The organism is Cobetia sp. 14N.309.X.WAT.E.A4 (assembly GCF_030397495.1).
In the GTDB taxonomy this organism is placed as follows: Bacteria; Pseudomonadota; Gammaproteobacteria; order Pseudomonadales; family Halomonadaceae; genus Cobetia; species Cobetia marina.
On the sequence record NZ_JAPNXT010000007.1, the window covers coordinates 114,596 to 172,266 of the forward strand.

46 protein-coding genes (2 of these 46 running past the window's edge) are annotated in these 57,671 nt (G+C 61.5%); 20 read left to right on the top strand and 26 right to left on the bottom strand.

Annotation, left to right across the window (positions count from 1 at the left end; genetic code table 11):
* Nucleotides 1-1,190 carry the 5' portion of a sodium/proline symporter PutP gene (gene putP, locus OW493_RS11255; RefSeq protein WP_289864225.1) on the bottom strand. It extends 295 nt beyond the left edge of the window, so only the first 1,190 of its 1,485 coding nucleotides appear in the window; it begins with the start codon at nt 1,188-1,190; its stop codon lies beyond the left edge, outside the window.
* Between the two features lie 306 nt (nt 1,191-1,496).
* Between putP and OW493_RS11260 the strand changes: the two genes are divergently transcribed.
* Complete coding sequence (locus OW493_RS11260; RefSeq protein ID WP_289864227.1) at nt 1,497-2,429, top strand: LysR substrate-binding domain-containing protein; 933 nt, start codon at nt 1,497-1,499, stop codon at nt 2,427-2,429.
* 146 nt (nt 2,430-2,575) lie between these two features.
* Here OW493_RS11260 and OW493_RS11265 read toward each other — a convergent pair whose 3' ends face one another.
* The 5 genes from OW493_RS11265 to OW493_RS11285 all read right to left on the bottom strand — a co-directional run bounded on the left by OW493_RS11265 (nt 2,576) and on the right by OW493_RS11285 (nt 6,640).
* Nucleotides 2,576-3,889 (bottom strand): arsenic transporter, encoded by a 1,314-nt coding sequence (locus tag OW493_RS11265; protein ID WP_289864228.1) that lies wholly within the window; start codon nt 3,887-3,889, stop codon nt 2,576-2,578.
* A gap of 61 nt (nt 3,890-3,950) precedes the next feature.
* Nucleotides 3,951-4,685 carry an arsenical resistance protein ArsH gene (gene arsH / locus OW493_RS11270; protein ID WP_153636846.1) on the bottom strand — a complete coding sequence of 245 codons (735 nt, stop codon included), beginning with the start codon at nt 4,683-4,685 and terminating at the stop codon, nt 3,951-3,953.
* 66 nt (nt 4,686-4,751) lie between these two features.
* Nucleotides 4,752-5,183 carry an arsenate reductase (glutaredoxin) gene (gene arsC / locus OW493_RS11275; RefSeq protein ID WP_289864229.1) on the bottom strand — a complete coding sequence of 144 codons (432 nt, stop codon included), beginning with the start codon at nt 5,181-5,183 and terminating at the stop codon, nt 4,752-4,754.
* Nucleotides 5,176-5,580: a helix-turn-helix transcriptional regulator gene (locus OW493_RS11280; protein WP_289864230.1), complete on the bottom strand. Its 405-nt coding sequence runs from the start codon at nt 5,578-5,580 to the stop codon at nt 5,176-5,178. The genes arsC and OW493_RS11280 overlap by 8 nt, the downstream gene beginning before the upstream one ends.
* Before the next feature lie 145 nt (nt 5,581-5,725).
* Nucleotides 5,726-6,640: a LysR substrate-binding domain-containing protein gene (locus OW493_RS11285; protein ID WP_043332762.1), complete on the bottom strand. Its 915-nt coding sequence runs from the start codon at nt 6,638-6,640 to the stop codon at nt 5,726-5,728.
* Nucleotides 6,641-6,841: 201 nt separating this feature from the next.
* Between OW493_RS11285 and OW493_RS11290 the strand changes: the two genes are divergently transcribed.
* The 4 genes from OW493_RS11290 to OW493_RS11305 all read left to right on the top strand — a co-directional run bounded on the left by OW493_RS11290 (nt 6,842) and on the right by OW493_RS11305 (nt 11,626).
* Complete coding sequence (locus tag OW493_RS11290; protein WP_289864232.1) at nt 6,842-8,098, top strand: Xaa-Pro peptidase family protein; 1,257 nt, start codon at nt 6,842-6,844, stop codon at nt 8,096-8,098.
* A gap of 281 nt (nt 8,099-8,379) precedes the next feature.
* A complete protein-coding gene (locus OW493_RS11295; protein ID WP_289864233.1) occupies nt 8,380-10,011 on the top strand; it encodes a BCCT family transporter in 1,632 nt (543 codons plus the stop codon).
* A gap of 83 nt (nt 10,012-10,094) precedes the next feature.
* A complete protein-coding gene (locus OW493_RS11300; RefSeq protein ID WP_077376856.1) occupies nt 10,095-10,478 on the top strand; it encodes a hypothetical protein in 384 nt (127 codons plus the stop codon).
* A 59-nt stretch (nt 10,479-10,537) separates the two neighbouring features.
* Nucleotides 10,538-11,626 (top strand): NAD-dependent epimerase/dehydratase family protein, encoded by a 1,089-nt coding sequence (locus tag OW493_RS11305; RefSeq protein WP_289864235.1) that lies wholly within the window; start codon nt 10,538-10,540, stop codon nt 11,624-11,626.
* A 17-nt stretch (nt 11,627-11,643) separates the two neighbouring features.
* Here the strand turns inward: OW493_RS11305 and OW493_RS11310 are convergent, their stop codons facing one another.
* On the bottom strand, nt 11,644-11,856 hold the full coding sequence (locus OW493_RS11310; RefSeq protein ID WP_052384432.1) for a DUF3820 family protein: 213 nt from the start codon (nt 11,854-11,856) through the stop codon (nt 11,644-11,646).
* 136 nt (nt 11,857-11,992) lie between these two features.
* Between OW493_RS11310 and OW493_RS11315 the strand changes: the two genes are divergently transcribed.
* The gene (locus tag OW493_RS11315; RefSeq protein WP_289864236.1) at nt 11,993-13,459 is read left to right on the top strand and encodes an aldehyde dehydrogenase family protein; all 1,467 of its coding nucleotides are present in this window, start codon (nt 11,993-11,995) and stop codon (nt 13,457-13,459) included.
* 179 nt (nt 13,460-13,638) lie between these two features.
* On the opposite strand, the gene copD is transcribed toward OW493_RS11315, so the two are convergent.
* From copD to OW493_RS11330, 3 genes are all read right to left on the bottom strand, one after another.
* Nucleotides 13,639-14,586 (bottom strand): copper homeostasis membrane protein CopD, encoded by a 948-nt coding sequence (copD, locus tag OW493_RS11320; RefSeq protein ID WP_141392086.1) that lies wholly within the window; start codon nt 14,584-14,586, stop codon nt 13,639-13,641.
* Nucleotides 14,520-14,885, bottom strand: coding sequence for a copper homeostasis periplasmic binding protein CopC (copC, locus tag OW493_RS11325; RefSeq protein ID WP_289864237.1), 366 nt, complete (start codon nt 14,883-14,885; stop codon nt 14,520-14,522). The genes copD and copC overlap by 67 nt, the downstream gene beginning before the upstream one ends.
* A gap of 167 nt (nt 14,886-15,052) precedes the next feature.
* Nucleotides 15,053-15,859: a sulfite exporter TauE/SafE family protein gene (locus tag OW493_RS11330; RefSeq protein WP_289864238.1), complete on the bottom strand. Its 807-nt coding sequence runs from the start codon at nt 15,857-15,859 to the stop codon at nt 15,053-15,055.
* A gap of 379 nt (nt 15,860-16,238) precedes the next feature.
* Between OW493_RS11330 and OW493_RS11335 the strand changes: the two genes are divergently transcribed.
* The 5 genes from OW493_RS11335 (at nt 16,239) to OW493_RS11355 (ending at nt 21,721) form a co-directional block, all read left to right on the top strand.
* Complete coding sequence (locus OW493_RS11335) at nt 16,239-16,913, top strand: response regulator (RefSeq protein WP_077376839.1); 675 nt, start codon at nt 16,239-16,241, stop codon at nt 16,911-16,913.
* Nucleotides 16,891-18,225: an ATP-binding protein gene (locus OW493_RS11340; RefSeq protein ID WP_289864239.1), complete on the top strand. Its 1,335-nt coding sequence runs from the start codon at nt 16,891-16,893 to the stop codon at nt 18,223-18,225. Before OW493_RS11335 ends, OW493_RS11340 begins: the two co-directional genes overlap by 23 nt.
* Nucleotides 18,226-18,309: 84 nt before the next feature.
* Nucleotides 18,310-20,022 carry a copper resistance system multicopper oxidase gene (locus OW493_RS11345; protein WP_354670159.1) on the top strand — a complete coding sequence of 571 codons (1,713 nt, stop codon included), beginning with the start codon at nt 18,310-18,312 and terminating at the stop codon, nt 20,020-20,022.
* Between the two features lie 9 nt (nt 20,023-20,031).
* The gene (locus tag OW493_RS11350) at nt 20,032-20,814 is read left to right on the top strand and encodes a copper resistance protein B (RefSeq protein WP_136937898.1); all 783 of its coding nucleotides are present in this window, start codon (nt 20,032-20,034) and stop codon (nt 20,812-20,814) included.
* 202 nt (nt 20,815-21,016) lie between these two features.
* On the top strand, nt 21,017-21,721 hold the full coding sequence (locus OW493_RS11355) for a cytochrome c (RefSeq protein ID WP_289864241.1): 705 nt from the start codon (nt 21,017-21,019) through the stop codon (nt 21,719-21,721).
* An 85-nt stretch (nt 21,722-21,806) separates the two neighbouring features.
* Here the strand turns inward: OW493_RS11355 and OW493_RS11360 are convergent, their stop codons facing one another.
* The 3 genes from OW493_RS11360 to OW493_RS11370 form a co-directional block, all read right to left on the bottom strand.
* Entirely contained in the window at nt 21,807-23,030 is a 1,224-nt protein-coding gene (locus tag OW493_RS11360) for a TauD/TfdA family dioxygenase (protein ID WP_289864242.1), read from the bottom strand.
* A 127-nt stretch (nt 23,031-23,157) separates the two neighbouring features.
* Nucleotides 23,158-24,249 carry a GlxA family transcriptional regulator gene (locus OW493_RS11365; protein ID WP_289864243.1) on the bottom strand — a complete coding sequence of 364 codons (1,092 nt, stop codon included), beginning with the start codon at nt 24,247-24,249 and terminating at the stop codon, nt 23,158-23,160.
* A 208-nt stretch (nt 24,250-24,457) separates the two neighbouring features.
* A complete protein-coding gene (locus OW493_RS11370) occupies nt 24,458-25,849 on the bottom strand; it encodes a diguanylate cyclase (RefSeq protein WP_084208784.1) in 1,392 nt (463 codons plus the stop codon).
* A gap of 289 nt (nt 25,850-26,138) precedes the next feature.
* Here OW493_RS11370 and OW493_RS11375 point away from each other — a divergent pair, with 289 nt between their 5' ends.
* From OW493_RS11375 to OW493_RS11385, 3 genes are all read left to right on the top strand, one after another.
* Nucleotides 26,139-28,556, top strand: coding sequence for a DNA polymerase II (locus tag OW493_RS11375; protein ID WP_289864244.1), 2,418 nt, complete (start codon nt 26,139-26,141; stop codon nt 28,554-28,556).
* Nucleotides 28,557-28,816: 260 nt separating this feature from the next.
* Entirely contained in the window at nt 28,817-30,574 is a 1,758-nt protein-coding gene (locus tag OW493_RS11380) for a multidrug ABC transporter permease/ATP-binding protein (protein ID WP_176493226.1), read from the top strand.
* Nucleotides 30,575-30,922: 348 nt separating this feature from the next.
* Nucleotides 30,923-32,986, top strand: coding sequence for a TonB-dependent siderophore receptor (locus tag OW493_RS11385; RefSeq protein ID WP_289864245.1), 2,064 nt, complete (start codon nt 30,923-30,925; stop codon nt 32,984-32,986).
* 136 nt (nt 32,987-33,122) lie between these two features.
* Here OW493_RS11385 and OW493_RS11390 read toward each other — a convergent pair whose 3' ends face one another.
* The 10 genes from OW493_RS11390 to gloB all read right to left on the bottom strand — a co-directional run bounded on the left by OW493_RS11390 (nt 33,123) and on the right by gloB (nt 47,545).
* Nucleotides 33,123-34,310 carry a DUF1513 domain-containing protein gene (locus OW493_RS11390; protein ID WP_289864246.1) on the bottom strand — a complete coding sequence of 396 codons (1,188 nt, stop codon included), beginning with the start codon at nt 34,308-34,310 and terminating at the stop codon, nt 33,123-33,125.
* 16 nt (nt 34,311-34,326) lie between these two features.
* Nucleotides 34,327-35,484 carry an imelysin family protein gene (locus tag OW493_RS11395; RefSeq protein WP_289864247.1) on the bottom strand — a complete coding sequence of 386 codons (1,158 nt, stop codon included), beginning with the start codon at nt 35,482-35,484 and terminating at the stop codon, nt 34,327-34,329.
* A gap of 86 nt (nt 35,485-35,570) precedes the next feature.
* The gene (locus OW493_RS11400; protein WP_084208779.1) at nt 35,571-37,043 is read right to left on the bottom strand and encodes a di-heme oxidoredictase family protein; all 1,473 of its coding nucleotides are present in this window, start codon (nt 37,041-37,043) and stop codon (nt 35,571-35,573) included.
* Between the two features lie 206 nt (nt 37,044-37,249).
* Nucleotides 37,250-38,560: an imelysin family protein gene (locus OW493_RS11405; RefSeq protein ID WP_136937889.1), complete on the bottom strand. Its 1,311-nt coding sequence runs from the start codon at nt 38,558-38,560 to the stop codon at nt 37,250-37,252.
* Nucleotides 38,561-38,846: 286 nt separating this feature from the next.
* Nucleotides 38,847-40,490: a dipeptide ABC transporter ATP-binding protein gene (locus OW493_RS11410; RefSeq protein ID WP_289864276.1), complete on the bottom strand. Its 1,644-nt coding sequence runs from the start codon at nt 40,488-40,490 to the stop codon at nt 38,847-38,849.
* Nucleotides 40,491-40,498: 8 nt separating this feature from the next.
* Nucleotides 40,499-41,608, bottom strand: coding sequence for an ABC transporter permease (locus OW493_RS11415; protein WP_077376794.1), 1,110 nt, complete (start codon nt 41,606-41,608; stop codon nt 40,499-40,501).
* 1 nt (nt 41,609) lies between these two features.
* Entirely contained in the window at nt 41,610-42,698 is a 1,089-nt protein-coding gene (locus OW493_RS11420; protein ID WP_084208776.1) for a microcin C ABC transporter permease YejB, read from the bottom strand.
* 170 nt (nt 42,699-42,868) lie between these two features.
* Complete coding sequence (locus OW493_RS11425) at nt 42,869-44,635, bottom strand: extracellular solute-binding protein (protein WP_354670155.1); 1,767 nt, start codon at nt 44,633-44,635, stop codon at nt 42,869-42,871.
* A gap of 525 nt (nt 44,636-45,160) precedes the next feature.
* Nucleotides 45,161-46,579: a LysM peptidoglycan-binding domain-containing protein gene (locus OW493_RS11430; protein WP_176493234.1), complete on the bottom strand. Its 1,419-nt coding sequence runs from the start codon at nt 46,577-46,579 to the stop codon at nt 45,161-45,163.
* Between the two features lie 177 nt (nt 46,580-46,756).
* Nucleotides 46,757-47,545, bottom strand: coding sequence for a hydroxyacylglutathione hydrolase (gene gloB, locus OW493_RS11435; protein WP_289864249.1), 789 nt, complete (start codon nt 47,543-47,545; stop codon nt 46,757-46,759).
* 420 nt (nt 47,546-47,965) lie between these two features.
* On the opposite strand from gloB, the gene OW493_RS11440 reads away from it, so the two are divergent.
* The 4 genes from OW493_RS11440 to nudC all read left to right on the top strand — a co-directional run bounded on the left by OW493_RS11440 (nt 47,966) and on the right by nudC (nt 51,206).
* Nucleotides 47,966-48,811, top strand: coding sequence for a methyltransferase domain-containing protein (locus OW493_RS11440; RefSeq protein WP_289864250.1), 846 nt, complete (start codon nt 47,966-47,968; stop codon nt 48,809-48,811).
* A 191-nt stretch (nt 48,812-49,002) separates the two neighbouring features.
* Entirely contained in the window at nt 49,003-49,503 is a 501-nt protein-coding gene (gene rnhA, locus OW493_RS11445; protein ID WP_240704129.1) for a ribonuclease HI, read from the top strand.
* A 156-nt stretch (nt 49,504-49,659) separates the two neighbouring features.
* Nucleotides 49,660-50,433 carry a DNA polymerase III subunit epsilon gene (gene dnaQ, locus OW493_RS11450; RefSeq protein ID WP_077376774.1) on the top strand — a complete coding sequence of 258 codons (774 nt, stop codon included), beginning with the start codon at nt 49,660-49,662 and terminating at the stop codon, nt 50,431-50,433.
* The gene (gene nudC / locus OW493_RS11455; protein ID WP_077376771.1) at nt 50,433-51,206 is read left to right on the top strand and encodes an NAD(+) diphosphatase; all 774 of its coding nucleotides are present in this window, start codon (nt 50,433-50,435) and stop codon (nt 51,204-51,206) included. The genes dnaQ and nudC overlap by 1 nt, the downstream gene beginning before the upstream one ends.
* A gap of 118 nt (nt 51,207-51,324) precedes the next feature.
* Here nudC and OW493_RS11460 read toward each other — a convergent pair whose 3' ends face one another.
* A complete protein-coding gene (locus tag OW493_RS11460) occupies nt 51,325-51,642 on the bottom strand; it encodes an SCP2 sterol-binding domain-containing protein (RefSeq protein WP_077376768.1) in 318 nt (105 codons plus the stop codon).
* A 329-nt stretch (nt 51,643-51,971) separates the two neighbouring features.
* Between OW493_RS11460 and sohB the strand changes: the two genes are divergently transcribed.
* Nucleotides 51,972-53,066, top strand: coding sequence for a protease SohB (gene sohB, locus OW493_RS11465; protein ID WP_077376765.1), 1,095 nt, complete (start codon nt 51,972-51,974; stop codon nt 53,064-53,066).
* 231 nt (nt 53,067-53,297) lie between these two features.
* Here the strand turns inward: sohB and OW493_RS11470 are convergent, their stop codons facing one another.
* Entirely contained in the window at nt 53,298-53,612 is a 315-nt protein-coding gene (locus tag OW493_RS11470; protein ID WP_077376763.1) for a metalloregulator ArsR/SmtB family transcription factor, read from the bottom strand.
* Between the two features lie 506 nt (nt 53,613-54,118).
* On the opposite strand from OW493_RS11470, the gene OW493_RS11475 reads away from it, so the two are divergent.
* Nucleotides 54,119-56,089, top strand: coding sequence for an AMP-binding protein (locus OW493_RS11475; protein ID WP_279875773.1), 1,971 nt, complete (start codon nt 54,119-54,121; stop codon nt 56,087-56,089).
* Between the two features lie 120 nt (nt 56,090-56,209).
* Here the strand turns inward: OW493_RS11475 and OW493_RS11480 are convergent, their stop codons facing one another.
* Nucleotides 56,210-57,671, bottom strand: partial view of a Na+/H+ antiporter NhaC family protein gene (locus tag OW493_RS11480; protein WP_084208769.1) — the 3' portion only. Its footprint extends 140 nt past the window's final position; the window shows 1,462 of its 1,602 coding nt (coding positions 141-1,602); its start codon lies beyond the right edge, outside the window; it ends in the stop codon at nt 56,210-56,212.

The following is a 57,671-nucleotide window of genomic DNA, read 5'->3' on the forward strand; positions in this document are numbered from 1 at the left end:
GACACCAGGCCCAGGATGCTGCTGTCACGCTCGCTGCCCATCACGGTGGCGAGCAGTGCGATGCCGATCACGCTGGCACGGCTCAGCCAGACCAGCTCCTTCTGCGTCGCTTGGGGGCGAATCAGGCCACGATAGATGTCTTCGGCGATGGCGCTGGAGCAGACCAGCAGCTGGGAATCGACGGTGCTCATGATCGCGGCCAGGACACCGGCCAGAATGAAGCCTGCCACCCAGGGGTTGAGCATGATCTGGCTCAGGGAGATGAAGACACGCTCGCTGTCCGTGAGACCGCCACCTAGCTCACCGCCGAACCAGTAGTAACCTAGCACGCCCACTGATACTGCAGCCGCCATGGTGATGGCGGACCACAGCAGGGCGATACGCCGCGACACCTTGATATCTTCGCGCTTGCGCACGGCCATGAAGCGCACCACGACGTGTGGCTGGCCACAGTAGCCGATCGCCCAGCCGGCCAGCGAAAGCATGCCCAGGAAGGTCACGCCTTCCATCAGGCCACCGATGGGGGCGACATCCTGCGCCGCTGCTGGGGCGGCTGCGCCATCGCCAAACAGCGCCACTGCCGTCATGGCAGCCACGGCACACAGCGAGGCGGCCATCATCAGGCCCTGGATGAGGTCGGTCCATGAGGCGGCGAGGAAGCCACCGAGGAAGGTATAGCCGACGATGACCAGCGCGCCCAACCACAGTGCGACGCGGTAATCGATGTCGAAGAGACCTTCGAACAGCACGGCACCACCGACCAGACCCGCCGAGACATAGAAGGTGAAGAACACCAGCATGACCACGGATGACAGGGTGCGCAGTACGCGCGAGCGATCTTCGAAACGCGCTTCCAGATAATCCGGCACCGTCAGCGCATTGCCGGCCGCTTCGGTGAACACGCGCAGTCGCTCGGCGACCAGGGTCCAGTTCAGGTAGACGCCGACCAGGGTCCATACCGCGATCCAGGCTTGCGAGAGGCCACCACTGAAGATGGCGCCGGGCAGGCCCATCAGGGCCCAGCCGCTGAGATCGGAAGCGCCGGCACTCAAGGCCGCGACGCTTGGCGGCAAGCCGCGTCCCCCGAGGATGTAATCCGACAGATTGTGGGTGATGCGATAGAAGTAGATGCCGATGCCCAACATCAGCAGCAGATAGAGCCCGAACGACAGCAGGACAGGTAAGTTCATCCTAGGAGACCTCATGGTGACGCCGAGGCGTCTTGTTATTGTTCACCAGTGGTGTCGTGTTGCAGCAGGCTTGCGCGGAACAAGCAGCGGGGAGCTGGCAATATCACTGACACCTTCACCTTAGCCATGAGGTGGATTGCAGAAAACTGACCATTTTTCGTTTAACCTATGACTCAATATCATGGTTTGCCGTCAGAGCTTTGTGATCAGAGCTCTGTCATCAGGGCTCTGCTCGAAAGCACTCAGCACTCAGCACTAAGCACTAAGTTTCTGGCACCCGGCCAGACCAGTCATCAAGGACATCCCATGCGACCCAGTCTGTCATCGCTCAATGCCTTCGAGGTCGTGTCACGTCTGGGAAGCATCACTGCGGCTGCGGATGAGCTCAACATCACCCAGTCGGCGGTGAGTCACCAGATACGCCGCCTGGAGGCCACGCTGGAGGTCAGTCTGCTGGAGCGGGCCGGACGCGGCGTGGTGCTGTCACACGCCGGACGCCGACTGGCCGATGGCCTGCAGGCCGGCTTTGCCAGAATCGAGCAGTCGGTGGCCGAATTCGAGGTCGACCCACAAGGCGTGCATCAGCGGCGCCAGCTGCGCGTCAGCTGTCTTCCCTCGGTAGCGGTGCGCTGGCTGATCCCGCGGCTCAACAGCTTTCGCGAGCAATGCCCCGATATCGCGGTCAGCCTGCAATATGCCGGCATCAGTGCGCGGGGGCTGCTGCCGGAGGTCGATGTGATGATCACCTGGCAGGACGAACTTCCCGCCAGGACGGTACAGGGATTCCGGCTGTTCTCGGGGGCCACACAGCCAGTGGCCAGCCCTCTGTATCTGGAGCATCACCGTCGCCCGACCCAGCCGGCAGACCTGTTGAAGCTGGAGCTGATCCACGATCAGTCGCGCCAGCCCTGGCATGACTGGTTCAACAACTGTGGCCTGTATCCCTCTCAGCTGGACAAGGGCGATCTCTATCAGGATTTCAGTCTGCTGAGTGCTGCGGTGGTCGCGGGGCAGGGGGTCGCGCTGTGTCCGCCACGCCTGATCCGCAAGGAGCTTGAGGACGGTACCCTGGAATGCCTGTTCGAGATGGTCGCCAACCGCCAGCGTGCCTACTGGTTGTTCCATCACCCGCAGCCCGCCAGGCACGTGCAGCAATTCTGCGACTGGATGCGCGCGCAGGTCGCCGCCGAGGGTGAAGCGGCCGACAGCGGGGTCATCGTCAGCCGCCGCCAGCCCTGACGGCGGACATCTCTATCTCGGGCAATGACGCACGCAACGCAAAAGCCCCGCCGGGATTCGGCGGGGCTTTCTTGTACAAGTGCTCATGTCATGACGGCATGGGTCGCGAACTGAGCCATGGCCCTTGGCCAAGAGATGGCGGCCTCTCAGCCGTTGAGCACGCCCAACCAGGCCCACAGGCCGAGCAGGGCGGTGATCAGCACCGGCGGCGTCAGCACCAGACCGACCTTCATGTACTGCCCCCAGCTGATGTGATGGCCTTTCTGATCGAGCACATGCAGCCACAGTAGTGTGGCGAGACTGCCGATCGGGGTGAACTTGGGCCCCAGATCATTGCCGATCACGTTGGCATAGATCATCAGCTCACGCGTCGCGTCATTGACCTGCTGCGCAGTGAGGTGGTCGATGGCCAGCGCGCCGATCAGCGTGGCCGGCATGTTGTTCATCACCGAGGCGGTGACGGCGGCCAGCACACCGGTGCCGAGAGTCGCGACCAGACTGCCCTGGCTGGCAAGCCAGGCGAGGATGTCGCTGGCGTGGTCGGTCAAGCCGGCATTGCCCAGCCCGTAGACCACCAGATACATGCCCACCGAGAACAGCACGATCTGCCACGGCGCACCGCGCAGCACCGGGCCGAGTTCGATCACGGCATCACCGGCGCCCAGCCAGCGCCCGGCGATGACCAGCAGAATCAGCGCGGCGCTGCCGGTGACGACCGCGAGTGGGATACCCAGCGGCGCGGTCACGAAGTAGGACACCAGCAGTACCCCCAGCAGCGGGAAGGCCGCGCGGAATACCTGGCGGTCCTTGATGGCGCTCGACGGTGCCTCGAGCTTCTCCAGCGCGTAGTGCGAGGGCAGCTCCTTGCGGAACATCAGCCACAGCACGATCAAAGTGGCGACCAGCGCGATCATATCGACCGGCATCATCACGGCGGCGTAATGCGTGAAGGAGATGTCGAAGTAGTTGGCACTGACGATGTTGACCAGATTCGAGATCACCAGCGGCAGGCTGGTGGAGTCGGCCACGAAGCCGGTGGCGATGATGAAGGCCAGCGAGGCCGCCGCCGAGAATTCCAGCCGTACCAGAATCGCGATCACGATCGGCGTCAGCAAAAGGGCCGCGCCATCATTGGCGAAGAAGGCCGCGATCACCGCGCCCAGCAGCACGATGAGCGGGAACAGCTTGCGTCCGTTGCCGCCGCCCCAGCGCGCGACATGCAGTGCGGCCCAGCTGAAGAAGCCCGCCTCATCGAGGATCAGCGAGATGATGATCAGCGCCACGAAGGTGAAGGTGGCGTCCCAGACGATATCCCAGACCACCAGCACATCCGGCAGATTGACCACGCCACAGGCCAGCGCGACCACGGCGCCGCCGAGGGCGCTGGTGCCGATGCCCAGGCCGCGTGGCTGCCAGATCACCAGTGCCAGCGTGATGGCGAAGATTGCCAAGGCAAGCATGACGTCTCCTTGTCGAGGGTGAAGAGTAATTGAGAAGCCGCGTGTGCGACCATGGGCTGCGTCAGATCGTGCTCTGATTGACGCGTCGGGAGACCTCTTCGGCGCTCTCGACACGCTCCGAGTAGCGCTCGGTCAGATAGGCGCTGCGGTCGCGGTTCATCCAGGTGAACTTCATCAGCTCTTCACAGACATCGACGATGCGCAGATACAGCGGCGACAGGCGCATGCGGCCATGCTCGTCGAATTCATTGAAGGCCTTGGGCACGGATGACTGGTTGGGGATGGTCAGCATGCGCATCCAGCGGCCCAGAATGCGCAGCTGGTTGACGCTGTTGAAGCTCTGGCTACCACCACTGACCTGCAGGATGGCCAGCGTCTTGCCCTGGGTGGGGCGCACGCCGCCCAGTGACAGGGGAATCCAGTCGATCTGTGCCTTCATGATCGAGGTCATCGCGCCGTGGCGCTCCGGGCTTGCCCACAGCATGCCCTCGGACCATTGGGCCAGCTCGCGCAGCTCCTGCACCTTGGGATGATCGGCCTCGCAGTCATCCGGCAATGGCAGGCCGGCCGGCGAGTAGAGGCGCACCTCGGCGCCGAAGGCACGCAGCAGGCGCGCCGCTTCCTCGGCGGCGAAGCGCGAGAAGGAGCGCTCACGCAGGGAGCCGTACAGCACCAGAATGCGCGGCGCGTGACGCGGGGCATCCGGCCCGACCAGACGATCGATCTCCAGCGGTCGCCAGTGCTCGGCATCGATATTGGGCAGGTCGGCCAGTGCCGCTTTCATCTCATCGGTCATGAGTTCATTGGTCATGGTGTCGCCTGTCGGCAGGTGAGACGTGTCGGGAGTGTGTGCGTTCATGATTCAGGTCCTGGGGGCGTGGACGACGTCGCCGTCTTCCTTGGTGTATTGCGCGACCGGGTTGTCCAGCAGCTCCAGTACCGCCTCCGACGGGCGGCATAGGCGCGTGGCCTGCGGCGTGACCACGATGGGGCGATTGATCAGGATCGGGTGGGCCATCATGGTGTCGATCAACGCCGCATCGCTCAAGGCCGGGTCATCCAGGTTGAGCTCGTCATACGGCGTGCCCTTGCGGCGCAGCAGCGGGCGCGGACCGCCCCCCATGGCGGCAATCAGTGATTCCAGCGTTTCGCGCGTCGGCGGCGTGACCAGATATTCGATCACCTCCGGTGTTTCGCCGGAGGCCTTGAGCATGGCCAGCACATTGCGTGACGTACCGCAGGCCGGGTTGTGATACATCGTGATCTTGCCGGAAGAACGGACGGAATCAGTCATCGTTGCCAGGCTCCTGCGACGTACCGGGAGTGTGGGCGTCACCGCAGTTGGGCAGGGTGAGAGAGGCAAGCAACGGATCGCAGACCACCGAGGAGCCCGCGCAGCAGTCACGTATCAGAAACTGCACGGTGGCGAGCATGTGCTCGAGGTTGGCGCGGTAGATCAGCGAGCGGCCTTCGCGCTGGGAGTGGATCAGCCCCGCGCGGCTCAATACGCCCAGATGGGTCGAGAGCGTGTTGTGCGGCACCTCGAGACGCCGTGCGATCTCGCCGGCAGGCAGGCCTTGTGGCTCATGGCGGACCAGCAGTCGAAACGTGTCCATACGCGTGGCCTGGGACAGCGCCGCGAAGGTGTCCAGCGTGGCCTGCGGGTCGGGCAGGCTGTCGGAGTCATTCATTTAATCTGTCCATATGTCGAGACTTGTAGAAATGACGATGGTGCGATGATAGATCAGCGTGCCGCGGATGGGAAGTCTGCTCTCTGCTCTCGATCTTCAGCCCTCCATCTTGGGCTGCCAGGCATCAGTATTCGTGCTGGCCAACTCAGACCTGCTCATGCAGCCAGCTGGCCAACGCTGCCTGGCGAGGGTTCTGGCTCTCGAGACGCGCCGCAAGCCAGTAATCACAGCCGGAGGAATACTCCAGCGTCCCCAGCCGCACCAGCTGTCCCCGTGCCACCAATGCACTGACTTGCTGATGACTGCCCAGCGCGACGCCTTGCCCGGCCAATGCGGCATCCAGCACCAGGTGGTAGCTGGTGAATTGACGTTGCACATTGAGCGCCAGCCCCGGCTTGCCCATGCCACTGAACCAGCGTGGCCAGTTGATCCAGTTGGGTTCGAGGCGCTCGTAGTCGAGCAGTGGCAGAGCCGCCAGCAGAGGTAGCTCCCGGCAGTCGCGGGCACCTTGTGGCAGCTCGGCGATGAAGTCGGGTGACGCCACTGGATAGAGTGTCTCGGTGAACAGAGGGGTCAATTGCCAGTCCGGATGCGGCGCCATGTCATAGCAGATGGCGAGATCCACATCCTCGGTGAGGATGTCGCGATGATGATCTGCAGTGATCAGGCGCAGGCCACTGGCAAGCGTCGGCTGGGTGGCGCGAAGTCGATTCAACATCGGCCCCAGCCATAGGTGTGAGATGGCGCTGTTGGCGGCCAGTGTCAGGCGGGCATTGGGAGAAGGGCGGCTGACGCTTTCCAGCGCGTCGATCATGAAATCGAAACTGGTTGCCAGGCGCTGGCTCAACTGCTGTCCTGCTGCGGTCAGAGAGACGCGTCTGCCATGGCGATGAAACAGCTTGGTATCGATGTGATGCTCAAGGATGGCGATCTGACGGCTGACGGCAGCCTGGGTGATATGCAATTCGCTGGCGGCACGCGTGAAGTTGGCGTGGCGTGCGGCTGCCTCGAAGGTCAGCAGGCTGTTGAGAGGCGGCAGGCGATGACGAAAGCTCTTCATGCAGGGCTCCGAGACGAGGAGGGTAACGTTGGCTCATAGGTCAATGCTTGATGACTTCAGGTTATCAAGGTTGATCAGGATTGAGGCTATACACAGCCAGAATTATCAGGTCCACACTGATGTCATCGTGATGCATAGGGTATTCCGTAGATGACCACGGGCTATCAGCATGACACTCCGTGACCTGACTGGGTAGCAAACATGAATGAACTTGATTGGCATGCCGACCGTAGTGATCTTCACCCGCTGGAGCTTCAGGACAATGCCCCTGAAAGTGAAGGCATCGACCTGGTGGCCGTGCGTCGTTATCGACAGAATCGCCTGCGCGAAGAGATGAGCACCCAGGGCGTTGATGCCTTGATCATTTCGGACCCGGTCAACATCCGCTACGCCAGCGGTGCGCGCAACATGCAGGTCTTCAGCGCTCGCAATACTCCGGCGCGTTACCTGCTGCTGACCCAGCATCGCAGCGTGCTGTTCGAATTCACGGGCTGTGAGCATCTCGCCGATGGCCTGGAAACCATCGACGAAGTGCGCCCGGCCATGACTGCCAGTTTCGTTGCGGCAGGTCACGATATCGCTGAGCGTGAACAGCAATGGGCGCGCGAGATGCTGGCGACCATTACCGAGCTGTGCGGTCTGAAAGCGGTGATCGGCATGGAGCGCATGAATGCCGGGACCGCCATCGCCTTTGATCGTCTGGGCGCGCGCGTCGTCGATGCCCAGGCACCGCTTGAGCGTGCACGTGCCATCAAGTCTGACGAAGAACTCAAGTGTGTCGTGGCCTCGCTGCGTGCTACCGAGCGCGGCGTAGGACGTCTGCGTGAAGCGATTCGCCCCGGCATCACCGAGAACGAGCTATGGTCAGTGCTGCATCAGTCCATCATCGCTGACAATGGCGACTACTGTGAGACTCGCCTGCTCAACTCAGGCACGCGCACCTATCCCTGGTTCCAGGAAACCGCGTCCAAGCGACTGGCCGCCAACGAGCTGGTGGCACTGGATACTGACGTCGTCGGCTGCCACGGCTATTACTCCGACTTCTCGCGCACCTTCCACGTCGGCCCTGACAAGCCGACCGAGACCCAGAAGCTGCTGTATCGCACCGCCCATGAGCAGGTACAGCACAATCTCGACATCCTGCGTCCCGGCATGAGCTTCCGTGAATATTCCGAGAAGGCCTGGAACATCCCCGAGCGTTTCCATGCCAACCGCTATTACCTCTCTGCCCATGGCTGTGGCATGACCGGCGAATATCCCTACCTGTATCACCATGCCGACTTTGCCGTCTCAGGCTACGACGGCGTGATCGAGCCGGGCATGGTGCTCTGCGTCGAGAGCTATATCGGCGACCCCGAAGCCGGGGAAGGCGTCAAGCTTGAGGAGCAGTGCGTGATGCGTGAAGACGGCCTCGAGATCCTGAGCAAGTTCCCGTTCGAGGAAGCCTTGTTGAACTGATGATTTCAGGATGGCGCTGCTGATCAAGCAGCGCCATGGCTCCCCCTTGGCCCGCAGTCTGCAGTCCGCAATGACGTTGTTGTTGTACCCCGGGATATTTCGGTCGGGCAGTTGTCTGGTCGCAATCTCCTGACGCGTTTCGTAGTGACACAGATGTAGAGACACAGATCACCATAATTCCAATAAATGATCGTGCCGCCATTGTCTGCTTCCTTCATGTACCAGTGCCTATGGCGCGTGAGGGACGGCTGGCTGCGCGCCTACTGACGTGAGGTAAAGACATGTCGTCCGATTTGCATGAAAGCAGCATCAATATCACCTGCCAGAAAACGGGGTTATACCGAGGACTCAACATTCCGGTGACGCTGATCAGCAAACTGATCATCACTCTTCTCGTGGTATTTGCCGTGGCCCTCCCTGATCGGGCTGTGGCGCTGTTGACCACGATCAATCAGACCATGCTTGAGCACTTCAATCTCTATTACGTCTATGCCGTCGCCTTCTATCTGGTGTTCTGCACGGTGCTGTGTGTGTCGCCGTTGGGACGCAAGCGACTTGGGCGTGATGATGAAGTGCCTGAGTTTTCGCGTTTTGCCTGGTTTTCGATGATGTTCGGCGCCGGGATGGGCATCGGGTTGCTGTTCTACTCCATCGGAGAACCTGTCTCGCACTTCAATTTCAATCCGGATATCGCGGCAGGCAAGGTGCAGGCGGGGTCCGAGCAGGCCATTGAAAGTGCCGTCAGCTATACCTTCCTGCACTGGGGGCTGCATGCCTGGGCAATCTATGCCTCGGTGGCGCTGGCGCTGGGATATTTCGCCTACCGTCGTGGCTTGCCGTTGACCATTCGCAGTACCTTGATGCCCATCTTCGGCAAGCGGTTGCTGGATGGCCCCCTGGGTCACGCCGTGGATATCATTGCCGTGGTCGCGACCACTCTGGGTGTGGCCACCACCATGGGCGCCGGTGTCAGTCAGCTGGTGGCAGGACTGGATTTCGTGATGCCGGGCACTGAGCTGCTGGACTCCGCCGGCATTCCACGCCCTTGGCCATTGATCCTGACGCTCGTCGTGATAATGGGACTTTCGACACTGTCCGCCGTGACCGGAGTGAAGCGCGGCGTCAACTGGCTCAGCCAGTTCAACATGCTGCTGTCCTTTGCCCTGCTGGCTGTCTTCATCTGGTTCGGCAGTCGTCTGTTTGCCAGTGAACTGCTGGCTTCCGCGACCTGGGATTATCTGAGAACCCTGCCGGAACGCAGCTTCCAGACCTGGCCGGTGACGAGTGCGTTAGGTCAGTGGCAGGTCGACTGGACCATTCTGCAGCGTGCCTGGTTCATTGCCTTCGCGCCATTCGTCGGGCTCTTCCTTGCGCGTATTTCACGTGGCCGCACGATTCGTGAATTCGTGTTGGGGGCGGTCGTGGCTCCCAGTCTCATGTGCTTCGTGTGGATCTGCTACATGGGTGGCAGCAGTCTGCACATGGAAACCAGCGGATTGGCGCAAGGCACGATTCTGGCAACCGTGCGCGACCATATCGCCACCGTGTTGTTCGTGACGCTGGATTACCTGGATACCGGTGCCTTGATCCATGTCATCGTCGGCGGCACCTTGATCCTGATCATCACGTATCTGGTGACCAGTGCGGACTCGGGCGTGCTGGTGCTCAACGCCATCATGGCCGGGGGAGAGGAAACCAACGAGCGCCGTCACCGCATCATCTGGGGCGCTCTGTTGACACTGGTGGTGGGCTCATTGCTTCTGGCGGGTGGCCTGGCGGCGATTCAGAAGGCAATGCTCATCGCTTCTCTGCCGTTTTCGCTGCTGATGATTCTGATGTGCATTGCCACATTCATGTCGTTGTGGCGTGAGCCCAGCGACCTGCCAGCCGTGAACGAGGCTGAGCCAACCTGATGCCGGCGGCGTAAATCAGGCATTTGGCCGACAGTATTGGTAGTATGAGCGCCATTGGATACACGATAAGGGAAGATGGCGCGATGATGATGGTATTGCAGATTCTGGGGGGCTTCGTGCTGGCGGCGGGTGTGCTGCTTGCGGCAGTGCCGGAGCTAGTCAATCGCTTCAAGGGCCCGGATGACACGCCGTTGACCGTGCCCAGACAAACGGGTGCGGCGATCTCTCGTCGGATTCGCTGGGGCTGGGTCATCGCGGTAGGGTACCTACTGATGTATCCGCCGATCGGTCTGGGAGTGTTGCCGGTGCTGGTGACACTCGCCGTGGCGGGTATCGCCGGCATCATGACGGCACGCCTGATGGGGTTGATGCTGGATGGCATCGACATGCGTCATCTGTTCCGCTTTGCTGCCGAGTCGCTGATTCTCGGTGGCCTGTGGACCTGGTTCGTCAAGCTGTCCGCTTGAGAGGGGGCTCCCAGGCAGAGAGCGATTCCCGCTGTTTTTCTCTTCCCTGAGGCTTCTCCATGCCGCTCAATGACAATACGCTAGCCGCATTGGCTCATCTGGACAGGTCGCACCCCGTTCTGGTGACAGGAGCGACGGGGTATGTGGCGGGACAGCTGATCCGTCGCTTGCTGCAGGAGGGTCTGACAGTGCATGCCGCCGTGCGGGATCCAGGTAACACCGAACGTCTGGCGGCACTGAAGGCACTGGAAGACAGCATGTCGGGCAAGCTGCGCGTCTTCGCCAGTGATCTGCTCGAGCAGGGCTCTTACGCCGAAGCGATGGCGGGATGTCGCGTGGTCTTTCATACCGCCTCGCCTTTTGTCGTCAGTGTCGAGGATCCCGAGCGCGATCTGGTGCGGCCAGCAGTGGAGGGCACGCGTAACGTGCTCCAGGAAGCCAGTCGTCAGAGCAGTGTCGAACGCGTGGTGCTGACCAGCAGTTGTGCTGCCATCTACAGTGACAATGCCGATGCGTTGGACACCCCGCGTGGCTGTTTCGACGAGAGTGTCTGGAACACCACGGCGTCGCTGACACACCAGGCCTACTCCCACTCCAAGACGCTGGCGGAACAGGCCGCCTGGCAGATTGCCGAGCAGCAGTCGCGCTGGCGGCTGGTAGTGATCAATCCCTCGCTGGTGCTTGGCCCCGCGATCAGCGCTGACACGCACGGCGAATCCTTCAGCCTGATGACGCAGCTCTGTGACGGCACGCTCAGGATAGGCGCGCCGGATTACGGCATGGGCGTGGTGGATGTGCGTGATGTCGCCGAGGCGCATCTGGCGGCGGGATTTCTGCCCACGGCCACCGGGCGTCATCTGGTCGCCGGGCACTCCTCAAGCTTCATTGCGCTGGGGCGACTGTTGAGTCAACACGCCGGCCCGCAATATGCGATTCCCTCTCGCCAGCTGCCCAAATGGCTGGTGTGGCTGGCGGGTCCGCTGGCCAACAGGGCGGTGACCCGCAAGATCGTCTCACGCAACGTGGGGCATGCCTTCGTGTTCGACAATACCCGCAGCCGTGAGCAGCTGGGGCTGATCTACCGGCCCCTCGAGACGACGCTGCACGACATGTTCGATCAACTGGAGGCCAGCGGCCGCCTGTCGTGAACCTCATCTTTTGCACGTCAGCGACGTCGCAGCGGCTCCAGCAGGGCATTCAACCCGTTGTGATCTATCTCGTGCATCAGCGCCAGCAAGCGACCTATCTCGCCTTGCGGGAATCCCTTGCGCGCAAACCAACCCAGGTAATCGCCGGGCAGGTCGGCAATCAAGCGTCCGGCGTACTTGCCATAGGGCATCTGGCGGGTCGTCAGTTTTTGCAGGTCTTCGGGGCTCATCCAGTGACTCTCATTCCACTCGGTTAAGGACGGTCTGGTCAGTTGCAGGTGCCATTCTGGCACAGCTGTGATGCAACGGTTGGGTTTTGCTCCAGCACCGCCATGTTCTGATCATACTCATGACACGGAGTGACTCATGTCCCGCGACTATCAGAATCTCGAGCAGCTACCCCTCGCCGGAGAATGGCGTAACGGCCGAGCCGGCAGGACGCTTGAGGTGATGGACCCCTTCGATCAGAGCTCGCTGCTCTCGATTCCCATGGCCAATGCCGAGGATCTCGATGCCAGCTATCGCAGGGCGCGTGATGTCCAGCCTGACTGGGCTCTGACACCGGCAAGCGAGCGCGCTGGCGTGATGCACAAGGTGGTGGAGCTGATGGACGAGCGACGCGAGGAGTTGCTCGGCTGGTTGATTCGTGAGTCGGGCAGTACCCGCCTCAAGGCTCAGGCGGAACTGGCCGCGGCCCGTGCGATCACGCTGGAGTCCGCCGCGATGGCCAATCGCGTGGCCGGGATGACGATGGAGGCTCAGGTACCGGGCAAGGAGAACCGTGTCTTCCGCAAGCCGCTGGGTGTCATCGGCATCATCAGCCCGTGGAATTTCCCGCTGCATCTGACCCAGCGTTCCCTGGCGCCGGCACTGGCACTTGGCAACAGCGTCGTCATCAAGCCGGCCAGTGATACTCCGCTGACCGGCGGCCTGCTGCTGGCCAGGCTCTTCGAGGAGGCGGGGCTGCCTGCCGGTGTCCTGAGCGTGGTGGTCGGTGCCGGCAGCGAGATCGGCGATGCCTTCGTGGATCACGAGGTACCGCGGCTGATCTCCTTTACCGGTTCCACCCAGGTGGGCAAGGGTATCGGTAGTCGCGCCGTTGGTGGTGATCACCTCAAGCAGGTCGCCCTGGAGCTGGGCGGCAACAGCCCCTTCGTGGTGCTTGATGATGCAGATATCGAGCAGGCGGTAGACGCCGCGCTGGTCGGCAAGTTCCTCCACCAAGGGCAGATCTGCATGGCCATCAACCGTATCATCGTCGATGCGTCGGTCCATGACGCCTTCGTCGATCGCTTCGTGGCGCGTGCCCGTGAGCTGAAGGTCGGCAACCCCGCACAGGACGATACCGTCATCGGGCCGATCATCAATGCCAAGCAGCGTGATGGTCTGCTCGAGATGATCGAGACGGCCAAGGGCGAGGGCGCCCAAGTGATGCTTGAGGGCGAGGCGCAGGGTCAGCTGGTGCCGCCGCATGTGTTCACCGATGTCACCAATGACATGAGTCTGGCGCAGAACGAGATCTTCGGCCCGGTGGTCGGCATCCAGAAAGCCCGTGGTGAAGCGCATGCGCTGGAACTTGCCAATGGCACCGAATATGGTCTCTCAGCCTCCGTCTTCACCGCGGATATCGCACGCGGCGAGCGCTTCGCGCGTCAGGTCGAGGCGGGCATGGTGCACGTCAATGACATGCCGGTGAATGATGACCCACGCGCGCCCTTCGGCGGCGAGAAGAATTCAGGCCTTGGGCGCTTCAATGGCGACTGGGTGCTGGAGGAATTCACCACCGATCAATGGGTCAGTCTGCAGGTCGAGCCACGTCAGTATCCGTTCTGATCCCTCTTATCTGTAATTGCGCATGACAAACAACGCCCCGCTCAGCCTGCTGGCTGAGCGGGGCGTTTTTGATGGTGAATAATGCAGACACGTCATGGTGATGATGCAGGCAAGAAGGCCTAGGGATCTTGACAGCAAGGGCGGCGCTGTAGAGAGGACAGAGACGCAAGCTGCGATCATCAGTAGGGATCGAGGGCGGAAAGCGTCACGACCAGCCCCAGTACCAGCGCCGCCAACATCACTTCCAGTCGCGTCATCCACTCAAGGGCTCGTGTGGTGCCGCCCTGGCCGGAAAGCTTCGGCACAAGCCAATAGCGATTGAAGAGGGCGATACTGACCATGCTGAGCACCAGCCCGATCTTGATGGCCAGCAGTCCTTGATAAGGGTGTGACCAGTCCAGCGGGGGTGTCCCGAGAATCAGCCCGGTATTGAGGGCCCCCGTCACGACCACCAGAGCGACCGCGAGGTGGCCCATGCGGGAGAAGCGTATCAAGGCAGCTCTGGCGGCTTGGCACAAAGTTTCGGCATGCAATGCACGCAGGGTGGACACCACCGGGAACAACGCCCCGATCCAGAAGCCACCACTGAGTAGGTGCAGCCATTGATTGGCGCGGTGAATACCTCCCAGCCAGCCACCGTGCATGGCGGCGTGACCGGAGAACGCAAGGCTTGCCAACATTGCCATGCTCGCAAGCGCCAGGACCACCAGGCGATGTGCGGGAATCACCATCAGCGCCAGCAGTGCCATCGACAGGATGCCTGCCTTGCCTGCCCAGGCAAGCCCCGAGGTCGTCTGGGTCATGACGCTCCATGCCAGGGAGACATTGGAGAGATCTCCCCAGCCAGCCCCGATGATGGCAGTCTGGAGTGGCAGTTGGCAGGCAGTGGCGATCACGGCCAATGCCAGTGCCAGGCGCAAGGCCCCCGACCAGCGCTCCTCAAGCCAGAGGCGCAGCTCGCGCGATGACGATGTCAGCAGGAATCCGCTGACGCCCCAAAGGAACACGACCGCTCCGTCAAGGACGAAGCGGCTCGCGGCAAGGGCGTTATCGGGGCCGATCACGGCGTGACGGTGAACTGATACTGGCCTTCGGTCTTGTGACCATCGGTGGAAAGCACATGCCATTTGACGGCATATTTTCCTGCCTCGAGCGTCTTGCTGACCGGAGCGTTCAACGTCTTGTCGCCATTGTCGAGAGTGGCATCCCCCAGGGAGACGGGGTTGCCATCGACTCTGCTGAGACCCAGGCCACTGAAGGGCAACTCCAGCCCTTCGCTGAAGGTGAGGCTGATGCTAGTCGGCGAGGCGATTCTGGCGCCGTCCGCGGGATTGGCACTGCTGACATGGGCGTGAGCGAATGCCTGGCCACTGAACAGCAGGCTGCCAGCGACGAGTGTGGTGAGCCAATGTCTTGCATGCGTCATCTTGATGTCCTCTGGACTTCGGTCGCGTTGACTTGTGCATGGTCCAGCCATGGGGATTCACACCCTCTGGCCAGAGGTATGCACTTGCAGAAGGGGCACGTTACCTCAGCCAGCACTGTGGTGTCCCCCGCAATAATGTCGCACCCCGAGTTCCGCCTGGTGGCGGATCAATGACTGATCAGAGAGACGCTACCCAGCCAGGCAAGCCTGAGTGCCAGCAATGACAGCGCCCATTTGAACAGGCCATCGAAGTGCCGGTTGGAGACACGATCCAGAAAACGCAGTCCGAGGCGGGTACCGATCAGGCCCGCACCGATCATCAGCACGATCAGGGGCAACCACTCATGGAAGAGAAACCCTGCCATGCCGAAGATGAAGGCCTTGGTGAGGTGCTGCGCGACCATGCAGGCCGCGAAGGTCGCCACCTTGGTGTGACGCTCGCCGCCGCCTTGCTTGATGAAGCTCGCGACCAGTGGGCCGCTGGCCCCGATCAGACTCGAAAGGAACGTCGTGATGGCACCGGCGATCAAGGTGCCTGTGCGGCTCAATGCCCGCTTGGGCAGCGGCGGCCCCCAGCAGGTGAACAGCACGAACAGCGCGATGGCAAGCTCCAGCACCCCCTCAGGCAAGCGGATCAACACCCAGGCCGCGACCAGCGCACCCAGCGCCACACCCGGCAGAAAGGCCAGCAGCCGGCGCATGTCGATATGGCGCCAGGTCATCGCCATGCGCCCGCCGTTGGAACCCAGCTGTACCATCCCATGGACAGGAATCAATGCAGCGGCAGGCATCAACTGCGCCATGATCATGATCAGCAACGTTCCGCCGCCAACCCCGACAGCCGCAGACAGCGCGGAGGTGGCAGCAGCCAGCAGGATCAACGCGAAGACGATGGGCAGCGAGAGCGGGAAATACTGCGCGAGGCCGTCAAGCAGGCTTGCGAGGTAGGGAATATCGGCGGAATTGGCGGGCATTGCGGGCATCCTGTGCAGATAGCCAATAAAGATGGATAGGGTCTCAGGCAGACGACATGATGCATGACCTGCCTGACAAGCGTGCAAGGCTACCGTGACAGAGAGGCTCTGCCCAGTATCTCAGGTGTCACCTGAGGGTGTTGCAGGCCCCCCTGGAAGATTCATCCGCTGATGAGCTGGCAAGTGTCGGCTGACTTGGACATCAGAGAGGTGCTTTCCAAAGGCAATGGTGTAGTGTCCGGTGCCTGTCATTGCCGTGGCTGGCGCTTTTCAGCCAGCACTCAGCATATACCTGCAGGATGGGGGGCTTTTCTGCAGATGTTGCGCTTGCCATGGGAGCGGTGTTCAGTGAAGGTCAGTGGGATAAAGGAGGGTAGGCATGAAGCTGTTGTTGCTTGAGGATGATGACCTGCTGGCAGAAAGCCTCGCTGAACTGCTGGAAGATAATGGCTATCGACTGGATGTTTCCACGAGTCTGCATGAAGCACAGGCTTTCATGGCGACGGAACAGTATGCATTGGTCGTTCTGGATCTCGGGCTTCCGGATGGTTCGGGGTTGGAGTTGCTGAAACGCTGGCGACAGTCTCACGTGGATATTCCCGTGCTGATTCTTACGGCACGTGATACCTGGGAGGACAAGGTTGTGGGGTTGCGCAGCGGGGCAGATGATTATCTGACCAAGCCATTTCATGAAGCCGAGTTGCTGGCGCGACTTCATGCGCTGCTTCGGCGTCGCCAAGGGGGAGGCCATACGTATCTTGAGGTCAGCGGGATTCAGCTGGATGAGGAGTCGCAACGTGTCCGTTGCGACGGCGAGGATTGGTCGACCTTGACGGCTACCGAATTCCGTTTGCTGCGCTACCTCATGCATCATCCAGACAGAGTGCATTCCAAAGTGCAGTTGCTGGATCAGCTCTATGCACTGGAGCAGGATGCCGCTGCACCCAATCTGGTGGAAGTCTATATCGCTCGTCTTCGCCGCCGCGTGGGCAAGGACTTGATACAGACCCGTCGCGGACAGGGGTACCTGCTTGTTTCACATCGATCGTCGTAGCCTTCGTTTTCGTCTGCTGACACGCCTGGGAGGGGCATCCCTCGCTGTAGTGTTGTTTGCCTGGTATCTGCATGGGGTCTTTCTGCACGAGCTGGCGAAGGATTTTCTTGGTGAGCGTCTCAAGGATGAGGCATCTCACATCGTCACCTTGCTTAAGAAAGATGAGCGTCCTGTTGCCCAGCTCATGGTGGCGGCACGCGAGGAGTCTCTGAGCTTTCATCATTTCTATGTGTTGCGAGTCGGGAACGAGGTCAGTACTTCGCTTCCTGCCATGCCGACGGAGATGCTTCCTTTGCTTGAGGGCAAGGGGGATGCGTTGTTCATGCATCAGCTGCAGCAGCAGCCTATGTTGGCCTATCGGTATGGCTTTGATCTGCGCGGGCAACGGGTGCAATTGTTGATTGCCGAGAATTTCTCGCCAGTGGAGAAGGGCTTGACCCGAGTTCATTGGTGGATTGGGGCCAGCGCCTTGTTGTTGTGGGGAATTCTCGTGTCACTCAATCTGCTGGCGGTAAGACGGGGTCTCAAGCCCTTGAGTGGCTTGCGTCACCAGTTGAGTGAACTCCAAACCGGCCATCGAAAGCGGATTGCCCTCACGGTGCCGTCGGAGCTGGATACGCTGGTGTCACAGCTCAATAAGCTACTGGATGAATTTGATCGCCGGCTGACTCGCTCACGAGAGTCCGTCGCCAACCTGTCCCATGCTCTAAAGACACCTCTGGCGGCATTGACGCAGGTGTTGCGGGGCACACGCCCGATCAATGAGGTACGTCGTGGCAAGATGCTGCAACGTGTAGAAACGATCCATTCCCAGCTGGAGACCGAACTCAGGCGAGCCCGCATTGCTGGCCCACGTGCGGGCCAGACCACGCGCCCTGCTGAAGAGGCCAGGCGATTGATCGAGATGTTCCAGGGACTCTATCCGCAGCGTACCTTCTTGCTGGAATGTCTGAACTTGCCTGTTGAGCATGCTGATGGCTGGGTGAGTGTCGAGACACAGGATTTCACCGAAATGCTCGGGATATTGCTGGATAATGCGGGCAAGTGGTCTGTCAATCAGGTGCAATGCCGAGTGACGATAGAGAGTGACCAGATCGTGCTCTGCGTCGAGGATGATGGTCCGGGGGTGCCGCAGGCACAGTTGGCCCATCTTGGCGAGCGTGGGTGGCGACAGGACGAAACTTACCCAGGTTATGGGTTGGGGCTCTCCATTCTTTCGCATCTCGTCAAGCAATACGCGGGTTACGTGAGCTACTCATCAGGAGCAGCAGGGGGATTGAGAGTCAACGTGCATCTGCCAACACGTAAATAGTCTCTTCATTCAGGTTCGTTTCAGCTTGCCGTGGCTTCATCCATGTCATGACTCATCATTCATGACCCGGGGGCAACAATGGCCATGGCATCAGGAACGTCTGATTTCTCTGTATCTCGTCGTCAATTGCTGAAGGGAGGTTCTGCCCTGGGGCTAGGTACAATGGCGCTGGGAATGGCACCTGCATGGGCCAATCCCTGGGGGCGAACATCGACGTATTCTCAAGGGGTTGTGCATGGCCCCGAAGTCTCGCTTGTCATTCGTCGTGAAGATTTCGACATCGACGGGCAGTTCGCGCGTCCCATCACGATCAATGGCAGCAGCCCGGGCCCCATGGTGCGTTTGAAAGAGGGGCAGGATGCTGTCATCAAGGTGACGAACCTGATGGATGAGCCGACCTCCATCCATTGGCATGGCATCATACTTCCCCCGGAAATGGACGGCGTGCCGGGTATCAGCTTCGCGGGAATCGCACCAGGCGAGACCTTCACCTATCGGTTTCCTGTCACGCAGAGCGGTACCTACTGGTATCACAGCCATTCAGGCCTTCAGGAGCAGGAAGGCCATGCTGGGCCCCTGATCATCGATTCAGCGACTCCCGAAGCCTTCACATATGATCGTGAGCATGTCCTGCTGCTCACTGACTGGACGTTTGAAGATCCCAAGACAGTCTTTCGCAATCTCAAGACCATGGAGGGGTATTACAACTTCCAGGAACGGACCGTCGCTGATTTCTTTGCGGATGTGCGGCGTAGAGGGCTGGTAGAGACGATCGAGGCACGCAGCATGTGGGCTGAGATGCGCATGAGTTCGAGGGATATCGCGGATGTCACCGGCAGTACCTATACGTATCTTCTCAATGGTCATTCACCAGAAGAAAACTGGAGCGCGCTATTCAAGCGTGGGGAAACCGTACGTCTGCGTGTCGTCAATGGCTCGGCAATGAGTTACTTCGATTTACGTATTCCAGGTTTGAAGATGACCGTGGTCGCTGCAGATGGTCAGCCAGTGCAACCGGTAGAGGTGGATGAGTTCCGTATTGCCGTGGCGGAAGCCTACGATGTGCTGGTGACACCGGAAGACGACAAGGCGTACACCATCTTTGCCGAAGCCATGGACCGCAGTGGCTACGCGCGAGCCACGCTGGCACCTCGCCCCGGGATGGAGGCGCCCGTACCTGAACGACGACAGATCGCTGATCGCGGGATGGAGGCCATGGGCGCTCATGCGGGAATGGACCATTCGCAGATGGCAGGCATGGATCGTTCGAAGATGACGGGCCTGCAAGCCGATGTAGCCAAGGATGGCATGCTGATGGCGGGTGCTGTTCAGCAGGGGGCTCGTTACGACCAGGCAGGCATCGGTCTGGATCAATCGCTGCGTCGTGTATTGGTCTATCAGGACCTCAAGGCCCATGCGCCCTGGCCGGACAGACGTGGCCCCACGCGCGAGATGGAGCTGCATCTGACCGGCAACATGGAGCGCTATATGTGGTCCTTCGATGGCAAGAAGTTCAGTGAAGTCAATGGCCCGATTCACTTCAAGAAAGATGAGCGACTTCGGCTCATCCTGATCAATGACACCATGATGGAACATCCCATACACCTGCACGGCATGTGGATGGAGTTGGAGAATGGTCAAGGAGATCTGATTCCTCGCAAACATACCTTGAATGTCAAACCGGGTGAGCGAGTGTCAGCGTTGATCACTGCAGATGCAGAAGGTAGCTGGGCTTTCCATTGCCATCTTCTGTATCACATGGACGCAGGTATGTTCCGTGTCGTAAAGGTTTCTTGAGGAGTCATCATGTCAATCAGTCATCATTCATTTCGTCTTGCCAGCGTGACGGCGTTTCTGTTCTCCAGTGCTGGTGTCTCTCAAGCGTTCGCTCAGGATGGCTATGATGCCCCGCAGTCATGGCCATCACCCATGGCAGAACATCTCCAGTGGAGTGCCGCATTCGATCGCCTGGAATATAGCCTTCCGAATAAGGGCGAGGACTCACTGGTATGGGATTTTCAGGCCTGGTATGGCGGAGATACCCATCGTGTCTATCTCAAGTCAGAAGGGGAAAATACCCAGGGCGATGGCGAAGACGCCGAGTTTGAGTCACTTGAGCTTCTTTATAGTCGCCTGATTGCCGATTTCTGGGAGTTTCAGATTGGAGGTGGCTATCAGGGCGGCGTACTCAGTGATGATCATGATGAAAGCGTGTATGGGGTCTTCGGGCTTCAAGGGACTGCACCCTACAGAATCGAGACGGATGCAGCAGTCCAATATCGAGAGGGAGGCATCGTCACTGCCAGTCTGGAACTTGAACATGATATACGCCTGACGCAGCGCTGGTATCTACAGCCACGTAGTGAAATCGTCCTTGCTGCCAATGAATCCAGACAACAGGCTATCGGATCGGGTCTCAATTCTGTGCGAATCGGCTTGCGTGCTCGCTATGAGGTGACTCGTCGAGTAGCTCCTTATGTAGGTATGTATTGGCAGCGGGAGTATGGCGAAACTGCTGATATGCGGCGTGAGGAAAGCGAGACGGTAGAAGATACGGGTGTCGTGATTGGGATGCGCATGATGTTCTGAAGCACGCTGGCGGGGGTGTTCAGTCATCAGGTTACGCCTCCGCGACGGTGACCAGCATTCGTGGCATTCGTGAAGACCTGCTCATGATTGGATACTGCGCCTTTCCTGAATTTCAGGAAGCATGACGAGGCAAGGCCCCATTGTCTGCATGGTGTCAGACGATCTGTTCATTGAATATGCTTGCTTGACCAAGGGATATGACATGAAAAAAATGCTATGGGGAATGTGGCTGACGTTGATGATGCTGGCAACTCTTGGTGCGGGGGCGGTTTATTCCGGGGTCATCAGTGTGGCCGCGGATGACCCGCACTGGGGTTGGGTGTACGAAGTATTTGAAACGGCGCGTGATCGCTCCATCGAGTTCCACTCCAGTGCTATCCAGGCTCCCCTGTTTGATGATGAAGCCATGATTGTCGCCGGTGCAGGCAATTATGCCTCGATGTGCGCCTCCTGCCATCTGGCACCTGGTATGTCAGAGACAGAACTCAGTAGGGGGCTTTACCCCAGTCCCCCGAATTTCGCAGCATCTACCATGAGCGGTGAGCCTCATGAGCGTTTCTGGGTCATCAAGCATGGGATAAAAGCCAGCGGAATGCCGGCATGGGGTCAGAGCATGCAGGATGAGTACATCTGGCAGATGGTCGCTTTCATGGAAGAACTTCCTGACATGAGTGCTGCTCGTTATACGGCCCTTGTGGCAGCAAGTGCTGGTCATCAACATGGCGGAGGTGAGACTACGCTATCGCAGTCATCGCACCATGCTGATGGGGTTGGAGAGTTACCCCATGATGATGGGCATCATGATGCTTTGCAGGAAAGCCCTGCTCAGGAAAGTCATGATCTGAAAAGCAACGGTGATGCAGATGGTCATTCTCACGCCGCGCATGATCAGGAGCATCAACATTGAAATCGCGTGCGATACTGGGCAGCCCCAGGCTTGTATGGAAACTTTCGGGGCTGCCATTTCTTTACGCCATCTTGATGTTCGAGTATCAGACCGTAGGCGTTGCCTCGACCCGCTCCGCGCGCTCGGCACGCTTGAGCATGCGGTAGCGAGAGCGCACCTCGTCACGCTCCAGGTAGCAGCCCTGCAGCCAGCGGCTGCCGCTGTCGCCTTCGAAGGCATCGCGGGCGTGCAGCAGGCGGCGATTGTCGAAGATGACAAGGTCACCTGGCGCGTAGGTGAAGCGCAGGGCGAAGCGCGGCTCACGCAGCATGCGCTGCAGTGTCATCAGGGCATCGTAGGCGATTTCGGTCTGCTCGAACGGTGCCATCATCGGGCCACGCAAGAAGTCGGCGATCCGCACTTCCAGCAGCTCTCCCGCCTGGCCCAGCACGATCATTGGTGAATGCCAGACGTGATCGGTATTGCGCGAGGTATTGGCGTAACGCCAGTGCACCGTGGTGAGGGTCTCATAGGCCACTGGATGTTCTTCCTTCAGTGCCGTGGCGATGGCGAAGCCATCCATCATCACCGCCATGCCGCCTTCCACGCTGTTCTCGATGCAATGCAGACACTGCAGGCCCGGCTGGTATTCCCGGGTCGGCAAGTCTACATGCGGTGGCAGCGCGATGGAGGTGTAGGCGTTGGAGTCCGGGTTCTGGATCGCGCGGACATTGAAGAGGTGACCGAAGTTGGTGGTGCGGATCGAGCCGATGCGCTCGGCGACCTTCTCCAGGGCGCCGGACTCCGCCGGCAGATTACACAGACGCACCAGTCCCTTGCCGAGCAGCTCGTGCAGGGCCGGATTGAGGATCTCGGACTCCTGCTGGCTGCCATGCTCGGCACTGGCCAGGCGGGCGGCGTCGATGGTCGGGGGCTGTTCCAGCTGTTCACCATGCCAGAGAGCAAGCGGCGGCAGTTCTGGCGGCAAGACACTCTGGTTGTCGTAATCATTGGCACGCAGGAAGCCCGGGTGGAAGCTCAGGCGGCGGTCTTCCGGCGTGAACAGCACGCTGAGCGCACCATCCTCATCGATGCTGGCCCTGGCGATCTCCGGCCATGCTGGCAGCTGGGAGAGATCCAGTATGCGTTCGCGCGTCGCTGGATTGATGGTGGTGTCATCCGCGGCGTTCTCGCGCAACCAGACACTGTGGAAACGACTGACGCGCCCGTCGCTCCAGCTCACGCTGAGATAGCGCGCTTCGTGGGTGACCTTCACGAGAGTCTCGTCAATCGGCCAGCTGTCGTAGTCGGGTGTCATCGGGAGCGCCATGGAGAGTCCTTCCTTCTGTCGGTGATCAGTTCCCCGACAGAATGGCAGTCCATGCAGGTGTCTTCTGTGCCCAATTCGACGCCATCTGTGCCCAATTCGACATCTGGTGCGCGCGTGGCGTGTCAGCTCATGAGACGGGACGCGGTGGCTGGCGTCGTGCCTGTGTCGGGGTGATCCCGAAGCGGCGACGAAAGGCGCGGGTGAAGCTCGAGTGCGATGTGAATCCGCAGGCCAGGGCGATATCGGTGATGCCGTGGCGGGTGTCATGAAGCAGAGTGCGCGCATGCAGCAGGCGACGTTCTCCCTGATAGGCCTGAGGCGTGCATCCCAGCCCTTGCTGGAAGCGCCGCTCCAACTGACGCCATGAGAGCCCGAGCTCCTCGGCCAGTGCCTCGATGCTGAGTGGCGCCTCCAGGGTGTTTTCCATGCGCGTGATGGCACGTCTGAGCAGCGGATCTGCCAGGTCTGCCGATTGTTGACTGAGGCCGCGCTGCCGGCTGGCGGGCAGTCGTCCCTGATCGAGAATCAACTGTTCGCGCACCGCCTGATAGAGCGTCTGGCCATGCTGGCGGCGGATCAGCTCCAGACTCATGTCCAGCGGGGCGCTGCCTCCGGCGCAGAAGAAACCGTCATCACTGATTTCATAAAGAGACTCCACGGCATCCACCTCATCGAAGCGTTGGGTGAATTCCGGTAGGCTCTCCCAGTGCAATGTGACCGTCTTGCCCGTCAGCAGGCCTGCACGTGCCAGCACGAAGCAGCCGGTGTCCACGCCCCCGAGCTGGCAGCCGCTGCGGGAGCGCTGCTCAAGCCATTGGAGAGTGCGATCTTCCAGATAGGCTTCCGGGGCAAAGCTGGTACATACGACCAGCTTGTCCACCGAGGGGAGCTCGTCACGTGCCGTGTCCACCGGCAGGACCATGCCGTTGGAGGCCTTGACCGGTGCGCCATCCTGACTGGCGAGTGTCCACTGATACAGGCGTGTCCCGCGCAGGCGATTGGCGATGCGCAGCGGTTCGATCATCGAGAACAGCGCGACCATCGCGAAGCCCGGCAGCAGGAAGATGCCCAGTTGGTGGCGCTCGTGCTGAGTCGGCGAGGCGAGCGCTGCCGTCAGGGGCGCGATGCCGGTGGGCTGCGCTGACAGAACGCCATCTTCCGCCAGGCCGACGGCGCTGCGGGAATCAGGGGAGGAGACATGGGAGTCGTGTGATGACATGAACGCTCTGGCAATGAAGGCGTCGGGTGGCTTGGCATCGAGGCGAAGCCCATGACATTAGCCTGTTCGCTGGCAGAGTGCGAGGCGTCAACCAATCCCCGCTCGATCGCTCGCGGGTCATCAGGGGGAGGGCGGTTGGCGGGAAAACAAGAGGCCCGAGTTTGATCTCGGGCCCGTATGGCGTGAAGGCAGGCAGCAAGACTTTCATTCACACCATTCTGAGGCAGTTCCGCCCATCTTCCTTGGCGGCGTACATGGCCTCGTCCGCGCGAGCGATGAGCTGCTCGCGCGTGGCACGCTCGCTGGGTGCAAGACAGGTAAGTCCGATGCTCAATGACAGTGGCAGGCGTTGTCCAGCGTGCTCCACGACACTGTCCTTCATGCGCTGACGCAGCGTATTGATGCGTGTGGCAGAGTCGCTGAGCAGTGAATTGGGCAGGATGGCCAGAAATTCCTCACCTCCCCAGCGGGCGAGAGTATCCCCGGGCAGCAGAATGTCCTCGGCGAGGACACCCAGCTGCTGCAAGGCAAGGTCACCGGCGTCATGGCCGTAGTTGTCGTTGATCTTCTTGAAGTGATCGAAGTCCAGCAATGCGACGCACAATGGTTGGTCGACCTGGGAAGTCGACAGCGCGGTGATACTCTCCTCCAGCACTTTCTGAGCATGACGTCGGTTGTAAAGGCCGGTCAGCGGGTCAGTGATCGCGACCTTCTCGAGCGCCTGATGGGCTTCCTTCAGAGCATTGATGTCATTGGCACGCGCGACTTCATGTCCGGCCCACAGTGCGATGAGACGCACCAGCTCGATATCCTGCGAAGTGAAGGGTTTCACCGGATCGGGGCTCGAGAAGTTGAAGGTGCCGTAGCGTTCACCATCCACGATCACCGGCGCGCCGATGTAGGCTTCCAGATTGAAGTTGGAGTAGCAGGGATGGTTTCTGATCTCGCTGCTTGCCACATGGTGGAAGGCTTGTACGCTATCGGCCTTGTAGACGTGATCACAGTAGGTATCGCTGAGGGAGAAACTCAGTCCCGGTGCCAGCAGGTCTTCCGGATGGCAGGCACGCTGGACGACGTAATCACCATCCGTGATGCGGCTGAAGATACCGATGGGCAGGCCAAAGTGGGCACATCCCAGTTTCAGGAGTTCATCAATGCGATCATTGAAGGACAGCTGGCGCGAAGAGGTGATGGCGTGGAGTCGGTGCAGGGTGTGCTCTGCTGTCACGCGACGAGAGACATCGCGAATCAGGCCGAACATGAAGGTGTTGTCGCTGGACGGGTCCTTGATGGGGCCGCCGAGTGTCTCGCCATAGAAGAAGCTGCCATCCTGACGTCGATAGCGAATGACCCGCCCCTCCCTGGGGGGCAGGGCATCGGTGCGGAATTGCCGCGTGCCCTGGCGCTCGAATTCATCGTTGGAGGCATACAGTATGCGTGTCTGCTGGCCGATCAGCACGTCACGCGGATAGCCGAATGCCTTTACCGCGCTGTCGTTCATGTAGGTGATGTGTCGCTGATCATCCGCAAGCAAGATGATATCGTCGATCTGGCCAAGCATCTGGCCCAGCAGGGTTTGAATCATCTCAAAGCGTTGCATGACGCATGCTCCTTGAGTCGTGCCGGTATCTTGGGAGGGGCATTCCTTGCCGCAGTCGTCATTCACATCGCTGGGAAGGCACGGACGTTACCGTCATCAAGCAGTGGCGTCGCGACGGCTGTTGCACGTTACTGAATTCATCTTAACGTATGGGGATGCAGTCGCGTCTTGATCTCATCCCGCTCGGCATTCGTATATTCAACGTAAGGGTATTGCAGTGCCAGAGGCCGTATCGTCAGGTTCCCCCCAACCGTCCACTCGCCAGGATGACCTCGAGCCGGATACAGGCGTGAAAGCGACTCCCACCACGGCTCATCAGGGCTTCGTGATGACGCGACACTGGCGGGATACGCCGGAAGGTGTCGTGATCAGCGTCTGGATTCGCACCGAGGATGGCGGGATGCGAGTCCAGACTCAGCCCCAGGAGGTGGTCGCTTTCCTGCCAGCTGAACAGCAGGTGCTGGCGCAGACTCTGGTCCGCTTCCAGCCCGGGGCCGAGTTGCGTCCGTTGGCACTGGAAGACTTTCATCATCGTCCGGTGGTAGGGCTTTACTGTCGCGAATACCGCACGTTGGGGCAGCTGGCACGTCGTTTGAAAGCGATCGGTGTCGACGTCTATGAGGCGGATGTCCGTCCGCCTGATCGCTATCTGATGGAGCGTTTCATCACGGCGGGCGTCACGGCGCGTGGTGAGCGTCACGCCGATGGCAGTCTGCACAATGCACGCCTCATGCCGCTTGACAGCTTCCGTCCCCCCCTGCGCTGGGCATCGCTGGACATCGAGACCGATGCCCGGGGCAACCTGTATTCCATCGCGCTTGAAGGCTGCGGCCAGCGTCAGGTCTACATGCTGGGCCCGGCGAACGGTGAGACGACTGCCCGATGCGATTTCGGGCTCGAGTATCGGGACAGCCGGCGTGAATTGCTGCAGTGCCTGATCGACTGGGTGGCACGCCACGATCCGGACGTCATCATCGGCTGGAATGTCATCCAGTTCGATCTGCGCATGTTGGTGCGGCTCTCGGAGGCCGAGAATCTGCCTCTGCGCCTGGGGCGCGATGGCAGCACGATGCAGTGGCGAGCGCATTCGCGTCAGGCGGAGCACTATTTCGCCGAGATTCCCGGCCGGTGGGTGGTGGACGGCATCGAGGCGCTCAAGTCGGCCTTCTGGCATTTCGAGTCGTTCAGCCTCGAGAATGTCTCGCGTGAGCTGTTGCAGGAAGGCAAGGCCATCGATGATCCCTATTCCCGTCTGGACGAGATCCTGCGCATGTTCGCCGAGGACAAGCCGTCGCTGGCGCGCTACAACCTCAAGGATTGCGAGCTGGTCACGCATATCTTCGAGCAGACGCGGCTGATGGAATTTCTGCTGGCGCGGGCCAGTGTCACCGGACTTGACGCCGACCGCAGCGGTGGCTCGGTGGCGGCCTTCACCCACCTTTATCTGCCGCGCCTGCATCGACTCGGCAAGGTCGCGCCCAATCTGGGAGATGTGGTGGGGGAGGACAGTCCCGGCGGCTTCGTGATGGACTCCCAGCCCGGACTCTACGACTCGGTACTGGTGCTGGATTTCAAAAGTCTGTATCCCTCGATCATCCGGACCTTCCTGATCGACCCACTGGGGCTCATCGAAGGGTTGCGTGAGTCGGAGGATGTGTCGTTGGGCCAAAGCGTCCCGGGGTTTCTCGGTGCGCGGTTCTCGCGTGACAAGCATTGTCTGCCCGCCATCGTCGCGGAGATATGGCAGGCGCGGGACGCCGCCCGGGCGGCAGGCGATGTGCCGCTGACGCAAGCGCTCAAGATCATCATGAACGCCTTCTATGGCGTGCTGGGCTCACGCGGTTGCCGATTCTTCGACCCGCGTCTGGCCTCCTCGATCACACGGCGTGGCCATCAGATCATCCAGCAGACGGTGGCGTTGATCGAAGCACGCGGCTACACCGTGATCTACGGTGACACCGACTCCACCTTCGTCTGGCTTGGCGAGGCGTACACGGAGGAGGAGGCCGGTGAGATCGGCCGTGAACTGGCCGCCCATGTCACCGCCTGGTGGCAGCGGCATCTCAAGGACAGTCTGGGGCTCGACAGTGCTCTGGAGCTCCAGTTCGAGACCCATTATCAGCGTTTTCTGATGCCCACCATCCGGGGAGCAGAGGAGGGCAGCAAGAAGCGCTATGCAGGCCTCCGGCAGACGAGTGAGGGAGGTGAGAGCGAGCTGGTGTTCAAGGGGCTCGAGTCCGTGCGCTCCGACTGGACGCCGCTGGCCAAGCGTTTCCAGCAAGGCCTGTACCGACGCATCTTCGAGGGAAGCCCCTACCAGGAGTATCTCAAGCGCTACGTGCAGGAGTCTCTGCAGCGCCATGTTCAAGGGACTGACAGCCACTCTGACGTGGATGCGCTGATCTATCGCAAGCGCCTGCGGCGACGTCTGGATGACTATCAGCGCAACGTGCCCCCGCATGTGCGGGCAGCGCGTCTGGCGGATGACGAGAATCGCAGGCGCGGCCTGCCGTTGCGTTACCAGCGTGGCGGCTGGATTCGCTACGTGATGACCACTGCCGGGCCGGAGCCTGTCGAATACCTGCGCTCTCCCATCGATGTGGAGCATTATCTGAGTCGTCAGCTCAAGCCCGTTGCCGATGGCATTCTTCCGTTCGTGAAGGATGATTTCGATCGTCTGCTGGATCGCCAGATGACGCTATGGTGAGACTCACGGCCACTTGAGTGGCCCGTGACCGCCGAGCGCCATGAGCGGGGGCGGTCCTCGCGGGGGCAGTCCTCGCGGGGACAGGTGCAGAGAGCGGGATCGCACGACGGCACCTACCGCTGTCATTTCGTAGTGATAATATTTCTCATTATTTCTTGCATTAAAGTATGCGCGCCGTAAGATTCCTGTCGGCGCAGTCACATGAGCTGCGTCGCCGCCTTCTGGTGGCGGTCTGATTGCCATGGTGCCCGGGAGCAGGTGTGACGTTACTGAAAGTGGTTCTTGCCCATTATCGCTGGTCCTTTCTTGGTGTGATCTTTCTGAGCCTTGTCAGTGCAGGGCTGGGAATCGGTGTCATTGCCTATATCAACCAGCGACTCATCGCGCATTCTGCCACCGTCCCCCTGGACGAGGGGCTTGCGGCCCATGTCGGGGTGCTTCCGGAGTTTCTCGGGCTGATATTGCTGTTGCTGGCGATCACCCTGGGGGCACAACTGGCGTTGACGACGCTGGGGCATCATTTCGTGCACGGACTGCGCGGGCGTCTGGTCAAGCAGATCCTCGATACCGATATCGAGCGGCTCGAGCAGCTGGGCAGTGCCAACCTGCTGGCGAGTCTGTCGAGTGACATCCGCAACATCACCCTGGCGTTCGTGCGCCTGCCGGAACTGGTGCAGGGCATCGTGCTGACTCTGGGGGCCGTGTTCTATCTTGGCTGGCTATCCCCCGGCATGATGCTGGTCACCGCCATCTGGGTGACCTTGACCATCATGGGGGGCAGCTGGCTGGTCACGCGAGTCTATCGCCACCTGGCCGAGGTGCGTGAAGCGGAGAGTCGCCTGTACGCCGACTATGAGGCGGTCATCGATGGGCGCAAGGAGCTGGCGCTCAATCGACCCCGTGCGCGTGACTATTTCGACACCCGCTATAGCGTCAATGCCCGTGAGTATCGCCATCACGTCGTGCGCGCGGATACCTACCACCTGAGCGCCGTCAACTTCTCCAACATCATGATGCTCGGCGCCATCGGCATCGTCTTCTATCTGGCCAATGGCCTGGGCTGGGCCAGTGGTGAAGTCGCCGCGACCTTTTCCCTGACGCTGCTGTTTCTGCGCACGCCCTTGATCCAGGCCGTGGGGGCATTGCCGACTCTGCTGGGGGCGGATGTGGCCTTTGCCAAGCTGCGCAAGCTGGCATTGGCACCGGTCAACGCCGATTTCGCGTCTCCTCAAGATGCACCGCCGCAGGGACATGCGTCAGCCGCAGACACGTCGGCCGGGTCTGACTGGCAGACCCTGAGTCTGCAGGGAGTCTGTTTCCGCTACGCCGGCCGCGAGACCCTGGGACAGGACATTGCGCACAACGACGCGCAGCCCTTCTGCGTCGGCCCGCTGGATCTTACCCTCAGGCGTGGAGAGCTGGTCTTCCTGATCGGTGGCAATGGCAGCGGCAAGTCGACCCTGGCCAAGCTCTTGACCGGCCTCTATCGGCCGACATCAGGCTCACTTCTGCGGGACGGGCACCCGATAGGGGAAGACGAGCGGGAAGCCTGGCGTCAGCAGTTCTCGGCGGTCTTCACTGACTTCCATCAGTTCGATCGCCTGCTGGGTCCGACCGGTGAGCCGGCAGATCCGGCATTGATCGCACAATGGATCGACTACCTGCAGATGCGCGAGAAGCTGGTGCTCGAGGAGAACCGTGTGATCAACACCGAGCTGTCTCAAGGGCAGCGCAAGCGACTGGCGCTGTTGATGGCCGTGGCAGAGCGTCGCGACATCGTGTTGTTGGATGAATGGGCGGCAGATCAGGACCCGCAGTTCCGCCGTATCTTCTATCGCGATCTGTTGCCGCGTCTGCGCGAGATGGGCAAGACGGTCTTCGCCATCAGTCACGATGATCATTATTTCGCGCAGGCAGACAGGTTGTTCGAGATGCGCGCCGGCACGTTGCAGGAGTTGTCGGGCGCCCAGCGTGATCGCATCAGCCAGGATGCCGTCGCGCGTCTGGATGAAGCCTGAAACAACCCGTTCGGGCTGGCGGCGGGGGCGGCCGCGGTCGCTCATTTCCTCCGACATCACCAGACAGGCAGTGGCAGGACGTGAGCCCCGGAGGCGGTCTCATGTGATCTATCAGGGATGATGCCCGGCTGCAGCGTGAATCGCCCTCGGGGTGCTGCAGTCGGTCAGACGCGCCATTTTCGGGATTGCATGCTGGTGCATGCAGAACGGTGTGTCACCGCGATTCACATTAGATGAATACGAATCATCCTGATTCCATTCCGTATTCGCCATGAGCGTGCCAGTGAGAGACGCCACGAGACGGAAGGGGAGATTGACCACACAACGATCGTTGCAAGGGAACACGACATGTCCAGACATTCAACATCACGGCAGACACCTGTCCGGCCGGCACTCGCCCCTCTGTCGCATGCCATACGGCTCTGCATCGCGGCAGGGCTCCTGTCACAGTCGGCCAGCGTGCTGGCCGCCGAGACCGATGACACCATGGTCGTGGTCGGCACGGCACTGAAAGTCGATGCGCCACTGGTGGAGACGCCGCGTCCGGTCTCGACGGTCAATCGCGAAGAGCTCGACACGCGCAACGTCCAGCAGCTCGATGAAACCTTCCGTTACCGTGCCGGCGTCCTGTCTGGCCATTATGGGTCCGACAACAATACCGACTGGTTCAAGGTGCGTGGCTTTGATCAATCCACCTATCAGGATGGCCTGCGCATCTACCGTGAAGGCTTCTATCAGTGGTTGCCGGAGACCTGGGGCCTGGAGCGGGTCGATCTGTTCAAGGGGCCTTCCTCCATCCTCTATGGTGAGGCGCCTCCCGGCGGGTTGATCAACGCCATCAGCAAGCGCCCCACCGATGAGCCGCAGAGCGAGATTCAGATTCAGGTCGGCAATCGCGGTCTGCGCCAGACGGGGCTCGATACCAGTGGGTATCTGAGCGAGTACGGGGATGTGCGCTATCGTCTGGTCGGGCTGTACCGCGAACGTGATGGGGATCTGGATCATACCGAGAACGAGCGCTACTACTTCGCGCCGAGTCTGACCTGGGACATCTCGGAGGCAACCCAGCTGACGCTGCTCGCCAGCCTCCAGAAGGATGATGGCGTCCCCACCAATGCCTTCAAGCTGGCCTATGGCACCCATGATGATACGCCGTTTGGCAAGGTGGACCCGCAGACCAACTACAGCGAACCGGGGTATGACAAGGATGAGCGTACCCAGACCTCCCTGGGGTATGAGCTGCGCCACCAGCTGAACGACACCTGGGCGCTGGAGCAGGATTTCCGCTATAGCCAGCTGGATCTCGACCTGATCAGCAGTTACATCCTCTATCAGTCCTCGGCGCGCGAGGGACAGCGGGGGCTGCTGTACCGCGAGGGCACCATCGACAGCTATACCGTCGACAATCGGGCCATCGGCAAGTGGTATGGCGAGCGCACCGAGAACACCTTGCTGCTGGGCGTGGATTATCAGAATCTGAGCCTGTCGGGCAAGGAAGCGGATGACTATGCCTTCGGCGATCCGATCGATCTGTTTGACCCGCAATACGGCAATTACACCGCCTTGAGCGATGACCAGATCACGCGGCGTGATATCGACAAGGAGCAGATCGGCCTCTACGTGCAGGATCAGCTGCGCATCGACGACAAGTGGGTACTGCTGGCGGGGGTACGTTACGACCAGGCCGAGACCGTGAATGCCAGTGACGCAGAAAACCAAGACCAGCGTTCTGATGATGACGAGATCAGCTGGTCGGGCGGGGTGATGTACCTGAGCGATTTCGGTCTCAATCCCTATCTGAGCTATACCGAATCCTTCGAGCCGATCAGCGCGACCGATGATGGTGGTTCTCTCTACGAGCCCCGCCAAGGTCGCCAGTGGGAGCTGGGCGCCAAGTATCAGCCCGCCGGCTGGGATGGCTATGTGACGGCGGCTGTCTTTGACCTCACCGAAGACAATACGCTGGTTACCAGCGGTGGTTTTCAGGTGCAGGAGGGCGAGCGCCAATCGCGTGGCTTCGAGCTGGAAATGGTCGGTTACCTGACGGACCACCTCAAGCTGACCTCGGCGTATACCTATACCGATGCGCGTCTGGAAGACGATGTGCGTGCGCCGCTGATACCGCGCCACCAGGCTTCCAGCTGGCTGGATTACGCCTTCGAAAGTGGCACTCTGGAGGGCCTGCGTCTGGGGGCGGGGGCCCGTTATGTCGGTGAATCGGTGGATGGGGATACCACCGTGTCCGACTATCTGCTGTTCGATGCGATGGTCGGGTATGACTTCACCCGCGAGCTGAGCGCTCAGGTCAATGTCAGCAACCTCACCGACAAGGAATATGTCGCCAGCTGCAGCTACTGGTGCTACTACGGGGAATCCCGCAGCATCATTGGCAGTCTGAGCTATCGCTTCTGATTCCTTGCGCCTTTGTATCATGTCCTTTTGAACGACAACGCCCCGCAGGCATCCGCCTGCGGGGCGTTGTCGTTTCCTGCCGCGTGCCACACTCTCGCCCGCGACCTGGAGCAGTGGTCATCCCGTGATGCGCCGTCTACATCAACGCCAGATGGTTGTCCCAGTGGGTATTGGCCAGGCGCACCGGCCCCAGCGCCGGCAGCCCGTCCTCATCGATCAGCAGCCATTCTCCGCGACCATTGCTGACCACGAACCCCGCGGGAGTCTCCTGAGTGGCCGGTACTGCCAGCGCCCCCGCACAGTCGGCGAAGTCCAGTGTCGTCTCAAGCTCGCCGGTCTCGAGGTTCCACAGCGTGATCAGGTTGCCCCGGGGGGCAGTGGCCACCGCCAGGTGACCCTCGGGGGCGATGGCGATGCTCGCGATGTACTGCTTGAACTGAGGGACGTATTCCAGCGGTAGCGGCAATTCCTGCAAGGTCTCGCTGGCGGGGCGTTTCATCACCACCAGGGGGTGATGGTCCGAGGCAGGTCCCTGATACTGATACCCCGCGACGATGGTGCCATCGCGGCTGACATCCAGATGACGCAATGACAGCTGATGATGCGATGGTTCGCCTTGCCAGTGAATCTCGCCCGAGACGCGATCCAGCAGCGTCAGATTGGACTGCATCGACTCCAGATTGAGCTTCACGCGACCGGTCTCCGGGCGCGTGAGAATTCCGCCATTGGCGATGATCAGCTGCCGACCGTCCGGATGCAGACGGACCTCATGCGGGCCGATCCCGCCACTGGCGAACTCGCCGAGTCGCGCGAAGTCGCGATGCATGTCGTAGATCCCGATACGGCCTTCCCCGGAGGTGATGGCGTTCTCGGTGGTGTAGAGCAGACCGCCATCCGGGCTGAACACGCCATGCCCATAGAAGTGGCGGTCCGGCGCGGCTTCGATGCGCGTGATCCGCTCACCGGTCTCGAGATCGAAGACATTGATTTCGGTGCCGGGGCGCCGGGCGAAGATCAGCGCCCAGGGCTTGTGAGGATGGCGGGTGGCGCCATGGGCGCGTTCCTTGATGGGCTGACGCCAGCGCTCCTGTCCCTGGTAACTGGTACAGCTGGCAAAGTGCTGCCCCGTGTCATCGTCACAGGCCGAGATGGCCACCCCGGCTGGCACATGGCCTCGAGCACTGGCGGCATTGTTGCCACCCGCCAGGACCCTGCCGCCGGGTAACCCCAGCAGCGGGGTGCAGGCCAATGCCTTGAGCAGTCGCCGGCGCTGACGTGCCTCCGTTGGATGGGTATCCAGCATGCCATGTCCTGTCTTGCTCACGTGCTTCACTCCCGAATCAATCGCCATCGGTACTGTTGAAGCCCAGAGACAGGCCGAGTGCCGGGTTGAGCGTGTCAGCGAAGCCTGCCTGCAGGGTCTCGAGGTGGATCATGGCCTGCTGCAGATCGCCATTGCGCGGGTCGTCGCGCAACATGCCAGCAAGATCCGCCGGCAGGGCGGCGAAGGCGTCACGCGCATCGGCAAAGTCTCCGGTGGTGGAGGCCACCATGCGCGGGTCGACCTGCTGATTCAGGTAGCCCTGAACGCCTGCGACCTCGTCATTGCCGAGCCAGAGCGTCTCCATCATCGCAAGCGTCGCCCCGATGTTGGCAAGCCCCATACCGCCACGCCAGGACTCTGCCGCGTAGGGGTTGGCCGTGCCGCCGTTGTCGAGCCCGATCGGGCGGCGCAGCTTGCGGTCCTTGATGGCCTCAAGCTGCACGGTCATCGCGCGTACCAGGGAAAGCACGGCGTCACGTGGATCGCTGAAGGCGCCAGTGCCATCGGCCAGTTGTGGCGCGAACTGCTGCCACTCTTCGAGCAACGTCTTGCCGGTGCTGGCGGCGTAGGCGGTGTTGGCCGTCATCAGCTCACACCGCCGCGTGTTGGCGGTGAGGGGCGAGTCGGCATAGCGGGCATCGAACAGTTGAAATTCCACACTGCCCAGCCCCTGCATGACGATGGATTGCTCCGCCAGGCCGTCGGCCGTGATCGGGGCATCGCCAGCGAGCAGGGCACGTGTCTTGCCTGACACCAGGTCCTTCTTGTCCGGCCAGAAATACAGTTGCCATTGGCGAGAATTCTGCAGGATGGGCCCCATCTCGACCCAGTTGACCTGATTCAGACCCAGCATGGCGCTGCGCCAATCCTCCTTGAGCGTCTCGAGCGTCACGTCACCCTCGGCGGAGCAGAACGCCTGGCTGTGCTGCGAGAGCTGCGTCAGGCGGTTGGCGAGCTGCTGGTGGGCTTCGCTCAAAGTGTCAGCGGCAAACTGGCTGACGGCGTCCGCGCTGGTGGTGTTGGCGCTAGAAGAGTCCGATGCCGCCAGTGTGCTCGTCGACAGCAGTGCGGCGCCCAGCAGGGTCATGGCGGAGGTCATCAGCGCCAGGGGCGAGGGCTTGCGCGTGAAAGGTTTCATCGGGATGGCAGCAGTGGTGAAGGTGTCACGGGACATGTCGCGGGATTCCTTGTCAGAACGGCACGCCAGGCGAAAGTCGGGGGCGTGCCAGAGTCGGCTGGCGGGTAGGGGCTGAGTGGAGATCAGAGCGATTCCAGGAAGCGCAGCAGCGCCTGCCGCTGGTCAGTCGGCAACGCCACGACCTTGTCTCGACTGGCCCTGGCTTCCCCGCCATGCCAGAGCACGGCTTCAAGCAGGGTGCGGGCGCGTCCATCATGCAGGAAGCCCGTCGCGGGATTGACCGTCTGCGCCAGGCCGATCCCCCAGAGTGGCGGCGTGCGCCACTCATTGCCGGTCGCCTCGAATTCGCGGCGATCATCTGACAGGCCATCGCCCATGTCATGCAGCAGCATGTCGCTGTAGGGCCAGATCGTCTGGTCAGCCAGTTGGGCGGCCACACCACCAGACGCGGTCGTCAGGCGTGGTCGGTGGCAGCTGGCGCATTCAAGCTCCCGGAACAGTTGCTCGCCTTCGCGCACCGTCGGGTCATCGAGGTCACGCCGTGTCGGTACGGCGAGATTGCGCGAATAGAACGCCACATTGTCCATGACGTTGTCTTCCACCTCGATGGTGCCCCCGTTGGGCAGGTCTGCGCATTTCTGGACCGGCGTGCAATCGGTGGAGCTGACCAGATTCGATGTCAGGCCCATGTCGCCGGCGAACGCCTTGGCGCTTTGCTGGCGAACGTCGGGTTGGCCGGCCTTCCAGCCAAAACGCCCCATGACCTCGTGCTGCTCGGTCAGTGACCAGACGGTATTGGCGCGGCCGCTGATGCCATCGCCATCCGCATCCTGCGGGTCGGCCCACTCGAGCAAGGTCTCCTCGCTGACCGCCTCGAGCAGCCCGAGGCCTACCATGCCCGGGGCAAGGCGCGGTGAGAGTGCAATGGGGCCAGGGTCGCCGAAGCCAGCCTCGACCAGGGAATAGCGCGGTTTGCGCAGCAGAACGACCTCTCCATCCGCCAACGGGACGGGCATCTCTTCATGGACGACCTGCATGCGGCCTTCGCGCTCGATACCGGGCACCGCGGCATTCTGCAGCTGAGTGCCATAGACGGGGTGCGGCATCACTCCAGCGATGCGGCGGAATTCACGCTCCTCATCGCTCCAGCTGTCCTCGTGGCTGTCCGGCATGCCCAGGCGCAGGAAGAGGCCCACCGAGGGATCGCCCTCGGCCGGCAGACTGCCGCGACCATCCTTGACGTGGCAGTTCTGGCAGGCATTGGTGTTGAACAGCGGGCCGAGGCCATCGCGAGCGGTGGTGCTGGCGGGCGCGATCACCCAGGGGCTCTTGAAGAAGCTGTTGCCGACGCTGAAGGACAGACGTTGATCGAAGCTCAGGTTCTTGGCCGGCAGGGAATAGGCATTGGTATCGTGCTTGCGCACGCTGCCCTCGCCACCACTCTTCGCGGTGTCCTGCAGTGGCAATGCGGCCAGATAGGCGCTGACGGTCAGCGGTGTCTGGGCGGCCTGTGCCACGCCCTGGGGCAGGGCGGTCAGTGCGATGGCAAGCGACAACGCGTGAAGGATCGGGTGTTTCGGAATGACGTGTGGCATCGATGTAGGTCCTGGCTTGCGCGGTCAGGCTGCGAGTCCATCAGTGGCCTTCGGGCAAGGCACTCTGAAGAATTAGCAGGCGCGCATAAAATGCTGGCACGAAAGCATCAACGCCCGAACCTGTACGAGACAGGTTCGGGCGAGGGGGCTGCGCGGCCATGGGCGGTTTCATCACCGCCCATGGCCTGGCAATCTCGGGTGAGTGCCTAGAATTCGTGATCCGCGGTATCGGCCTTCAGTCCGCTGATGCCGACGTCGTTGGCAATCTCTTCGATCAGGCGCGTCTGCGCGACCAGGTCTTCGATGCTGGCATTGATGATCTCGGCGCCCTCGGCATTGCCCGGGGCGATCATCTGATCAAACTTCATGCCGTCTTCGGCGTCTGCCGTATCGACCATCACCTGCAGCTGGCCCATGGTGGTGTCCAGCGCCTCGTGCATCTTCTCGGCCAGCTCCGGGTCATTCTGGGCGACGAGTGCGTGCAATGACGGGCCTTCGAAGGTACGGCCATCCAGCGTCACGTACGTGCCTTCATAGACGTTCTGGATGCCCTTGGCATTGTAGAAGTGCGAGTAGTGGGTGTTGTCGGAGAAGCAGTCGTGCTCGTCCTCGAAGGAATTGGCTTCCAGCGCGACCTTCATGCGCTCACCGGCCAGCTCGCCCAGTGACAGGGAGCCCATGCCGAACAGCATCTTCTCGAGGCCTTCACCGGCCGGCAGGGAGGTCAGCTCGGCGCGATAATTGTCCTTGTCGCCTTGTGCCCACTGGCCGACCATGTATTCCAGGTCATTGATCAGCAGGTCGTTGGCCGCCAGCAGGTAGGCGCCACGGCGGTCACAGTTGCCGCCGGTGCAGTCCTCTCCCTTGGCATAGTCCGACGCCGGACGCTCGCCTGCGCCAGACTCGAAGCCATGCATGTCCTGGCCCCAGAGCAGGAATTCGATGGCGTGGTAGCCGCTGGCCACGTTGGCCTCGAATCCGCCCAGCTCGTTCAGGGAGGCCAGCAGCTCCGGGGTGATCTCGGTAGTGTCGATCTTGTCGGCACCGATCTGCACGCTGTCGTTGGCGATGATGTTGGCGCTGGCGCCCGGGTTGCCCAGTTCCGCCTGATAGCCGTCGCCTTCGACGTAGTCGATCAGGCCTTCATCCAGCGGCCAGGCATTCAGCTGACCTTCCCAGTCATCGACGATGGCATTGCCGAAGCGGAAGACTTCACTCTGCTGATACGCCACGCGCGCCTGTTTCCAGGCAGTGCGAGCCGCGGCAAGCGTCGCCTCGGACGGGGCTTCGATCAGCGCGGCGTTGGCGGCGCGCAGGGCATTGGCGCTGGCCAGGGCATCGCTGTAGGTGGCATGGGCCACGTTGGCGTACTGGTCAACGACGGCTTCAGCGCTCACCTTGCGATCATCGTGTGCATGGCCTTCATGCGCCTGGGCGGCAGAGCCGATCAGTGCCACGGAGAGCGCGATGGCGGCAGCCAGCGGCTTGCGAGCGATAGGGCGGAAATGTGCGGACATGAGGTTCCCTTGAACAGTCTTTTATTATGCAGATCGCGTGACGCGATGTCGTGAAGGCTCGACGCGACGGTGACAGGTGTCATGTCGTGCGCGGTGTCGCGTGGCCCACCTCTGACGGAATCATATTGAGAACCTTTATTATTTGCAATCGTCCAGAGTCAGTCAGGCAACTCAGCAGTGCGTTCCGTGCAATGCAGGATGCCTGTCTTCTCGAGACTCGCCACATGAGGGACGAGGCCTCCGCTGCCTTGGTGGCGGGCGCGCCCTTGAGTGGCAAGCTGAACTGTCACGTCAGTCCTGCCGCCTGGATCAGGGCCCGCGTGTAGTCTTCCCTCGGGTTGCCCAGTACCTCGGCAGTCGTTCCGCTCTCCACCAGCTTGCCTTCGCGCAACACCATCACGCGGTGGGCCAGAGCCCTCACCACGGCCAGATCATGACTGATGAACAGGTAGCTGAGGCCATGACGCGCCTGCAGGTCGCGCAGCAGGGCGATGAGTTGCTTCTGGACACTGCGATCCAGCGCTGAGGTGGGTTCATCCAGCACCAGCAGGTGAGGTTCGAGAATCAGGGCGCGGGCCAGTGAGATGCGTTGGCGTTGCCCGCCGGAGAACTCGTGAGGGTAGCGGTCGGCGCACTCGGCAGGCAGCTCGACCTCGCGCATGACCTGTGTCACGCGCTGGCGTACCTCGTCCTCTGAGAGCTCAGGCTGATGAAAGCGCAGGCCTTCACTGATGATGTCCGTGACGGGCATGCGCGGCGAGAGCGAGCCATAGGGGTCCTGGAAGACGATCTGCATCTGGCGTCGCTTGTGACGCAGGGAGTTGCGATCCAGCGTATCGATACGGGCATTCTCCAGACGAATCTCACCGCGTGCGGCCTGCAGCTTCAAGAGCGCCAGGGCGAGGGTGGTCTTGCCGGAGCCTGACTCGCCCACGATCCCGAGCGTCTCCCCGCGCGCGAGGGTCAGGTCCAGCGGCTGAAGCGCGATGAAATCCGCTGGACGTTTCTGGAACAGCTTGCGAGGACGCGAGAAGCGCACCTCCAGATCACGTGCTTCCAGAACGGGCGTGCCCGCATCCTCAGGGTCGAGTGGCGCGGCCACCCCTTCAGGCTCGGCGGCCAGCAGTTCGCGGGTATACGGGTGGCTGGGAGAATCGAAGACCTCTGACACCGGCCCTTGCTCGATGCATTCGCCTTCCCGCATCACGATGACGCGGTCTGCATGGCGGCGGACCAGATTGAGGTCATGGCTGATCAGGATCATGGCCATGCCCTGGTCTCGCCGCAGTCTGTCGAGCAGAGCGAGGATGTCCTGCTGCACCGTGACGTCCAGCGCCGTGGTGGGCTCGTCGGCGATCATCAAAGGCGGCTGATTGGCCATCGCCATGGCGATCATCACGCGTTGGCGCTGACCGCCAGAGAGCTGATGCGGCCAGGCCTCGAGGAGTTCTTCCGGGCGAGGCAGCTGAACCTGCTTGAGCAGCTCGATCACTCGCTGGCGTGCCGCATGGCCACGCAGGCCCTGATGCAGCCGCAGGCTCTCGCTGATCTGGTCGCCGACTCGGGCCAGGGGGTTGAGGGATGTCATCGGTTCCTGGAACACGAAGCCGATCCGGTTGCCGCGCACGCGTTGCCATTGGCGGCTCGTCAGGGCTGACAGATCCAGCCTCTCTCCCTCGAGCGTGGTGAACTCCCGGGTGCCGGTGACATGGGCATGCCCCGGCAGCAGGCCGAGACTTGCCAGCAGGCTCACTGACTTGCCCGAGCCGGATTCGCCGACGATGGCCAGACATTCGCCGCGCTTCACGTCCAGCGACAGATGTCTGACGACAGGTGTCTTGCCAAAGCGGATGCAGAGATCGTCCAGCCGCAGCACGCAGTGATCCCGGGAGCGCGGCTCGGCGTTGGCCGCTGTCGTGGCTTCATGCATTGACTGACTCATGCGTCCTGCTCCCGGGCACTGATATGACGTGGGTCGAAGGCATCGCGCAGCCCTTCACCGATGAAGACCAGCAGGGTCAGCATGATGCCGAGACTGAGAAATGCCGTCATGCCAAGCCAGGGGGCCTGGAGATTGTTCTTGCCCTGCGCGACCAGTTCGCCCAGCGACGGGGAGCCTGCCGGCAACCCGAAGCCCAGGAAGTCCAGCGCGGTCAGGGTCGTGATGGCGCCCGTGAACAGGAAGGGGATGAAGGTCAGGGTGGCGACCATCGCATTGGGCAGTACATGACGCCACATGATGAGACGTGAGGGCAGGCCCATGGCGCGGGCCGCGCGCACATACTCCAGATTTCGCGCACGCAGGAATTCGGCGCGCACGATATCGACGATCCCCAGCCACGAGAACAGCAGCATGATGCCGGTCAGCCACCAGAGATTGGGTTCCACGATGCTGGCCAGGATGATCAACAGGAACAGCACCGGCAGTCCAGACCAGATCTCGATCAAGCGCTGCCCGATCAGATCGACCTTGCCGCCGAAATAGCCCTGAACGCCACCGATCAGCACGCCCAGCACGATGGAACCGGCGGTCAGCACCAGAGCGAAGAGGACCGACAGGCGGAAGCCGTAGATCACCCGCGCCAGCACGTCCCGTCCCTGATCATCCGTGCCCAGCCAATGACGGGCATTGGGAGCCGAAGGCGCGGGAGACCCCAGGTTGAGATCCAGGGTGTCATAGGAATACGGGATCAGAGTGTTGAGCATGAAGCCCTGCGCCGCGATGGCGTCGATCACATAGGGATCGCGATAATCCGTGGCGGTCGGCAGGAAGCCGCCGAAGGTCGTTTCCGGATACTCCTTGAGCATCGGCAGGTAGAGCTCGTCCTGATAGGAGACCAGCAGTGGGCGGTCATTGGCGATCAGTTCCGCCCCGAGCGACAGAATGAACAGCACGCCGAAGATCAGCAGTGACCACCAGGCGCGCCGGTTGTCACGAAACGCCGTGATACGCCGCCGCGTGATGGGCGACAGGCGCGAGCGGTGCAGGCGTTCCGGCACGTCCTGGACGACGTTGGTCTCCCCTTGAAGGGGTGTGTCGTGACGCATCTCAAGCCTCCCGGGTCGCGAAGTCGATGCGCGGGTCGATCCACACATACATCAGGTCTGATACCAGTTTCAGGATCAGGCCAATCAGGGTGTACAGGTACAGGGTGCCGAAGATCAGCGGATAGTCGCGCTGCAGTACCGCCTCGAAGCCCAGCAGGCCCAGGCCATCGAGAGAGAAGATGACCTCGATCAGCAGCGAGCCGGTGAAGAAGATGCCGACCAGCGCCGCCGGCAGCCCCGCGATGATGATCAGCATGGCGTTGCGGAAGACATGTCCGTAGAGAATGCGGTTCTCGCTGGCCCCCTTGGCGCGCGCCGTCAGCACGTACTGCTTGTGGATCTCATCCAGGAAGCTGTTCTTGGTCAGCATCGTCAGGGTGGCGAAGCTGCCGATGGCGGAGGCCAGCACGGGAAGGGCGATGTGATGGAAATAATCGAGGACCTTGCCAAGCGTCGAGAGCTCCTCGAAATCCGGGGAGGTCAGCCCCCTGAGCGGGAACCAGTCGAGATAGCTGCCGCCGGCGAACACCACGATCAACAGGATCGCGAACAGGAAGCCCGGAATCGCGTAGCCGACGATGACGACACCCGAGGTCCAGACATCGAAGCGTGAGCCATGCACCAGTGCCTTGCGAATGCCCAGTGGTATCGACACCAGATAGACCAGCAGCGTCGTCCACAGGCCCAGGGAAATCGAGACGGGGAGTCGCTCCAGCATCAGGTCGATCACCGGGCGGTCGCGGAAGAAGCTGTCGCCAAAATCGAACTGCGCGTAGTCGACCACCATGTCGCGGAAGCGCTCCCAGGCGGGCTTGTCGAAGCCGAATTGCTGCTCCAGCTCGGCGATCAGGGCCGGGTCGACTCCCGAGGCTCCGCGATAGGTGGAACTGGTGCCGGAGCCGCTGGTGACGCCATCGCCACCCCCACTGTTCAGCCGTGTGCTGGCCCCGGCGCTGAGGCCGTCAAGACGCGACATCAGCTGCTCGATGGGCCCGCCAGGAGCCGCCTGGACGATCAGGAAATTCAGCAACAGGATTCCAAGCAGTGTCGGAATCATCAACAGGACTCGGCGCAGAATATAGGCACCCAAGAGCAATCTCCCTACGTGTCATGCGGCCGCCCTGTGCGGGGCGGTCCGGATGGCATCGTGTTCATTCATGGTTGAGCAATCGCCGGGGCGGGCCTTGCAGACGCCCCATGTCGGTCGTGCTGGCCAATGCCGAGGGATGCGCGGCAGTTGGCCATCTTCACGCGAGTGTTTCAGTCGTCTGACTCGTCATCAGCCTCAGCCCCGGGGACGATCCACCAGCTGTCCAGGCTCAGCAGATACTCCGGGAACGGCTGCGGATAGCCGAACTTGTCCCACAGCGCGATGCGAGTCGCCGCGAGATGCCACTGCGGCACGACATGGAAGCCCCAGCGCAGCACGCGATCCAGTGCTCGTGTGGCGCTCAGCAGATCTTCGCGGGTCTGGGCCTGGATCAGGGCATCGGTGAGTGCATCGATGACCGGACTCTTCAGGCCGATCAGGTTGCGCGAGCCGGCGACATCGGCGTAGTCACTCGTCCAGTACTCGCGCTGTTCGCTGCCGGGACTGTTGGACTGGGGGTAACTGCCGACCACGACATCGAAATCGAAGCTTCGCCGACGATTGATGTACTGGTTGACGTCGACGGTGCGGATACGCGCCTGGATGCCGATGCGTGCCAGATTGCGAATCCACGGCTGGATGACCCGTTCGAACTGGGTGTCGTAGTTGAGGACTTCCAGTGTCAGCGGCTTGCCCGTCTCGTGATTGACCAGCTGGCCATCCGCGACGCGATAGCCAGCGTCCCGAAGCAGGTTGAGTGCCTTGCGCAGCCGCGGGCGCAGTTCCGTGGGCTCATCGATGGGCAGCGGGTCGCGGAAGACGGCGGCGGGCAACTGGTCCTGGAACGGCTCAAGCAGGGCCAGTTCCCGTCCTTCAGGCAGGCCATTCGCGGCCATGTCCGAATTCTCGAAATAGCTGTGGGTCTGCTGGTAGGCGCCGTAGAAGAGATTGCGGTTGACCCAGTCGAAATCGAAGACCAGTGCCAGGGCTTCGCGTACCCGCGGGTCCTGGAAGCGCGCGCGGCGTTCATTGAGCACGAAGCCCTGCATGCCGGCAGGATTGCTGTCCGGGACCTCCAGCTTCTTCAGACGCCCGTCTCTGAGCGCAGGCGTGTCATAGGCCGTCGCCCAGTTCTTGGCGCTGCTCTCCACATGCAGGTCAATGCTGCCGGCCTTGAAGGCCTCCAGCGACACGCTCTGGTCGCGGTAATAGTCATAGACCAGTGTCTGGATGTTATAGCGTCCCTTGTTGACGGGCAGGTCCTTGCCCCAGTAATCCGCGACACGCTCATAGCGCACCTGGCGTCCGGCATCCAGCGAGGCCATGCGGTAAGGCCCTGAGCCAAGCGGCAGTTCCAGCGTGGCGCGGGTGAAATCACGTGTCTTCCAGTAATGCTCGGGCAGGACCGGCAGCTGACCGATGATCAAGGGCAGTTCGCGGGCGGCGTCGGTGGCCATGTCAAAGCGAACGGTATCGGTGTCGATCAGGCTGACGCGAGTGACATCGTGGTAGTAGCTCTTGAAGAAGGGCAGGCCATCCTTCATCAGCAGACGATAGGTGAAGACGACATCCTCGGCGGTGACGGGTTCCCCATCATGAAAGCGTGCGCGGGGATCGATATCGAATTCGATGGCACTGCGGTCTTCTGCCAGTCGGATCCCGCTGGCCAGCAGGCCATATTCAGTGAAGGGTTCATCGGCAGACTGGGTGAGCAGGGTGTCATAGATCAACCCGCCGAAATAATTGAGCCCTGCCACCGAGTTGCCCTTGAGGATGAAGGGGTTGGTGGAGTCGAAGCTGCCGATGGCGGCGCGAGTCATGCGTCCGCCGATGGGGGCATCAGGATTCACGTAGGGGAAGTGCGTGAAGCCTGCCGAATGTGCCGGTTCGCCATAGATGGCCAGTCCGTGCACGGTCGGCACGTCCAGGGGGGCCACGGGAGTCTTCTGATCAGTGGTCCGCGATGAGGATGCATGCGCCGGTGCAATGGCGGAGAGAATCAGAGCCCCGAGGCACAGTGCACGAAGTAGGCGTGCATGCCGAGGGATAAGAGAAGCAGCCTGCATCAAAGGACATCCTTGAATGGGGGATCATGGCGCGAAGGGCCAGGTGACAATGTCGGGCGGCACTGGTGGACACAAGGCCGGCAAGTCAACTCACTGCCAGGGGGTCCGCAAGCATCGACCCCGCCAAGAGTATCGAAGTTCCCCGTTATCGACCATTGTTCGACCACGACGAGGGCGACTGACTGGTGTCAGTGCCGGCGTTTCAGTGTCTGTTGTTGCCTCGCGGTGCCGGTCACCGGGTGTCGGCCACCGAGTGCCGGCTACCGAGTGCTGGAGGAGTCCAGGCTGACAGGTGCCTGATATCAAGACGCCCCCGCCATGGAGCATGGCGGGGGCGTCTTGATGTTGCGTACGTGCTACGTAGTTGCTGCGTAGGAGCTGCGCAGGCGATGGCGCTCAGTTGGCGCTGTAGAGCGTCAGCATCTGGCCCGGACGCAGATAATCGGCGGAAGAGAGCTTGTTCCAACGCGCGATCTGGCGGGTGGTGACATTGTGACGCGCCGCAATCACCGACAGCGAATCGCCACGCTTGACGCGCACCTTCTTGAGGCCGTTGGCTTCTGCGAGTTGCGCCGCTGCCACGCCGCGAGTGGCGTCAGGCACCAACAGAGGCTGACCGACCCGGATGGTGTTGCCGCTCAGGCGATTCTTCTGCTTGAGCTCCGCCAGTGTCAGTCCACTGCGACGGGCGATGACCGACAGGCTGTCGCCACGCTGGACACGGTACTCCGCCCAGCTTTCGCGGGTCTCTTGCGGCAGGGTCTCAAGCTTGCTGAGGAAGGTGTCACGTGCCGTGGCCGGAATCACCAGCGAGCTGTCTCCCGGGCTTGTCGCCCACCGCTTGTACGCGGGATTCAGGGTGCGCAGCTCGCTTTCGCTGATGCCAGCCAGTCTGGCGGCAACGGAAAGGTCAAGCTGGCCCCGGGTATCGACGGCGGCGATTTCCGGGGTGTCCGGAATCGCCGGCAGATTCAGGCCGTACTCTTCGGGTTCACGGATCACCGCAGCCAGCGCCAGCAGCTTGGGCACGTACTCCATGGTCTCGCTGGGCAGCTTGATGTTCCAGTAATCCTCATCCCCTGAGCCGGCACGTCGGCGCGCGCGGTTCACGGTGCCGGCACCGGCGTTGTAGGCGGCCAGCGCAAGTTCCCAGTCTCCGTCGTACCAGCGCTCGCCCTGGGACTGCAGATAATCCAGTGCGGCATCGGTGGCCATCAGGACGTCCTTGCGGCCGTCGTACCAGCGGTTGCGGGTCAGGCCCATGGCATCGCCGGTCTGGGGCATGAACTGCCACATGCCGGTGGCGCCGCCGGGGTGGGCGGCATCCGGATCATAGGCACTCTCGATGAAAGGCAGCAGGGCAAGTTCGGCCGGAAGGCCGCGCGCCTCGGTGCGACGCGTCACGTAACGCAGCCAGGGGCGAGCCTGTTCGGCGATACGCTCCACGTGCTCCGGGTGCTCTTCATACCAGTCGATCCATTTGCGTACTCGAGGGCGTCCGGTGTCCTGCTGCAGCTGATAGCCGGCACGCAGGCGCTCCCACACATCATCGTAGCGCGCGGGCACCGCATCGATGGCTTGCATGAAATTCAGAGGAGCACTCTGATGCACGCTGGTGGGTGTCAGGTCGTCGAGCGCCCGGGAGCTTGCATTGGCAGGGGTCGCCATCAGCGGCAGACACAGGCCGGCTCCGAGGGAGGCGAGGCGAATCAGGTAACGCAGACGTTCAGCAGTCAGTGGCAGGCGGGCCGGCGTGTCGGCGGCAGATGTCTTGATGACAGAGGTGTCGTCGGTACGGAGGTCTTGCTGATGCATTGACAGAGTACTCTTTGGCGAGCCTGCGTCGGATGGGCACGACACGGGCTCAGCATGCCGGACATTCCGGCGCAAACTGTGACTGCGGGGGCTGATCGGGATCACGAGAACCCGACCCGCTGTCACGCGAGACGCCTGCCCATCTTCAGGTCGTGGGCAGGCGCGCGGTCAGCGGGTCTAGAAGCTGTCCTTCCACTGGCGCAGTGCCATGAAGGCTGCCAGTGACGTGAGGGGCTGGTCCTCTGAGGCAGTGAGGCGTCCTTGCTGGAGCAAACGTTGTTGCAAGGTGGGGTCATCACTGCGCAGGAAGGGGTTGATCTGTCTTTCACGCGCGATGCGACTCGGGAGGGTCGGGCGGCCGGTCTCGCGGGCGCGCTCACACTCGGCGATCACCTGATCGCGTTGCGTGTTGTCAGGCTCCGCCGCGCGAGAAAATGCCAGGTTGGCCAGGGTGTACTCGTGAGCCGGGAAGACGAGGGTGTCTTCAGGGAGTGATGCCAGGCGCGTGAGTGACTGGTGCATCTGCTCTGGTGTGCCTTCGAACAGACGGCCACAGCCCGCACTGAAGAGGGTGTCCCCGCAGAACAGCAGCCCCGGCATGCCGGCACTCACGAACGCGATGTGGTCCAGTGTGTGGCCGGGCACTTCCAGGACATCGAACAAGCGTCCCTGCACGCGCACGCTGTCACCATCGGCGACACGCACATCGATTCCCTCGATGGCCGGGTTGTGCGGGCCGACCACGCGAGGGCGGTAGCGCTTGATCAGCTCGGGGAGGCCGCCGGTGTGATCCTGATGGTGGTGAGTGATCAGAATCGTGTCCAGAGTCAGGCCGCGGGTTTCCAGAACCTCGATCACCGGCGTGGCATCACCCGGATCGACGACGGCAACCGTGTCGCTGTCGTCGCTCTGGATCAGCCAGATATAGTTGTCCTGAAAGGCCGCTATGGGCGTAACGCTCATCATGGTGGTCAGGTACTCTTGTCGTGTCGGTATCCCATTGCGTGACGGGGGAGGCTGCCGGTGACGTGACCGAATGAAAGAACTTGGCAGTTCCGTCCCGCTGGCGATTGGCGCAAGCCTTCGCCAGGCATATGGTGGATACGATGTCTTCAAGTGATGTCGAGGCCATTGCTCACGGAGGTTTTGGCGTGGCATCGACGATGCGATTTCTCATCGGACAGCCCGGGGCGTTCATCGCCGCTCTTTTCCGGGGTGTCTGGCGTTGGCAGCGCGCAAGCGGCTGACGTATCGCCATGCAAAGGCGTAAAGCCTGCCGAGCAAGCGGGTAAGTGTCAAACCTCTTGTGGTGTGAGAATGTAGAAGTGTGTGACATCTTGCTTGCGCGTGGGGCGCTCCCCCATGAAAGAGACGGGAGATGCAGGGATGTGGAAAAGTCGCTCACGCGGGGCGGATTCCGCTGCGCAACTCACCCCGGAAGCGCGTCGCCGACTGCACGCGCGGCTGCTGGGCGCCCACGTGCGAGCGATGCGCGCCTTTCTTGAAGGGGCGGACGGCAAGGACATTCTCATCGCCGAGCGCGAGATGTTGACGCCACTGTTCGAGCGTTGCTTCGGCTTCCACAGTCTGTGTCTGGGGCCGGGAGACAATGACCTGCTCTCCTTGTCTCCCATCCGGCATGCCATCCATTGGGCGCCGGAGCCCGCCCTGGCCCAGTCGCCATCGACCCTCATCTGCCCGCTCACTCAGCTGGCCCTGCCAGATGAAAGCATGGACATGGTGATGATCCATCATCTGCTGGAGGTCGCACCGGAGCCTCATCGCCTCTTGCGCGAAGCGGCGCGTGTCCTGCGCTCCAGCGGTTGTCTGATCATCGTCGCCTGGCAGCCGATGTCCGGGGAAGGGCTGCTGCGCCTCGACCCCCGGCGTCGGCACATCACTCCCTGGGAAGGCAGCTGGCGCACCCCGGCGGCGCTCAGGGACTGGTTGGCCTTCGTGGACTTCGAGATCGAGCGTATCGACTACGCGGGGTTTCACCTGCCTGGCTTGCGCCTGCGCCATGGTTGGCTCGAGCGGATGGGACGCCGTTACAACCTGCCTCTGGGCAGCCTGATGCTGATACGGGCCCGTCGCAATGTCGGGTACGTGCAGCCTCTGAATGCCAAGCGCTCACGCGTGGCGATTCCCGGTGTCGCCATCGGGCAGGTGACCCGCCTGCATTCACGCGACAATCATGACTCCCGTTCGTCGGATGACTCGGGCAAGGTGTGAGCCGTGCAGGGCATGCCGACACGCCGTCCGTGTCGCCGGGTGGGCTGACATGGACTGTAAGGACACACAGGTCGCTTTGCCGCTATCCGGCATGAGCGGTTAGAATGTCGCCTTGGCAGCAAGCCCGCGTCGAAGTGACGTCGCGTCGTGTCATTGCCTGTGTCCTGTCCTTTCTCCAAGAGTGTTCCCCTGTGAGTCACAGTGTCTCCTCGTCCGATCTCGCCAATGATGCCTCCTCAGCCGCCCCCAGCCCTCGGGTGGTCATCCACACCGATGGTGCCTGCCGGGGAAATCCCGGCCCGGGAGGGTGGGGAGCCATTCTCGTCAGTGGCAAGCATCGCAAGGAACTCAAGGGTAGCGAACAGGACACCACCAACAATCGCATGGAGCTGATGGCCGCCATCGAGGCCCTGAAGGCGTTGACCCGGCGCTGTGACGTGGTGCTGTGGACGGACTCCGAATACGTCAAGAATGGCATCACCAAGTGGGTCCATGGCTGGGTCAAGCGCGGCTGGAAGACGGCTGCCAAGCAACCGGTCAAGAATGAGGCGCTGTGGAAGGCGTTGCTGGAACAGAGTCAGCGTCATGATATCGAGTGGCGCTGGGTCAAGGGCCACAGTGGCGACGAAGGCAATGAACGTGCCGATAGCCTTGCCAATGAAGCGATCGATGAGATGCAGTCACGCCGTTGAGCACGCGGCTACTGGCCCGGCAGTTCAGAGTCAGGCGCCACCGAGTCACAAACCTCAGCGTCAGAAGCACCAGCGTCGGATACATCAGGACCAGTGTCTTCAGAGCCAAGTTCACCCGGACCCGTTCACCAGGTCCCGTTCACCAAGAGGTCTGAGATGCGTCAGATTATTCTCGATACCGAAACGACCGGTATCGACCCGAAGGAAGGCCACCGTCTGATCGAGATCGGTGCGGTGGAGATGATCAATCGCCGTTTGACGGGGCGCACTTATCACCAGTACATCAATCCGGAACGATTGATCGATGAAGAGGCGATCGGCGTCCACGGCATCACCGATGAACGGGTCGCCAATGAGCCGGTCTTCGCGGACGTGGCGGATGCCTTCTGGGAGTTCATCAAGGGCGCCCAGCTCGTCATTCACAACGCTCCCTTTGACGTCGGCTTCATTGATCATGAATTCGGCCTGATCAATCCACGGCGTAGCCAGCCGCTGGGGCCGGTGGCGGAACACTGCGCGATCCTCGATACCCTGAAGCTCGCCCGTGAGAAGCACCCCGGTCAGCGCAACAACCTGGATGCGCTGTGCAAGCGCTACGATATCGACAATGGGCACCGCGTGCTGCACGGTGCCTTGCTGGATGCGGAGATCCTCGGCGACGTCTATCTGGCGATGACCGGCGGGCAGACGGCGCTCGGGCTGGACGACATAGACGATGGCGATGAGGGAGAGGGCGGCATTGTCGGGGTGCGTCGCCTTCGGGCGGACCGCCCGCGTCTGGTCACGCCCGGGCTCTCGGCGCTGGAGCTTGAGCGCCATGCCGCCTGGTGCGAGGAGATTCGTGCCAAGACAGAATGTGCCTTTGACAAGGTGGCGATCGACGCGCTGGGCAGCCTTGACGGCAGAGGCAACCCGGGAGGCGCTGTCTGATGCTGATACGTGATCTGTCACGAGTGAACCAGCGTCAGGGGTACCTGATTCGCATCGGACGCGACGGGGTCGCCCCGGCGCCCGATGGCGGCATCATTCAACCGCCATGCGACTGGCCATCCGGCGCGATTGCACTGGGAGAGTGGCAGGGGGCGCCGATCGCCGTGCTTGGCGAGAATGGGTCTTCCGAGTGGCCAGGCGCTCGGCAATGGTTGCATTCACTGCCCAGAGAGCAGTTCCCACTGCTCTCAAGTGCCCTGCAGGTGCTCAAGTGGGCGCGGGACCATCGTTTCTGTGGACGTTGTGGCAAGCGAATGAAACGTCTGGAACATGAGTTCGCGATGCACTGTACCGGTTGTCAGCATCGCAGCTATCCGCGAATCTCACCCTGCATCATCACGCTGATCACGCGTGGGCGTGAGTTGCTGCTGGCACGCAGTCCGCGTTTCGGGCCCGGCATGTACTCGACCCTGGCCGGCTTCATCGAAGCCGGGGAAAGCGCCGAGGAAGCGGTGAGGCGCGAGGTCCTGGAGGAAGTGGGTGTCGAGGTCGGGCGCGTGAGTTACTTCCAGAGCCAATCCTGGCCATTTCCTCACTCCTTCATGTTGGGATACTACGCCGAATATGCGGGCGGGGAGATCGCCATTGATGGCCATGAGATAGAGGATGCCCAGTGGTTCACACCTGAATCCTTGCCTGGCTTGCCGCCGAAGTTCTCGATCTCGCATGCCTTGATCGACAACTTCCTGCGCTCGGTGGCCAGCGGCCGCTGACGCCTGGCACTCCGGGCTGTCAATGAAAACGCCCCTGCCAATGGCAGGGGCGTTTTCATTGACGGTATCGCTCATCGAGCGATACCGATCAGCAGAGGTCGCATCCGCTGTTCTGCCGTCACTTGTTCGGGAAGAGAGAGGTCAGCTTGGTGGCCAGCATGATGTTGCCGGTCGCTTTCAGGCGGCCCGTCATGAAGGCCTGCATGCCGTCGACTTCGCCCTTCATCACGCCCTTGAGGGTATCGCTGTCAGTGGACAGCGTGACGGACGGATCGTCGTGCTCCCCTTCGCCCACGTCCAGGGTGCCATCCTTGACGACCATGTAGTAGTCATCACTGTCGGTGATGTTGAACTGGAAGACGTCGTTCATGCCCTTGGCGGCGTCCGGGTTGAAGCGACTTTTCAGCATCTCGATGACGGCGTTGGCGTCTGCCATGGCAATATTCCTTTTCAATGGTGAAGGCTGGGAAAGTGGATATGGGGGTCAGCACTTTCAAGGCTGTGCATCAGACTATTTCAAACGATCGTTCCAATCAAGCGCCGAAGATGATCTCTTCCGTTGCAGCGGCCCTTGCGCTGACCGGATCAACCGGCGTTGTGCCACCCTGTCTCGCAGCGCCGTGCTCGCCTTGCAGAGAGGGTCATTTGCCCCCATGTAGCAGGAATCTCACAGCTGGCCTGGTGGCCGCTAAAGTCGTTGTCCGTCAGACAGATCCGTGCAGGTCGCGGTGTCCGACGACACCCATGTCGTTCAGGAGCAAGTGCATGCAATGGTTATCGGAATATGGCCTCTTTCTCGCCGAGGCAGTCACGGTGGTGGTGGCCATTGGGGCGATCATCCTCATGATCGTGCGTGCCCGTCACGGGGACAGTGGTGAGCGCGAGGCTCGCCTCAAGATTCGTCCCTGGCATGAGCGCATGCAGCACCTCCAGCGGGAATTGGGACAGGCCGGGTTGGAAGATGCCGAGCGCACCGCCAATGCCAAGGCACGCGCCAAGAAGGAGAAGCAGGAGGCCAAGTCTCTCAAGAAGGCGCTCAAGGCCAAGGCGAAGCGCAAGCCTTCCGATGACGTTCAGGAACAGGACTCCACTGCCGGGCGTCGGGTGTTCGTGCTCGACTTCGTCGGCGATATCAAGGCGACGGGAGTGGAAAGCCTCGCCGAGCAGGTCACCGCGCTGGAAGGCGTGCTGACCGACAAGGATGAAGTGGTACTGCGACTGGAGTCTGGTGGTGGCCTGGTGCACGCCTACGGTCTGGCCGCCGCACAGCTGGATCGTCTGCGTGCGGCAGGAGCGCGTCTGACGATTACCGTCGACAAGGTGGCCGCGAGTGGCGGGTACATGATGGCGTGTGCCGCTGATCACGTCGTGGCGGCGCCGTTTGCCGTGATAGGGTCCATCGGCGTCGTGGCACAGGTGCCCAATGTGCACCGTCTTCTCAAGAAGCACGATGTCGATGTGGAGATCCTGACGGCTGGGCGTTACAAGCGAACGCTGACGATGCTGGGGGAGAATACGGAAGAAGGGCGTGAAAAGTTCCTGTCTGACCTGGCACGCACCCATGATCTGTTCAAGCAGCACGTCGGTAGCCGTCGTCCGCAACTGGATGTGGAGGCCGTGTCACAAGGGGACATCTGGTATGGCAGCGAGGCGATCGCGATCGGTCTGATCGATGAGGTGGGCACAAGTCAGGCGCTGCTGGCCGGCTATCTCAAGCAGGATCTCAAGATATTCGAAGTCAGTCTTGAAAAGCCGCGTCGCATGATGGATCGATTCGGGAAGGGGGTGACGCTGAGTCTGGATCGTGTGCTTGACCGCGTGCTGGAGCGCAATGTCGAGTCACGCTGGCAGCAGCACTGAGAACTTCGCGAATCGTGATCTGCAAGCGCCAGGCCCTGCACGAATGCAAGTCTGCGGGCAATGGCGGCCATTCCCTGGCCATCCGTCAATCGAGGAATGAGGAAGGTGCGAGAGACCCGGTGATGTTGCGGGTCTGGCTCAGCCTGGTCATGGCATCACGTCACGACAGGGCGTGACCGGATGACCCGATGGCTTCCCTCAAGGGCGTCAGTCTTCGACTGGCGCCCTTTTTCAGCGATAGAGTTGTTGAAGCGTGCGGATCACGCCTGCAGCGTTGGGGCCCAGCAGTGAGTAGTAGATGGTCTGTGACGCCCGGCGAGTCCGCACCATGCCTTCGCGACGCAGAATGGCCAGATGCTGCGACAGGGCTGACTGGGAAAGTTCGAGACGTGAATTCAGTTCACTGACCGACATTTCGCTTTCACTGAGCAGGCAGAGAATTCGCAAGCGATTTTCATTGCCCATTGCCTTCAACAGGGCAGTGGCTTCCTCGATCACGCGATCACCTGCCTGGTGTAACGTGATGACATCATCTTGCGCAGGCATGGCGGGTTTCCTCGCGGTTGAGACCTTGGCATTCATTGGTGAGCTCCGGTGCTGTCTGGGGGATTCCATCATCAGATTGGCCGTCCTTGTGGTGTCAGGCATGAAGTATCCTTGTTTTAGTGAATCATCAATAACTCCACGTGCTACGTCCAAGGCAATATTAAACGATAAATCATCGAGGGTGGTCTGATCAGGGGTGGACTTTTCCTTTTCCTGACGCTGGTCGACATACGGTCGTTCGTTTCACTGCGTGTCGATGACGTCATACGACGAACTGACCAGAGTTGGATGCCTCATCTGACATTCACACGGTCGGGTTTTGGCCTAAGGTTCTGATAGTGCGCAAGCGCGTCACCTGCCATCAACGTGGTGGGACACTTGGGGTCGCCAGCTGCCGGCATCTTCCAGGCGCAGTCCTGAGTCGAAGGCGCGTAAGGCGTGATACTGCTTTCTGATGGCAACGCCATGCCATGAACCCCGTGCCAGCATCGTCAACGAGGTAAGCCATGCCTGAGACCGCCAAGCGATCCGCACGCGAGCACTACGAATCACTTGTCTCGCGTGCCAATCAAGCGCCAGAGGACTTCTGGGCTGAGCAGGCCAGGCGCATCGTCTGGTTCCGTGATCCAGCGACCATCCTGGCCTGGGATGCCCAGGAGCACGCCCGTTGGTTCATTGATGGCGAGATGAATATCTGTCATGCCGCGCTGGATCATCACGTGGCCAATGGCCGCGGGGATCAGGTGGCGCTCTACTGGGACTCTCCCGTCACTGACAGCAAGTGCCAGTACACCTATCGAGAGCTTCGCGACGAAGTGGCCAGGCTGGCGGGTGCCCTGCGTGACAAGGGGGTCGAGAAGGGTGATCGCGTGATCATCTACATGCCGATGGTGGCGGAGGCCGCGATGGCGATGCTGGCCTGCGCACGCCTGGGGGCGGTGCATTCCGTGGTCTTCGGAGGATTCTCCCCCAAGGAGCTGGCCGTACGGATCGATGATGCGACGCCCAAGGTCATCCTGGCGGCCTCCTGTGGCATCGAGGTCGACCGTGTCATTCCCTACAAGCCGTGGCTGGATGAGGCGATCGAACTTGCGACGCATACGCCAGAGGCCTGCCTGATCCTGCAGCGTGAGCAGCAACGAGCCACCCTGGGGCCGCGAGACCACGATTGGCAGGAATGTCTGGCGCATGCCCAGGCCACGGAAGCGGTCAGCATGCTGGGAAGCGAGCCGCTCTATATCCTCTATACCTCAGGCACCACCGGGACGCCCAAGGGTGTGGTGCGCGATCACGCCGGCTACGCCGTGGCACTGCATTACTCCATGGAAATTCTCTACGGGACCCGCCCGGGGGACACCTTCATGGCAGCCTCCGATATCGGCTGGGTCGTGGGGCATTCCTATATCGTCTATGGCCCGTTGCTGGTGGGAGCCTCGACGGTCATGTATGAAGGCAAGCCGGTCAGGACGCCGGATGCCGGGGCCTTCTGGCGCTTGATCGAGGAGTATCGGATCAACTGCTTCTTCACGGCACCGACCGCCTTCAGAGCCATCAAGAAGGAAGACCCCGACGCCAGCCTGATGGCCGGGCGTGACCTGTCCAGCCTGCGCAGCCTGTTCCTGGCGGGGGAGCGACTCGATCCTCCCACCTATCATTGGTTGAATGACCTGCTGCCAGTGCCGATCGTGGATCACTGGTGGCAGACGGAAACCGGCTGGCCGGTCGCGGGAAATCTGCTCGGTCTCGACATGATCACTCGCCAGGCGAGTGGTCCCCGAGCGCCGGTCGAGGCACGCGCGGGCAGTGCGACCTGGCCGTTGCCCGGTTTCAATGTGCAGGTGCTCGATGGCCTGGGAGACGAGGTCGAACCCGGAGTGCAGGGCAACGTGGTCATTCAGCAGCCGCTGCCGCCCGGGTGTCTCACGGGGCTCTATCACAATCCCGCGCGTTTCCACGCCGCCTACCTGGCGGCGTACCCCGGCTACTATCTGACGGGAGACGGCGGCTATCTTGACGAGGACGGCTACCTCTTCGTGATGGGGCGCATCGATGACGTCATCAATGTGGCAGGGCATCGCCTGTCCACCGGGGAAATGGAACAGGTCCTCGGCTCACACGAGGCAGTGGCGGAATGTGCGGTGATCGGCATCGAGGATTCGCTCAAGGGCGAGATGCCGCTGGGACTGGTGATCATCAAGGATGCCTGGCGCGGTGACGAATCTGCTCTTCGTCAGGCGCTGGCGCAGCGTGTGCGCGATGAGATAGGGGCGATCGCCTCGCTCAAGGACGTACTGATCGTCGAGCGGCTGCCCAAGACACGCTCCGGCAAGATTCTGCGCAAGATGATCCGTCAGATCGCCGCGGGAGAGCAGTACCAGATTCCCTCGACCATCGATGACCCGGCGAGTCTGGAGGATGTGCGTGAGGCATTGAGCGAGGCAGGCGTTGGTCTGGCCGGACAGGCGCGCAGTGCTTGAGTGACGTGAGCATTGCGGGTGAGTGAACGCTTGGGCGCAGATCGCGCCTGCCGCAAACACAAGGCCCCCGTCATGAACCATGACGGGGGCCTTGTGTTCTTGCGTGGAGCGATCAGTCCATCAGGTGCGTGCGACCACGGGGTTGGCGCGTTCCCGACGGGCAAGCCAGGCGATGCTGACCACCAGAAGCCCTGCCAGACTCAGCCAGCCGAACAGCGTGCTGTCGGTCAGGCCCATCACCAGGTACGCCAGCAACGAGATGCAGGCGCCCAGCAGCGCGTAGGGCAACTGGGTCATGACGTGATCGATGTGATGGCAGCTCGCGCCCGTCGAGGACAGGATGGTGGTGTCGGAAATCGGTGAGCAGTGGTCACCGAAGACCGAGCCCGCCAGTACGGCACCCATCATCGGCAGCATCATCGCGATCTCGGTGGCTGCCGCCATGTCTCCGGCGATCGGCAGCATGATGCCAAAGGTGCCCCAGCTGGTGCCGGTGGCGAAGGCCATCAGACCGGACAGCACGAACAGCAACATCGGAAGCCAGGTGGGGGAGACCACGCCATCCACCAGCGTCGCCAGGTATTCGCCCGTGCCGAGTGAGCCGATGATGCCGGTCAGCATCCAGGCGAACACCAGGATATAGACGGCCGGCAGCATCGAGCGCGCGCCCTGGACGATGGCACCGATGCTGCGGCCAGTGCCCATGCGGTGACGCAGCAGCATCATCACGGCGGCGAGCAGGCCGATGGCACCGCCGATGATCAGCGATCCTGCGACATCGGTCAGCTCGAAGGCACGCACCAGGCCGAATGCCTCGCCCTTGGCGGCCAGTGCACTGGCGCCGGTTTGCACGATCATGAAGAAGGTGGCGATCACCAGCACGATGATCGGAATCAGCAGATCCACGGGGCGGCCACGTTCCGACTCTTCGACATGGGTGTTGCCGGGAGGATTGCCACGGCTGGCGTCAAACAGCTCGCCATCACGCGCGGCGATGGCATGTCGGCGCATGGCACCGAAGTTGATGTCGAACCAGGCCGAGGCGATCACCAGCACCAGCGCCGCAATCGCGTAATAGTTGAGCGCGGAAAGCTCCAGGAAGGCACCGAAGGGGCTGACATCGGTGATGTGGTGCGTGGCCAGGATTCCAGCGATCAAGCTGATGATGTAGGCGCCCCAGCTGGAGATGGGGGTCAGCACGCATACCGGTGCGGCGGTGGAGTCGATCAGATAGGCCAGACGAGCCCGCGACAGGCCCTGGCGATCCGTCAGGGGGCGGCAGATGTTGCCGACCGCCAGGCTGTTGAAGTAGTCATCGATGAAGATGAAGACTCCCAGCAGGACGGTCATCAGCTGCGAGCCGCGACGGGTAGTAACCCGTTCACGCGCCCAGTTGCCGAAGGCGCGCGTACCGCCGGCCAGAGTGATGACACCGACCATCGCCCCGAGAGCGAGCAGAAACAGCAGGATATAGACATTCCAGCTGTTGAGCGTGACATCGGCCAGTTGACCGCTGTCCGGCAGCTCGACGAAGACCGCGACCAGCTGGCGCCAGAGATAATCCAGCGTGGTGAGCGGTGAG

Bases quoted from the DNA above. Each gene is read 5' to 3' on its own strand.
- OW493_RS11400 (WP_084208779.1), bottom strand. From the start codon at position 37,043: ATGCCACACGTCATTCCGAAACACCCGATCCTTCACGCGTTGTCGCTT.
- OW493_RS11260 (WP_289864227.1), top strand. From the start codon at position 1,497: ATGCGACCCAGTCTGTCATCGCTCAATGCCTTCGAGGTCGTGTCACGT.
- OW493_RS11300 (WP_077376856.1), top strand. From the start codon at position 10,095: ATGATGATGGTATTGCAGATTCTGGGGGGCTTCGTGCTGGCGGCGGGT.
- OW493_RS11395 (WP_289864247.1), bottom strand. From the start codon at position 35,484: ATGTCCCGTGACACCTTCACCACTGCTGCCATCCCGATGAAACCTTTC.
- OW493_RS11360 (WP_289864242.1), bottom strand. From the start codon at position 23,030: ATGGCGCTCCCGATGACACCCGACTACGACAGCTGGCCGATTGACGAG.
- dnaQ (WP_077376774.1), top strand. From the start codon at position 49,660: ATGCGTCAGATTATTCTCGATACCGAAACGACCGGTATCGACCCGAAG.
- OW493_RS11430 (WP_176493234.1), bottom strand. From the start codon at position 46,579: ATGCATCAGCAAGACCTCCGTACCGACGACACCTCTGTCATCAAGACA.
- OW493_RS11460 (WP_077376768.1), bottom strand. From the start codon at position 51,642: ATGGCAGACGCCAACGCCGTCATCGAGATGCTGAAAAGTCGCTTCAAC.
- gloB (WP_289864249.1), bottom strand. From the start codon at position 47,545: ATGATGAGCGTTACGCCCATAGCGGCCTTTCAGGACAACTATATCTGG.
- OW493_RS11310 (WP_052384432.1), bottom strand. From the start codon at position 11,856: ATGAGCCCCGAAGACCTGCAAAAACTGACGACCCGCCAGATGCCCTAT.
- OW493_RS11385 (WP_289864245.1), top strand. From the start codon at position 30,923: ATGTCCAGACATTCAACATCACGGCAGACACCTGTCCGGCCGGCACTC.
- copD (WP_141392086.1), bottom strand. From the start codon at position 14,586: ATGGCATGTGCTTTCCACCGATGGTCACAAGACCGAAGGCCAGTATCA.
- OW493_RS11290 (WP_289864232.1), top strand. From the start codon at position 6,842: ATGAATGAACTTGATTGGCATGCCGACCGTAGTGATCTTCACCCGCTG.
- OW493_RS11415 (WP_077376794.1), bottom strand. From the start codon at position 41,608: ATGCGTCACGACACACCCCTTCAAGGGGAGACCAACGTCGTCCAGGAC.
- nudC (WP_077376771.1), top strand. From the start codon at position 50,433: ATGCTGATACGTGATCTGTCACGAGTGAACCAGCGTCAGGGGTACCTG.
- OW493_RS11265 (WP_289864228.1), bottom strand. From the start codon at position 3,889: ATGCTTGCCTTGGCAATCTTCGCCATCACGCTGGCACTGGTGATCTGG.
- sohB (WP_077376765.1), top strand. From the start codon at position 51,972: ATGCAATGGTTATCGGAATATGGCCTCTTTCTCGCCGAGGCAGTCACG.
- OW493_RS11280 (WP_289864230.1), bottom strand. From the start codon at position 5,580: ATGAATGACTCCGACAGCCTGCCCGACCCGCAGGCCACGCTGGACACC.
- OW493_RS11350 (WP_136937898.1), top strand. From the start codon at position 20,032: ATGTCAATCAGTCATCATTCATTTCGTCTTGCCAGCGTGACGGCGTTT.
- OW493_RS11410 (WP_289864276.1), bottom strand. From the start codon at position 40,490: ATGCATGAAGCCACGACAGCGGCCAACGCCGAGCCGCGCTCCCGGGAT.
- OW493_RS11355 (WP_289864241.1), top strand. From the start codon at position 21,017: ATGAAAAAAATGCTATGGGGAATGTGGCTGACGTTGATGATGCTGGCA.
- OW493_RS11335 (WP_077376839.1), top strand. From the start codon at position 16,239: ATGAAGCTGTTGTTGCTTGAGGATGATGACCTGCTGGCAGAAAGCCTC.
- OW493_RS11285 (WP_043332762.1), bottom strand. From the start codon at position 6,640: ATGAAGAGCTTTCGTCATCGCCTGCCGCCTCTCAACAGCCTGCTGACC.
- OW493_RS11295 (WP_289864233.1), top strand. From the start codon at position 8,380: ATGTCGTCCGATTTGCATGAAAGCAGCATCAATATCACCTGCCAGAAA.
- OW493_RS11475 (WP_279875773.1), top strand. From the start codon at position 54,119: ATGCCTGAGACCGCCAAGCGATCCGCACGCGAGCACTACGAATCACTT.
- OW493_RS11330 (WP_289864238.1), bottom strand. From the start codon at position 15,859: ATGCCCGCCAATTCCGCCGATATTCCCTACCTCGCAAGCCTGCTTGAC.
- OW493_RS11365 (WP_289864243.1), bottom strand. From the start codon at position 24,249: ATGTCATCACACGACTCCCATGTCTCCTCCCCTGATTCCCGCAGCGCC.
- OW493_RS11315 (WP_289864236.1), top strand. From the start codon at position 11,993: ATGTCCCGCGACTATCAGAATCTCGAGCAGCTACCCCTCGCCGGAGAA.
- arsH (WP_153636846.1), bottom strand. From the start codon at position 4,685: ATGACCGATGAGATGAAAGCGGCACTGGCCGACCTGCCCAATATCGAT.
- OW493_RS11405 (WP_136937889.1), bottom strand. From the start codon at position 38,560: ATGTCCGCACATTTCCGCCCTATCGCTCGCAAGCCGCTGGCTGCCGCC.
- copC (WP_289864237.1), bottom strand. From the start codon at position 14,885: ATGACGCATGCAAGACATTGGCTCACCACACTCGTCGCTGGCAGCCTG.
- OW493_RS11470 (WP_077376763.1), bottom strand. From the start codon at position 53,612: ATGCCTGCGCAAGATGATGTCATCACGTTACACCAGGCAGGTGATCGC.
- OW493_RS11440 (WP_289864250.1), top strand. From the start codon at position 47,966: ATGTGGAAAAGTCGCTCACGCGGGGCGGATTCCGCTGCGCAACTCACC.
- OW493_RS11305 (WP_289864235.1), top strand. From the start codon at position 10,538: ATGCCGCTCAATGACAATACGCTAGCCGCATTGGCTCATCTGGACAGG.
- OW493_RS11345 (WP_354670159.1), top strand. From the start codon at position 18,310: ATGGCATCAGGAACGTCTGATTTCTCTGTATCTCGTCGTCAATTGCTG.
- arsC (WP_289864229.1), bottom strand. From the start codon at position 5,183: ATGACTGATTCCGTCCGTTCTTCCGGCAAGATCACGATGTATCACAAC.
- OW493_RS11370 (WP_084208784.1), bottom strand. From the start codon at position 25,849: ATGCAACGCTTTGAGATGATTCAAACCCTGCTGGGCCAGATGCTTGGC.